Raw genomic sequence first — 57,671 nt, 5'->3', positions numbered from 1 at the left:
CAGTGTCATAAAATCGGCGCTGGCAAACGGCAGATAACCGCCAATCACAATAATGGTCAGCCCGAGGAACAGCTCATGGGTTTTCACCCCGATTTTCTTAACCATTGACGACCTCTGCCAGCGCGGCCTCTGTGGTTTTTTCCGGGAGAATTTCCGCGACGATCGCGCCCTTGCGCATGACTAAAATCCGGTGGCTGTTAAAGAAGGCTTCGTCGATCTCATCGGTGATCATCAGCACCGCGATCCCCTTTCGCGACAGGGCGGAGATGATCTGGTAGATCCCCGCTTTGTTGGCAATGTCGACGCCGACGGTGGGGGAGTCGAGGATCAGCACTTTGGGGTTGATGGCCAGCCATTTGGCAATCGCCACGCGCTGGGCGTTGCCGCCGGAGAGGGTGTTGACGGGCAGATTGACGCTGCCAATCTTAATGCTCAGCTGCTCGATGAGATCCGTGACGATGCGGTCCGATTTGGACCTGTCCAGCAGCCTGAACGGGGTTTTCAGCCGCTGCAGCACGGTGGAGATAATGTTGTCATTGATCGACTGATCCATCACCAGACCGGTGCTCATCCGGTCTTCAGAGACATAGCCTATCCCGGCTCTCACCGCATCCCGGTTGCTGGCGAACTGCACCGTCTTACCCTCCAGCACTATCTCGCCGGAATCGGGCTTCGTGAGCCCGAAAAGGCTCAGGCACAGCTCCGTGCGCCCGGCACCCAGCAGTCCGGTAATGGCCAGGATCTCTCCCTGATGGATCTGGAAAGAGATGTCTTTGTACTGCTGATGTTTAGTGAGATTCGTGACCTTAAGCGCCACGTCGCCAATTTTCTCAATCGGCGGCAGGACCGCATACGAGAACTCTTTGCCGGTCATCAGGAAAGCGAGTTTTTTATTATTGATGTCGCTGGCGGGGTAAGTACCGACCAGGCTGCCGTTTTTCAGCACGCTGATCCGATCGGAGATCTCCAGCACCTCATCCAGCCGGTGGCTGACAAATACCACGCAGATATTTCTTTTCTTCAGGTCGCCGATGACCCGCAGCAGCCCCTTCACCTCCTGCATGGTCAGCGAAGCGGTGGGCTCATCCATAACGATCAGCCTGGCCTCCTGGGCCAGCGCCCGGCAAATGGCCACAATCTGACGTTGGGCGATGGGCAGGGACTCCACGTTGGCATCCAGATCCAGCCGGGCGTCAATACTCTTCATCGTCAGCTCGGCGATACGGCGGATCTCCCGCTTGTTGACCAGCAGATGGTGGTGGTGCTGGTGGATACCGATGTTTTCCGCGACGGTTAAATTGGGGAATAAGGAGAGATCCTGATAGATCACCTGAATCCCGGCTTTAACGGAGTCGATGGGCGAAAGATGGGCGTAAGGCTTACCTTCGATGGCGATCTCAAAGCCGGGATCGGGTTTATAGACGCCGGAGATGATTTTAATCAGCGTCGATTTGCCGCAGCCGTTCTGCCCGGCCAGACAGTGCACTTCTCCGGGCAACAGCGTCAGGTTGATGTTATCCAGCGCTTTTACGCCGTAGAAGGTCTTGCTGATCTTACCCAGTGAAATAAAGGGCTCCATGTCTACCTCTCAGGGGCTCATGCCGCACGCCCTGACAGGGCGTGCGGGTTCAACGGATCAATACAAGCTATCGATATTCTCTTTGGTGACGCGCAGGACTTTATGGAATTTGATGATGCGTTTTTCGGGATCCACGTCAGCTTTACCGAGGTTCGGGATTTCCAGGCCCTGGGTAATCTCTTCCCCTTTCAGCACCTTGTCGGCGATGGCGGTGATGGCATAACCCGCAGAAGCCGGATCGTAGGTGATCCCCATGGCAATATCGCCGCTTTTAATCAGCGAGGCGGCCTGAGATGGGATCATCATGCCGTAGACAAAGACTTTGCCTTTCGCCCGTTTCTCTTTCACCGCGCGGCCTGCACCGATAGGGCCCTGAGAACCAAATGAGACAATCCCTTTCATATCGGGATGGGCTTTCATCAGATCGATGGTGGTACGGCGGGCGTCGTCGATGTTTTCGGCCACCGGCATGCGGTTGGTGACTTCATGCATCTCCGGGTAGTGTTCTTTCTGATATTTCACGAACAGATCCGCCCACAGGTTATGCTGGGGCACGGTCAGGCTGCCGACATAAATGACATAGCCGCCTTTGCCGCCCATGGCTTTTGCCATCTCTTCAACGTTATCGGCGGCGAATTTCTGGTTATCGATAATTTCCACATCCCAGTTGGCGCTGGGTTGACCCGGGGATTCGTTGGTTAATACCACGATGCCCGCCTCACGCGCCTTTTTGAATACCGGCTCGAGAACATCGGCGTCATTAGGCACGATACCGATGGCGGAGACTTTTTTAGCAATTAAATCCTCAATTATTTTAACCTGCTGCGGCGCATCGGTGCTGGACGGCCCCACCTGAGAGGCTTTAATCCCGAGATCGCTGCCCGCTTTGGTGACGCCTTCTCCCATGCGATTAAACCAGGGCATGCCGTCTATCTTGGAAATATTGACCACTTCAATTTCTTTCGCCATTGCAGAGGTCGAGAAAACCATCAACCCGAGCAAGCTCGCAGACAATAATTTTGTTAAGCTTATTTTACTCATCTCATACCTCTGTAGGGTGGTAAAAAATTAAAATGACTATCTGGATATGTTGTTTTATAAAGCCGTGTTCAAATTAATATTAGGTGAGAATAATGATTCACCCTATGGGTCGGTGAATTAAATAAGTGCACGATCGGCATCCTCTCCATTCAGGGAGAGGGATGGGGTGAGGGGGGAGCAGGCCGCACACCGCACACTATTTAGACACTTCCGAACCCCGGCCCTGCAATTGTTGCGGTTATTCTCGATTTTTTGCCTTCATGGCTGTACAACCCCGCCAGAATGCCGCCTAATAACGGCGCTTAATCTTTCATTCACAGTTAACAGGTCTGTTATTGATGAATCATCTCTATCACTCCGCGCCAGCTTCTGTCTGCTGTGATGAACATTCATTTTCAAGGGACAGCTAGCCATGCAGCGTCGACAATTTCTTAAATCCAGCGTTCTTCTTTCTGCCGCAGGCCTGGTAGGCCCGGCCGTCGCCAGCCAGACGGTGGTGCAAAACAGCGCCCCGCTCGCCGCACCGGTGATGCGCCGTCGGTTCGTCCTGTCGCAAACCTATAAACTGGCGCCGCCGCAGGGCTCCAGCGGGGTGGTGAAACTCTGGATCCCCCTACCGGTGGATACTGCCTTTCAGCAGATGACCGGCCTGTCGTTCAGCGGCAACTACCAGCAGGCGTATATCACCACCAACAACGCCTACGGGGCCAAAACGCTGTTCGCGACCTGGCCGAAATCCGACGGCGATCTGTTGCTCCAGCTCGATCTGGAGATCGAAACGGCAGACTGGGAGCCGCTGAAACATGACGCCCTGAAACACTGGCAGGCACCGGAGCAGATTGTCTATCCGCTGGCAGTGAAGCCGTACCTGCTGCCGACAACCCACACTCCGGTTGATGGCCTGGTACATGAAACGGCGCAAAAAATTACCGCGGGTGAAACCAATCCGCTGAAGAAAGCGCGCCTGATCTACGAATGGGTCAGCAGCCATATGGAGCGCGATAACGACGTGATTGGCTGTGGCACCGGCGATGTGGCAACCATTCTGCAAAGCGGCAAGCTTAGCGGCAAATGCACCGATATCAGTTCGGTGTTTGTCGCCCTGGCGCGCGCCAGCGGCATCCCGGCGCGTGAGCTGTTCGGCATCCGCCTGGGCCGGGCCAACAAACTCGAACGTTACTCCGCCAGCGCCTTCGGCAAGGCTGACAGCGCGGGCGTGTCCGACGTCAGCGGCGGGCAGCACTGCCGGGCGGAGTTTTATCTGGCGGGTTACGGCTGGCTGCCGTGCGATCCGGCTGACGTCACCAAAATGCGCCTGGCGGAGAAAAAAGCCCATCAGGATCCCGATGTACAGGCGGTGAATACGTACCTGTTTGGCAACTGGGAGATGAACTGGGTAGGCTTTAACTACGGACGCGATTTTGAGCTTTACCCGGCGGCGGAGCAGGGTGCGGTGAATAACTTCGGCTACCCCTATGCCGAAGTGGACGGCGACCCGCTCAATTTTTACGATCCGAAGGTGTTCACATACCACTATGTCTCAACAGAACAACGCTAAGGGCGCGGGGCTGACCCTGCTGACGGCTGCCGCGGCGGCCGTCACCGCCGGGCTGTGCTGCGTCGGGCCGCTGCTCTATCTGCTGTTTGGTATCTCGGCTGCCGGTTTTGCCGGGCTCAGCCAGCTTGAGTTCCTGCGGGTGCCGATGATCCTGCTGTCGTCAGGGCTGATGCTGCGGGTCTTCTGGCGGCTCTATTTTTCAACGCGACCGTGGTGTACCGGGCGGATGACGCTGGGACAAATGCGTCTGCTGTTCTGGCTCTCGCTGCCGGTGCTGTTGCTGGTGCTGTTCTACCCCACGGTAGTGGCCTGGTATTATGAGGTGATGGAATGAAACGACTGCTGATAACCGCGAGTCTGTTACTGCCCCTGGTTGCGCAGGCTGCGAATGAAAAAGTGGTTCTGGACGTGCAGGGCATGACCTGCTCGCTGTGCGTGATTTCGGTTAACCAGGCCCTGCGGGAAACGGAAGGGGTGGTGAAAGCCAAAGCCTCGTTGAAGACGCGACAATCCGACGTTATCGTCCCGGAAGGTTTCCCGACGGAGACATTATTACAGGCGGTGGCAAATACGGGATATACGGCAACTGTGAACCGCATTGAAAAACCCTGAATATAATAATAATGCCTGATGGCTTAATTATTATCATCGTATTGGCGTCTTTCAGAAATAATATGAAAGACGCACTATCACACAATTGTTAATAAATTATGATGATATTGCTTCAGTTTGATAAATATCACATGACGAAACGTTGACCATCCCGCCCGCGCGCTCTATCTTAAGATAAGTTTCTCCATAAATGCGCCATTTTTATCCATATATCGCCTTTTATGGCGGTGTGTCGATCCCTGTTGCCAGCATTTCGCTGCGGCTTATTGTGGATTACCATCAATATGAATATAACCGCGAGTAAATATCCCCTCTGGATCCGCGATATTTCCCTGAGTCCATGGGCCGCTTTTTATTTCCTGCAGTCCGTGCTGATTAATTACTCGTTTGGATATTCATTCAGCCTGCTCTATTCGGTGGCCTTTAGCTGCGTACTCTTTGTGCTCTGGCGGATCGCACCTCGCGTGCAGAAAGGATTTATTGCCCTGTGCAGCCTGCTGGCGGCCATGTACTTCCCGTTTGAACAGGCCTATGGCGCACCGAATTTCAACACTCTGCTGGCGCTACACGCCACCAACGTTAATGAATCCGTTGAGATGCTGACGATCTTCCCGTGGCACAGCTATCTGGTGTCCCTGGTTATTCTGGCGCTAGGCGGAGTGGCAATACGGCGTAAAGTGACGCCGAAAATGCCGTGGCGCCGCGTGGATATGCTCTGTCTGGCCTTCAGCGTCGCCTGTTTCTTTATTACCCCGGCGAAAAACCTGGTCTACTGGGGAAACTTCACCCTGTTGGATGTGGGCTATCCGGTGTTCCGCTTTGTGAAGGACGTAGCGATCAACAACCGGGAAGTGGTGCAGGAAAAAGCGCACATGCTGGAACTGGCTAAGATGAAGGACAACTGGACCGTGCTGGCGGTGAAGCCCCGCTACCAGAACTACGTGGTGGTGATCGGTGAAAGCGCGCGGCGGGACGCCCTGGGTGCCTTTGGCGGGCAGTGGAATAACACCCCCCTTTGCCAGCTCGGTTAACGGCACGCTGTTCACGGATTTTGTCTCCTCCAGCGCCTCCACCCAAACCTCGCTGGGCCTCTCCCTGAGCCGGGTGAGCGGGGGAAGCCCGGAGTATCAGAATAATTTCGTCACCCTGGCGAACCGCGCCGGGTTCCAGACCTGGTGGTTCTCCAATCAGGGGCAGATTGGCGAGTACGATACCGCCATCGCCAGCATTGCGAAGCGCGCGGATGACGTGCAGTTCCTGCGCAAAGGGTATTACGAAGATGAAAGTAACCCGCGGGATGACGCTTTGCTGCAGATGACGCAGCAGGTGTTGTCCACCCGCCGTACCGAACCCCGACTGATCGTCCTGCATTTGATGGGCTCGCACCCGCAGGCCTGCGAGCGCACTCAGGGTAAGTACGTCGAGTTTGTGGAGTCGAAAGAGACCTCCTGCTACATCTACAGCATCACCCAGACCGACGCCCTGTTAAAACAGCTCTATCAGCAGCTGCAGACCACCGGCGACAGCTTCTCGATGGTCTACTTCTCCGACCACGGCCTGACCTATAAAGCCCGTCTGACCGGAGGGCAATATATGGCCCATGGTGATGCCTTCCAGCAAAACTATCAGGTGCCCTTTATGATCATGTCCAGCGACGATAAAGAGCATCACCTGATTAAGGCCCGGCGTTCCGCCAACGATTTTCTCGATTTCTTCTCCGTCTGGACCGGGATCGAGGCGAAAGAGTTAACCCCGAAATACCCCTTTGTCTCGGAGCAGGATGCGGGCACCCCGTGGGTGACCAACTTTAAGCTGCAAAAAGTGGACTACGCGCAGCTTCCGGACGATCTCCATTAATCACCGCCAGCCAGGGAGTCCTGGCTGGCTTATGACTAGGCACCGCCCAGATAGGCCTTTCTGACGTCCTGATTGCCGAGCAGCTCCTCGCCGCTGCCGCTCAGGCGGATCTGGCCGTTGACCATCACATACCCGCGATCGGAAAGCTTCAGCGCATGGTGCGCGTTCTGCTCCACGAGGAAAATCGTCATCCCGTTGCGCGCCAGCTCCCGCAGGGTCTGAAAGATCTGCTTCACCACGATGGGGGCTAACCCCAGGCTCGGCTCATCGAGCAGCAGCAGTTTTGGCCGACTCATCAGCGCCCGGGCGATAGCCAGCATCTGCTGCTCGCCGCCGGACATGGTCATCGCCCGCTGCTTACGCCGCTCTTTCAGGCGCGGGAAGAGGTCAAACATGCTCTGCAGATCTTCTGCGGCATACTGATTGCCGATGGGGATGGTGCCCATCAGCAGGTTCTCCTCGACGGTCATGTCGGGGAAGATGCGCCGCCCTTCCGGGGCCTGGGCAATGCCGCCCGAGGCGACGTAGTGGGTCGATTTATGGCTGATATCTTCCCCGCAAAACAGGATTTGCCCGTCGCGTACACGGGGCTGGCCGAAAATCGACATCAGCAGGGTCGACTTGCCCGCCCCGTTAGCGCCGATCAGCGCCACGGTTTCGCCGGGATTCACCTGCAACGAAACCTGTTTCAGCGCCTGGATCACCCCGTAATAGACATCCACCTGGCGAAATTCCAGCATTGCCTCACTCATACACTGACCTCGCTCTCATCGGTGCCCAGATAGGCGGCAATGACTTTTTCATCGTGCTGGATCTGCGCCGGTTTGCCCTGGGCAATCACATCCCCGTGGTCGAGGACGATGATGTGATCCGATATCTCCATCACCATCCCCATATCGTGCTCAATCAGCAGGACGGTGATGTCGTGGCGATCGCGCAGGAAACGGATGATGTTACTCAGCGTGTGGGTTTCCACCGGGTTGAGCCCGGCGGCCGGTTCATCAAGACAGATCATCTCCGGCCCGGTACACATGGCGCGGGCAATCTCCAGCCGCCGCTGCTGGCCGTAGGACATCTCGCCCGCCAGACGGTTGGCGCAGTCCACCAGATCCACCACCTCCAGCCAGTAAAAGGCCCGGTCGAGGGCGTCGCTTTCCGCTCGTCGGTAGGCGGGGGTATTGAGCACCCCGGCCAGCAGGTTGCGGTTCACCCGCATGTGCTGCGCCACCAGCAGGTTCTCCACCACCGACATCTCGCGGAACAGGCGGATGTTCTGGAAGGTGCGCGCCAGCCCGGCGCGGTTGACCAGATGAGTCCCGCCAAACATCTTGTAGAACAGACGCTGGCCGAACTGCGCCGGGTTGATCCAGTCTCCCGGCTGGAATTTCTGCCCGAGGATCTGGATCACGTTGGTGGTTTTGCTCCGGGTGTTGAACAAAATATTGCCCCCCGGAGGCTTTATAAAATCCGGTCAGGCAGTTGAACACCGTGGTTTTCCCCGCCCCGTTCGGCCCGATCAGGGCGGTAATGGAGCCGCGCTGCACCTCGAGATTAACGTCATTGAGCGCCTTGATGCCGCCAAAGTGCATCATCAGATGCTCGACGCTTAAGATGGTCCCGTTCATGGCGCCACTCCTTTACGCACCGCAAAGCCGCTGCGGTTGATGCGGATCAGCCCTCGCGGCCGCCAGATCATCATCACCACCATTAACACGCCAAACAGCAGCACCCGGTACTCCGCGAAGGTACGCAGCAGCTCGGGTGTGACGGTGAGCACGAAGGCGGCCAGCACCACCCCGAGGGTGGAGCCCATTCCGCCTAACACCACGATGGCGAGGATCAGGGCCGACTCAAAGAAGGTGAACGAGGTGGGGTTAACAAACCCCTGATAGGTGGCGAAGAATACCCCGGCAATGCCCGCGGTAGAGGCCCCGAGTGTAAAGGCCGACAGCTTGACCAGCACATGGTTGAGGCCCATGGAGCGGCAGGCGATTTCGTCCTCGCGCAGCGCCTCCCAGGCGCGGCCAATCGGCATCCGCGTCAGGCGGTGCTTGATGTACAGCACCAGCAGCACCACCAGCAGCAGGATGGCGTAGATGAAGATGAACTTCAGATTGGGGTTAAAGGTCAGGTTGAAGAACTCGTGGAAGGGCACGCCGCCATCTTTCGCCCGCCGGCCAAACTCCAGCCCGAACAGGGTAGGGGGTGGGGCGGAGATGCCGTTCGGTCCGCCGGTAAAGGTCAGCCAGTTATTCAGCACCAGGCGGATGATCTCCCCGAAGCCGAGGGTCACAATCGCCAGATAGTCACCGTGCATGCGCAGCACCGGGAAGCCAAGCAGGGCCCCGGCCGCGGCGGCCATCAGCGCCGCCAGCGGCAGCATGGTCCAGAAGCCGAGCCCCAGATACTGATAGCCCAGCGCCAGGCCGTAGGCCCCGATGGCGTAAAAAGCGACGTAGCCGAGGTCCAGCAGGCCCGCGAGCCCCACCACGATGTTCAGCCCGAGGCCGAGCAGGACGTAGATCAGGCCGAGGATTGCCACCGTCAGCACGTACTTGGTGGCGACGAACGGAAAACAGACCGCCAGGGCGATAATCAGCGGCAGGATCCAGCGCATCCGGCTTTTGTACTCCGGCGGGCGGACGTAAACCCCTGAGTTATCGTTGTCGAAGCGGGCCATCACGCGCCGGCCCGGCGCGGTGGATAGAAAGGCGCTGAGTAAAAAACGCCCCGTCATCACCGTGGCGATGATCCACGCCAGTCGCCGCCCTTCAAAGTTAAAGCTATAGCCATCCAGCACCACGCCGGCGATGGGACCAAAAACGATCAGCGCCACCATGCCGGCAAAAATGGCGTCGAGAAGACAGCGCTTAAGCGAAAACCCGTCGTGGGACACGGGTTGTGAAACGATTTGTGCAGTCATCTTTTTTCCCTCACACCTTGGCTACGACAGGGCGGCCAAGCAGTCCCTGAGGACGGAAAATCAGGATCACCACCAGCAATCCAAAGGAGAACACGTCTTTATAGTCGGAGTTGACCATGCCGGAGAATTGCGCCTCGGCAATGCCGAGGATCAGCCCCCCCCAGCATCGCGCCGGGCAGGGAGCCGATCCCCCCCGAGGACGGCGGCGGTAAAGGCTTTAATCCCGATGATAAACCCGGCGTAAAAATCAAAGGTGCCGTAGTTCATGGTGATCAGCACCCCCGCCAGCCCGGCCATCGCCGCGCCAATCACGAACACCAGCGAGATTATCCGGTCGGTGTTAATGCCCAGAATCGATGCCATCTTGCGATCCTGCTGTACGGCGCGGCACATCCGCCCAAGCCGGGTATTGCTGATGATCCAGGTGAGCAGCAGCATCCCGGTGAACGAGGCGATCAGAATGAAGACTTTGGTGTAGGTGATCTGCACAAAGCCTTCACCAATATGAAAACGCAGCACCCCGTCGAGCATGGTGGGGACCCCCTGCTGGCGCGGGCCCTGGCTGATCTGGGCGTAGTTTTGCAGGATCAGCGACATGCCGATGGCGGAGATCAGCGGCGCCAGGCGCGTGGAGTTACGCAGCGGTTTATAGGCAATGCGCTCGATGGTCCAGCCGTACACCCCCGTCACCACGATGGTGAAGACCAGCGTGCCGAGGATCAGCAGCGGAAAGGATTCCAGCCCGAAGAAGGAGAGGAGCGCCAGGCCGATGGCGCAGAGATAGGCGGAGATCATATACACTTCGCCGTGGGCGAAGTTAATCATGCCGATAATGCCGTAGACCATGGTGTAGCCGATGGCGATCAATCCGTAGACCGACCCCAGCGTCAGGCCATTGATTAACTGCTGCAGAAAGAAAGTTTCCATCATCGCGCGCTCGGGTTATAGGCCGCCGGTTGCGGGGCGGCCCGATGGTTTTAGTGCGTCGGTATGTCGCCATACCGACGTTGAGCGTGATTCCGTCCCGTTACTGCACTTCCTTATATTTGCCTTTGTCGTCCCACTCGTACACCACGTAGTCAGAGACTTTCAGGTCGCCTTTGCTGTCCCAGGATTTTTTGCCCATCACGGTATCCACCGAATTGGCCTTCAGCCATTCGCTGGCTTTGGCCGGATCGGCACCGCCTGTGGCTTTGAACGCCGCAGCAATGGCCTGAATAGAGGCGTAGGAGTAGAGGGTATAGCCTTCCGGCTCGAATTTACTGGCGCGGAATTTGTCGATTACCGCTTTGCCTTCCGGGATCAGGCGCGGGTCTTTGCCGAAGGTCATATAGATGCCGTTGGTGTACTGCGCGCCCCCAGCGGCGGTGACCATCTCTTCGTTGACGATACAGTCGCCGGAGAAGAATTTGGCCTGCACGCCCTGCTCACGCATCTGGCGCACCAGCGGGCCCGCTTCCGGGTGGCAGCCGCCGAAGAAGACTACGTCCGGCTTCTGGGCGCCGATTTTGGTTACCAGCGCGTTAAAGTCTTTTTCGCCGCGTGACAGGCCTTCGTACATCACATCCTTAACGTCGCGTTTCGCCAGCGCCGCTTTGGTGGCATCCGCCAGCCCCTGACCATAGGTGTCTTTGTCGTGAATGATCACCACCCGTTTGGCTTTCAGCTTATCAATAATGAAATCAGCCGCGACCTGGCCCTGCTGGTCATCACGACCGCACATGCGGAACATGTCGCTCATGCCGCGCTCGGTGATGAGCGGGTTGGTGGAGCCGGGGGTGATCGCCAGCACGCCGGCGTCGTTATAGACCTCGGAGGCCGGCATGGTGGAAGAGGAGCAGAAGTGGCCGACCACGGCTTTGACCTTATCCTGGTCAACCAGACGGTTAGCGACCGAGACGGCCTGTTTCGGTTCACAGGCGTCATCGCCCTGCACCAGTTTGATCTTCTCGCCATTAATGCCGCCCGCGGCGTTAATGTCTTCCGCGGCCTGGGTCGCGCCGTGCCAGTACTGGTCCCCGTAGGTGGCGTTCGGCCCGGTGAAGGGACCCGCCACGCCAATGACGATATCTGCCTGGGCGGAAAACGCCGTCACCAGACACCCTGCCAGCACGATAGAGAGAGGACTTCTGATCAATTTCAGCGACATTATTATCTACCTTTTCTGAGTGGTTTTTGGCACAACCCTGTGTAGTCGAACGCCGGAGGCGTACCCAATCCAAAACGTGTTCAAAACGTAATGCACTAAACGGACGACATACCGCAGAAACAGGCGAGATTGCCTGAGGGTGATGACCCTCAGCACAACAGTAAGCAAAATGGTTGCCAGAACGGCAGCCAATTGCCTGTGTTTCGACAATTTTCAGTATAGAGCGCCGTTTTAAGCCACCCGGCACCACGAAGTGAAATTACAGCGGGGATCACATCTCATTAACAACAAAGCACATAAGTTGTGCAACGGTCACGATTTGAACCGTTTTGCACCACGAAAGCGCCCGGGAACACCAGGGGAAAGGGCCCGTTTGGCGGAGTTTCTGTGTTACCCTGCACGCAATTCTATTCTGCAGGAGATTTACCCATGACCGAAGGCCCGTTAAACGAAACCGAAATGGAGTGGCTGGAAGAGACCTTAATGACCTACGGTCATGACGGCGAGTCCGTGATGGACGTCTCGGAGCTCGACGGGATGCTGACCGCGGTGCTGTCCGGCCCGGTGGTGGTAGAGCCGGACCGCTGGCTGGTGGCGGTGTGGGGTGGCGAAAAATACATTCCGCGCTGGAAGAACGATCGCGAGATGAACCGCTTCATCGATCTCTGCTTCAAGCACATGAACGATATCGCCGAGCGCCTGAGCGACTACCCGGATCAGTTTGAACCTATGTTCGGCATGAATGATGTCGAGGGTGAAACCTATACCGTGGTGGAAGAGTGGTGCTTCGGCTATATGCGCGGCGTGGCGTTGACCGACTGGTCATCCCTGCCGGAATCCCTGCGTGCCGATCTGGATTTGATTGCCCTCCACGGCTCCGAAGAGAACTTCGAGCGTCTGGATAGCTTCAGCGAAGAGGAGTTCCAGCAGAGCATTGAGAATATTCGTCCGGCGGCGCTGCGTCTGTACAACTACTGGATTGCCAACCCGCAGGAGCCGGTCGCCCAGCAGCCGGTGATCAACGGCACCAAAGTCGGTCGCAACGATCCCTGCCCGTGCGGCAGCGGTAAAAAATTCAAGAACTGCTGTCTGCATTAACCGCGCGCATTTCTGCCGGGTGGCGCTTCGCTTACCCGGCCTACAAAACCCTCTCGTAGGCCCGCGCAAGCGAAGCGCCGCCGGGCATTAATGCACGTTATCCCACTTCCGGCAACAGCCCCGCTGCAATCCCGAACTGCACCAGAATGATCGCAATCCCGCAGGCGAAGACCAGACACAGCGCCGGTTTCCCGCCGGGCACCCGGTAATCACCTTCAGGATGATGCTTACGGCTCTGCCAGACCAGCAGCGACGGTAGCAGCAGCGCCAGCACCGCCAGCGCCACCCCGGCATACCCCAGCGCCATGACAAACCCACGCGGATAGAACAGCGCAAAGGCCAGCGGCGGCAGGAAGGTGATCGCCCCGGTCTGAATACGTCCGCTAACGGTGCGGCTGCGCTGGAACAGGTCGGCAAGGTAATCGAACAGGCCCAGCGCCACGCCGAGGAACGAGGTCGCCAGGGCGAGGTCGGCAAACAGGTGCACCGCCAGCTCCACGTGCGGCGACGCGACCACTTCACGCAGGGCCTGCAGCAGCCCGTTCAGGCCGGAATGGCTGGCCAGCATTCCCATAAAGGTCGATGAGTTGATGCTGCCGAGGGTCACCAGTTGCCAGAAGATATAGGCCACCAGCGGGATGGCGCTGCCGGTAATAAAGATCCAGCGCAGCTTGCGCACGTTGCCATTCATATAGCTGACGATGCTCGGCACGCTGCCGTGAAAACCAAAGGAGGTAAAAATCACCGGGATGGCCGACAGCGCCAGCCCTTTCTCCAGCGGCAGGGTCAGTAAGTTGACCTTATGAATGTGCGGGGCCAGCAGCGCCAGCATCACCACCAGGAAGAGTATTTTTGCCGAGAAGAGGAAACGGTTGAACAGATCCACCAGCGAGGTACCCACGCAGACCACGCCGCCGCCGATCAGGGTGAAGAAGATCACCCCGGTGGTGGGGGAGATATCGGCGTTGAACCAGTCGTTAACGCTGGAGGCGATAAGCTCGCCCGCGCCGCTGATGTAGGCTGCGGTGAGGGCATACATCAGGAACATCATGCTGAAGCCGGTTATCCACTGGCCGAAGCGGCCCAGATAGCGCCCGGCCAGGGACCCCAGTCCGGTATCGGCGGGAACGTGCTGATACACTTCGAGCAGCAGCAGGGCGGTGTAACACATCAGCGCCCAGAGCACGCCCAGTAACACCAGCGTGACGCCAAACCCGACGCCCGCTGCCGCCAGCGGCATCGCCAGCATTCCAGCCCCAATCGTCGTTCCGGCGACGATGAAAATACTTCCCAGCGTTCTGTTCTTCACGTTTTCCTCTACGGCCTTGCACTATCGCGACAAAATCTGCGGCGCAGCGTAAGGGAAAAATGCAGGTTCGTCAAACCGGCGTTACAACGCCTGTAATTTAAACTTTACGCAATTAATCAGACGCCGCGGGCAAGGAAATCGAAAGGGATTCCTGCGCCAGCGCAAGGCGTGCAGGGAAGGGATGTGTCAGGCTGTGCCTTTCACTCAGGAGGGTTTATGGCATCCATTCACGGGCACGATGTGCTGACGATGATGATTGATTCCGGTGCGCAGTACACCGAAGAGAGTCTGGTGGCGGCAATTATCGCGCGGTTTGGTGAGGAAGCGCGTTTTCACACCTGTTCGGCAGCGGAAATGACCGCGGCGGAGCTGGTTGCTTTTCTGGCGGCACGGGGAAAATTTATTCCGCTGGATAGCGGTTTTTCAACTCACGAAAGTAAAATTTGTCGTCATTAAAAATAACGCGGCGCCAGAAGGCGCCGCAGTAATATTAATTTTGTGCATCGAGCGTCGACAGCTCTTTATCAATAAAGTACAGACCTTCACCCGATTTCCCGGCCAGGGAAAGTTTATCGAGAACGGATTTAAACAGCTTCTCTTCTTCGTGTTGTTCTGCCACATACCACTGCAGGAAATTAAAGGTGCCATAATCCTGGCTGGTCATCGCGGCATGAACCAGTTCGTTAATTTTCTGGGTGATCAGCTGCTCGTGCTCGTAAGTGGCGCGGAACAGTTCGTCCAGCGAGGCGTATTCTGCAAACGGCGAGGCCACCGGTGTGATGCGTGGCAGGCTGCCGGTATCGGTAAGATAATCAAAGAGACGCTGCATGTGGGTCATCTCTTCCTGCGCGTGACGGCGCATAAATGCCGCTGCGCCTTCAAAACTGTGATAGCTACACCAGGCGCTCATCTGCTGATAGAGCAGGGAGGAGTAAAGCTCCAGATTCATTTGCTCATTAAGCTTGTCGATCATTTCAGTTTTAAGCATGGTGTAGCTCCGTATTATTATTCACTGGTCAACGTGAGCGTCACTATAATTTGTTATTTATTTATTTGCAAAAAGTAAAATAAATATTTAAACAATCATAATACGAATGGGAATAAAACGCATTGCGGGTAATATAAATATATTAATGAGAATTATTCTGTTTCGTGTTTAAAATATTATTGCCAGCGGGATCGCTGGCAATGGAATCATTAATATGCGGAGGTCGTAACGACGAGCGGCGGAGCATAGCCATAACACTTATACTGGATGGTCATGGTTTCATTGAGGCATAGCGAGCCGCTGATCAGGCTACAGGTTTTAACCGGCTGACCGTAGGCCATGGCCGTGCTGTAGCCCATCGCCTGGCATTCACGGGTCGCGGTGCCGCTGGTGACGTAGTCGTCATAGCGGGCGTTCTGCAACATGGCCTGATCGTAATTGAGCATGACGACACCTGACGTCACGTCGACGCTGCTGACTTCTGCTTGCCGGGTAACGCCACAGCCCGCCAGTAACAGGAGCAGGCCGCCAGTGCATAATCTCTTCATAGAACACTCTGTATGCGTTAAATAATCTATACTAGCGGCTGATGTGCGCCGCAATGCCAGGATTAAGCACCTGTTCTGCCCCTTCTCTTTGCCACGAGCCCCCGGCTCCTTCAATCATATGCCATCCCTTTATCTCCCGGTGGCAAAAACGCGCCTGAGTACAAAATTGTGAGCGCATCTTTGTTTTTTGAAACTATTTTTCACTTAATTTGAAAGTGTGTTTGCTTAGTAGTAAGGTTGAACAGGTAAGCTATTCACAGCGGGGTGCCCCGCATCGCATTCAGGAGACGAAGAATGAAAATTGCACTGATGATGGAAAACAGCCAGGCGCCAAAAAACGCCATCATCCTCAAGGAATTGAACGCCGTTGCTGAAGAGAAAGGTTTCCCGGTCTACAACGTTGGGATGAGCGACGAAAACGATCATCACCTGACCTATATTCATCTGGGGATCATGGCGAGCATTCTGCTGAACTCGAAAGCGGTTGATTTCGTCGTGACCGGCTGCGGTACCGGCCAGGGCGCGCTGATGTCCCTGAACATCCACCCGGGCGTAGTGTGCGGCTACTGCATCGATCCGGCGGACGCCTTCCTGTTCGCCCAGATCAACAACGGCAACGCGCTCTCCCTGCCGTTCGCCAAAGGCTTTGGCTGGGGCGCAGAGCTGAACGTTCGCTTCATCTTCGAAAAAGCTTTCACCGGTCGTAACGGCGAAGGTTATCCGCCAGAGCGTAAAGAGCCGCAGGTTCGTAACGCCGGCATCCTGAACCAGGTGAAAGCCGCGGTGGTTAAAGAGAACTATCTCGACACCCTGCGCGCTATCGATCCAGAGCTGGTCAAAACGGCAGTGACCGGCCAGCGTTTCCAGCAGTGCTTCTTCGAGAACTGCCAGGATAAAGAGATCGAAGCCTTCGTCCGCGGTATTATCGGCTAAGTTGCCAGCACCAGTAAAAAAAGCCAGCTTATGCTGGCTTTTTTTTATGCCCGCTTTCTGGATACCGCGCTGCCGGCATCTTTCACCAGCCGCAGGGTATCGACCATCCCCAGCAGACAAACCAACGCAATCGCCACAAACGCCAGCCGGAAGCCGATCCCCGGTAGCGCCTCTATCCCCAGCATCTCGCTGCACAGCTCTCCGATGCGGATCCCGATAGCCCCAAGGGTGATCCCCAGCCCCACCGCCAGCTGGGTGGCAGTTGAGAACAGGGTGTTGGCATAGCTCATCTGCGGGGAAGGGACGTCGGCAAAGGCGAGGGTGCTGATGGCGGTAAACTGAATGGAACGGAATACCCCACCCAGATAGAGCACCAGCATGATCACCCACACCGGCGTTTGCGGGGTCAGGAAGGCACAGGCCAGCAGGGCCAGCACGTTCAGCGCCCCGTTGATCAGCAGCAGCTTTTTAAACCCCAGCCCGCGTATCAGCGGCGTGGTTGCCGGTTTGATGGTCAGGTTGCCGACAAATACCGCCAGCACCAGCAAACCGGAGTGGAATGCATCCATGCCGAATCCCACCTGGAACAGCAGCGGCAGCAAAAAGGGCACGGCGCTGATGGAGGCGCGAAACAGTGACCCACCGTACATCGTCACGCGAAAGGTGGGCACCTGCAGGGCGTCAAGGCGGATCATCGGCCATTCGGTGCGCCTGAAATGCCGCAGGGCATAGATCAAGGTGACCACGCCGATAGCCAGCAACGCGAAGGTGATTACCGTATTCACCTCCTGCGCCCCCATCATCTCCATGGCACAAACCAGGCTCACCATCGCTACCGAGGTGGCGATAAAGCCCGGGGTGTCGAACGGGCGGCGGGTCTCTTCATAGATGTCCGGGATAATGCGCAGCGCCAGCACGATGGCAATCAGCCCCAGCGGCACGTTAATAAAGAAGATCCAGCGCCAGTTGGCATAGCTGGTAATAAAGCCCCCCCAGCGGCGGGCCGATGATCGGTGCCACCAGCGCGGGCCAGGTGAGGGTGGCGATGGCGGTGATCAGCAGATGTTTCGGGGTGGTGCGCAGCACCGCCAGCCGCCCAACCGGCACCATCAGCGCGCCGCCCATCCCCTGCAGGACGCGCATGGCGACAAACTGATCGACGCTGGTGGCGAGGCCGCACAGCACCGAGGCAAGGGTAAAGATCGCCAGCGCCAGGGTGAAGACTTTGCGGGCACCAAAGCGGTCGGCGATCCAGCCGCTGGCGGGGATCAGCACCGCCAGGGTGATAAGATAGGCGCTGATGCCGATGTTGAGATCCACCGCCTGCACACCAAAGCTTCTCGCCATATCGGGCAGGGCGGTGGCGATCACCGTCCCGTCGAGAAACTCCATAAAGAAGGCACCAGCCACCAACAGCGCTGCGGGAGAGATCCCGCTGGCCGCTTTACCGGAGATGTTTTCGGTCATTTTTCCTCTGCCACTTAAAATTTTTTTTAAAAATTTACAGGAACAAACACGCTGCTAATTACATGATTTGTTTTTATTTTTAACAGGAACACTGTTTTATTTTAAATAAACTGCCGTGATGAATATCACAAAATAATTGATTTTTGTGATGGAGGTCATATTATAAGCGCATCAACGATAACACCTGCATAACATTTAGCCGGAGCATAATGATGAAATTGCGCAAAATCCTGAAAAGCATGTTCGAATCCTACTGCAAGACCTTTAAGGACGTACCGCCAGGCGCGATGTTCTGATAAGAAAAAACCTGCTTCGGCAGGTTTTTTTGTGCCTGCAGGCCGCATCCGGGCGGGCGTTTTGCTACTATGGCGGCCTTTCAAACAGGAGAAGCCTATGTCTCAAAACCTGAGTGCCGATCAGGAACTGATCTCTGACGTTGTTGCATGCCAGCTGGTCATCAAACAAATCCTTGATGTGATTGAAATCATCGCCCCCGCAGAGGTGCGCGAGAAGATGTCCAGCCAGCTCAGAAACATCGATTTCGCCAGCAATCCTGCGTCGGCTGACCCGGTCACGCTGCGTGCGGTTCAGAAAGCCATTGCACTGATTGAACTGAAGTTCACGCCGCAGGGCGAGTCTCACTAAAATAAACCGACGTTTTGAATTTAGAAATGGTTTTATGAGAATTTTGTGAACGGGCGACCCAGGGTCGCCCGGCATGAGGATTACAGGAAGGTCTGCACCAGCAGATAGCTCACCGCACAGGCACAGCTCACCCCGATAAGCCCCGGCAGAATAAAGCTGTGGTTGATAATAAACTTGCCGATGCGCGTGGTGCCCGAGCGGTCAAAGCCGATGCAGGCGAGGTCGCTGGGGTAGGTCGGCAAAACGAAATAGCCGTAAGACGCCGGGAAGAAAGCAATCAGCATCTTCGGATCGATCCCCAGCATTAACCCCATCGGCGCGACCGCGGTCAGCGCTGCCGCCTGGCTGTTCACCAGCTTCGAGACCAGGAACAGCACGATGGCGTAGGTCCAGGGATGGCTTTTCACCACCCCCTCAAGGGCCATCTTCAGCTCATCCAGATGCGCCTGGAAAAAGGTATCGCTCATCCACGCCACGCCAAAGACCGAGAAGATCGCCACCATCCCGGCCTTAAACACCGCCCCGTTTGAAATGGACGCAGCATTCACTTTGCACACCATCAGCATCACGGCCCCGGCAATCAGCATCATCATCTGGATCACCAGGTTCATCGACAGCGCCGTCAGCTTGCCTTTCACCTCAAAGGCCGGACGCAGCTCGGGCAGGGCGCCCAGCAGCACCACGACGGCAATCCCGGCGAAGAAGATCCACGTAGACCAGTAGGCCTGTTTCGGGAAACGCTGATTCATTAAGGTGTCGGTACTGCCATAGATAAACTTACGCTGCTCGGGATCCTGCAGCCGGGCCTGAAACTCTTCGTCGTCGGCCAGATCCTTGCCGCGGCGCAGACTCCACAGAGCGGCAATCGCTACCCCCGCCAGCGAAGCCGGGACCGAAATGGCGAGGATCTGCAGAATGCCAAAGGCCTGGCCGACCCCGTGCTGCGCGGCAAGAATCGACATCAGCGAGACAACGGCGACCGATACCGGAGAGGCGGTAATCGCCATCTGCGAGGCAATGGACGCCACCGCCATCGGGCGCTCCGGGCGGATACCTTTTTTCAGCGCGATATCGGCGATGATCGGGAACATGGTATAGACCACATGGCCGGTTCCGCACAGGAAGGTCAGCATCCAGGTGGTGAAAGGGGCGAGCAGGGTGATGTGTTGTGGATGCCGACGCAGCAGCCGTTCGGCAAACTGCATCATCACGTTCAGACCTCCGGCCGTTTGCAGCGTAGCCGCACAGCCAATGACCGCGAGGATCGTCAGCATGACATCCACCGGAGGCTTACCGGGCTGAAGCCCAAAGACAAAGCTGAGAATAAACAGGCCAATGCCGCTTATCAGCCCCAGCCCCATGCCACCGAACCGGGTACCAATGAGCAGGCACAGAATAATGACAATAAATTCAACGGTAATCATACGTATCCTTCGTCTGTGAAAATGAAATTTTCGCAAATCATTACACGGAGAAGGGTTATTCGGTGGGAGCCAGATCGGATTTGTTAAAAATTAATAAAAGCAAGGGGTTGGTTGCAATTTTGTAACAAAATTACCCGGCACAGGCCGGGTAAGTCAGGCGATAAGCAGGATCAGTGGTGCTGGCAGTTGACGACGTTAAGCAGGTGGCGATCGGTCTGTTCCAGACCCATGCCGGTGCGGCGCGCCTGGCGAACTTCATCGAGGACGGTTTTCAGTAATACCCCATCCTGCAGCTGCTCTTTTTCAATATCGTGCAGGAAGTTAAGCGTGGAGAGATCTTTCATTTTCCGCGCTTCATCCGCTAACTGATTCAGCGTCAGAGAGCGTTGCTCATACTCTTCCAGCGTGCGCTGGAAAACCGCTTCCAGGCAATCACACGCTTCATCAGACATATCGACGGGTTTCAGCACCGGCATGGCGCCTGATGCTTTCAGAAAATCAAAAACGCGCATCATTTGCGTGACGTTGCTCTGCGCCTGAATGCGCAGGAAAGTCGCGGAACCGGTTAACTGATGTTCTGAACACCACTCGCTGAGGTGTAATGAGAGATTTGACGCGTGAAACTCAAGGTTCATCTGCGTATTGAGCCTGGTAATCATATCCGAGACAGCCATATCCATTCCCTTTTTCTTCGTTTATGTAACCTAAAAAATAATCATCATTAACGATAGTTCACTTCAGAATAAAAGCATTCTGTTTTCCCTGTATGTGATCCCATATTCATTTCAGGCATCGGGTAAAATTCATCATAACAGCGACTGCTTTATAAGAAAATCCTTATAAATATATTCTTACTAAACCTTACTTCCCATCAGGAATTAAAAACAGTGAAGGATTTGGAGAGATCTGGACAGAAGAGGTTAGTGCGTAACTAATTGATTTATAATATTTTGTATAAATTTAACGCAATTATATTGTTTACGATATTTGATGTTTTTCCGGGTAGCAGCGAAATATGTGCTTAGCAAATAAATTTATAATTATTCCTGCCGAACGGAATAGAGATAATTCCAGGAATTAATAAAAACTTACACCTGATGAAAATTGCGCAGGATCATTTTTGCGAAAAATAGTGCGATATGTGATCCGGCATGGAGTTTACCGCACGGCACTCTGTGAAAATGAAACAATGTTTTATCTTTCTATCTAGCGGAGTTCGTATGGCAAAGGTTGCGGTGCTGCTGGCACCCGGATTTGAAGAGGCGGAAGCGATCATCACCATTGATATCCTGCGCCGTCTTAACATTGAGGTAGAAACCCTGGCCTGCGCCGGGTCGCGCGCGGTGGTGAGCTACCATAATATTCCGATGGTCGCGGATAACACCCTGAGCGAGAGAATCAATACTTACTACGACGCCGTGGTCCTGCCGGGCGGTCCGCAGGGCAGCGTTAACCTCGCCGCCAGCGCTGAGGTGGTGCGTTTTATCGCCGTCCATGACGAAGCGGGCAAAATTATCGCGCCAATCTGTTCCGCCGCCGCACGCGTGCTGGGTGGGAACGGCTTGCTGAAAGGGCGTCGCTACGTCTGTTCGGGCGATCTCTGGCAGGGCGTCGAAGACGGGGTGTATGTCGATGCCCCGGTGGTGGAAGATGGCAATCTCATCAGCGGCAAAGGTCTGGGCCTTGCCTTTGACTTCGCGCTGACCCTCTCTGCGCGCCTGTTGGGCGATGAAGCGCCGGTGCGCGACCACGCCGATCACATCTACTATCCCTGGTAAGATCTCCCCGGGCGTGTATGCGCCCGGCTAACAAGGATATCTTAGCTGATCTTATGGACTAATCTGCTTTCCCCCTTCCGAATTGTCTGACAAATCCTTCCGTATTTATGTCTTTTTTCGCTGAATGTATGTACGCAATTACTGTAATTCTGCGGTGTGATGGCGCTCTCTTATGGATGATTAATTTCCCGCTAAAACTATCTCAAGCAAATGCGCTTTAAATACGCCTGGCGCTAATGCCTTGTTTTAAGTCCGATTAAGCAGAATTGAGATGTTGTTTCCCTACAAATTAGAACGCTAAAGCTGGAGTTAACCATGCACAAATTTACTAAAGCGCTGGCGGCCATCGGTCTGGCTGCCGTTATGTCACAATCCGCTATGGCAGAGAACCTGAAGCTCGGTTTCCTGGTGAAGCAGCCGGAAGAGCCGTGGTTCCAGACGGAGTGGAAATTCGCTGACAAAGCCGGGAAAGATTTGGGCTTTGAGGTGATCAAAATTGCCGTGCCGGACGGTGAAAAAACGCTGAACGCTATCGATAGCCTGGCGGCCAGCGGCGCGAAAGGGTTTGTCATCTGTACTCCGGATCCAAAACTGGGCTCCGCTATCGTGGCGAAAGCGCGCGGCTACGACATGAAGGTCATCGCAGTGGACGATCAGTTCGTCAACGCCAAAGGCGCGCCAATGGATACCGTGCCACTGGTGATGATGGCGGCGACCAAAATCGGCGAGCGTCAGGGCCAGGAGCTGTATAAAGAGATGCAAAAACGCGGCTGGGATGTGAAAGACACCGCCGTGATGGCCATTACCGCCGATGAGCTGGATACCGCCCGCCGTCGTACCACCGGTTCGATGGATGCCCTGAAAGCGGCCGGCTTCCCGGAAAAACAGATCTACAAAGTGCCTACCAAATCTAACGATATCCCGGGCGCCTTCGATGCGGCCAACTCCATGCTGGTTCAGCACTCTGAAGTGAAACACTGGCTGGTGGTCGGGATGAACGACAACACCGTGCTCGGCGGCGTGCGCGCTACCGAAGGCCAGGGCTTCAAAGCAGCAGACGTGATCGGTATCGGCATCAACGGCGTGGACGCGGTGAGCGAACTCTCTAAAGCACAGGCGACCGGCTTCTACGGTTCCCTGCTGCCAAGCCCGGACGTTCACGGCTACAAATCCAGCGAAATGCTCTACAACTGGGTGACCAAAGGGGCAGAGCCAGCGAAATTTACTGAAGTGACCGACGTGGTGCTGATCACCCGTGACAACTTCAAAGCCGAGCTGGAGAAAAAAGGACTGGGCGGTAAGTAATTTACTGTGATTGCGCCCCCCGGAAGACAGGGGGGGCCAGACGTTCACTACTCGATCCTCGGAGACGTTATGCAACAGTCTGAACCGTATCTCTCATTTCGCGGCATCGGCAAAACCTTTCCCGGTGTCAATGCGTTGACCGACATCAGCTTTGACTGCTATGCGGGTCAGGTTCATGCCCTGATGGGGGAGAACGGCGCTGGAAAATCCACGCTGCTGAAGATCCTCAGCGGCAACTATGCCCCCACTACGGGCACCCTGGCGTTACAGGGCAAAGAGGTCGCCTTTGCGGACACCACAGCCGCGCTGAACGCCGGCGTCGCCATCATCTACCAGGAGCTGCATCTGGTGCCGGAGATGACGGTGGCGGAAAACATCTACCTCGGGCAGCTGCCGCATAAGGGCGGCTTTGTGAACCGTTCGCTGCTTAACTATGAAGCCGGCCTGCAGCTGAAGCACCTCGGGCTCGATATCGACCCGCAGACCCCGCTCAAATATCTCTCCATCGGCCAGTGGCAGATGGTGGAAATCGCCAAAGCGCTGGCGCGCAATGCCAAAGTCATCGCCTTTGATGAACCGACCAGCTCGCTGTCGGCGCGCGAAATCGAGAACCTGTTCCGGGTGATCCGCGAGCTGCGTAAAGAGGGGCGCATCATTCTGTACGTGTCGCACCGTATGGAAGAGATCTTCGCCCTCAGCGATGCCATCACCGTCTTCAAAGATGGCCGCTATGTTCGTACCTTCACCGACATGCAGCAGGTCAACCACGATCAGCTGGTGCAGGCGATGGTGGGCCGTGAGCTGGGGGATATCTACCACTGGGAGCCGCGCCAGTACGGCGGCGAGCTGCTGCGTCTGGACGAGGTGAAAGCCCCGGGCGTGCGCACGCCAATCAGCCTCACCGTGCGCAGCGGTGAGATCGTCGGCCTGTTCGGGCTGGTGGGGGCAGGGCGCAGCGAGCTGATGAAAGGGCTGTTTGGCGGGACCCGCATCACCGGCGGCCAGGTGTTTATTGACGGTCAGCCGGTCGATATTCAGAAACCGGCGCACGCCATTCGCGCGGGGATGATGCTCTGCCCGGAAGACCGTAAAGCCGAAGGGATTATCCCGGTGCACTCGGTGCGGGACAACATCAACATCTCGGCGCGCCGTAAGACCATTCGCGCCGGGTGTCTGATTAACGATACCTGGGAGGTCAGCAATGCCGATCACCACATTCGCTCGCTCAACATCAAAACCCCGGGCGCGGAGCAGCTGATCATGAACCTCTCCGGCGGGAACCAGCAGAAGGCGATCCTTGGCCGCTGGCTGTCGGAAGAGATGAAGGTGATCCTGCTGGATGAACCGACCCGCGGTATCGACGTGGGGGCGAAGCACGAAATTTATAACGTGATTTACGCACTGGCAAAACGTGGCGTGGCGGTGCTCTTCGCCTCCAGCGACCTGCCGGAAGTGCTGGGTGTGGCCGACCGTATCGTGGTGATGCGTGAGGGGGCCATTGCCGGTGAATTGCTTCATGAACAGGCGAATGAACAGCAGGCGTTAAGCCTCGCCATGCCTAAAGTCAGCCAGGCTGTCGCCTGAGTAAGGAGAATAAGATGTCCTCTGTCACTACATCCGGAGCGCCGAAATCGGCCTTCAGCTTTGGGCGGATTTGGGATCAATACGGCATGCTGGTGGTCTTCGCCGTGCTGTTCCTCGGCTGCGCCATCTTTGTACCTAACTTTGCCACCTTCATTAATATGAAGGGGCTGGGTCTGGCGATCTCCATGTCCGGGATGGTCGCCTGCGGGATGCTGTTCTGCCTGGCGTCCGGCGACTTCGACCTGTCGGTGGCCTCGGTTATCGCCTGCGCCGGGGTAACGACCGCGGTGGTCATCAACATGACCGAAAGCCTGTGGATTGGCGTGGCGGCCGGGCTGCTGCTCGGGGTGCTCAGCGGGCTGGTGAACGGCTTCGTGATTGCGCGCCTGAAAATCAACGCCCTGATCACCACCCTTGCTACCATGCAGATCGTGCGCGGACTGGCCTATATCATCTCTGACGGTAAAGCGGTGGGGATTGAAGACGAGCGCTTCTTCACCCTCGGCTACGCCAACTGGCTCGGTCTGCCTGCGCCTATCTGGCTGACCGTCGGCTGTCTGATTATCTTTGGATTCCTGCTGAACAGAACCACCTTTGGCCGTAATACCCTGGCGATTGGCGGTAATGAAGAGGCGGCGCGTCTGGCCGGTGTTCCGGTGGTTCGCACCAAGATTATTATCTTCGTGCTCTCCGGTCTGGTCTCGGCGGCGGCGGGGATTATCCTGGCTTCGCGTATGACCAGCGGCCAGCCGATGACCTCCATCGGTTATGAGCTGATCGTTATCTCTGCCTGCGTTTTAGGCGGCGTATCGCTGAAAGGCGGCATCGGAAAAATCTCATATGTGGTGGCGGGGATCCTGATTCTGGGGACCGTCGAGAACGCCATGAACCTGTTAAACATCTCCCCGTTCTCGCAGTACGTGGTACGTGGCCTGATCCTGCTTGCAGCGGTGATCTTCGACCGTTACAAACAAAAAGCTAAGCGTACCCTTTAACCCGTTTTCCTGCCTTCCGCGACCTAACTTTTAAGTGTAGTCGCGACCTTAACCCCCTTTCCAGCCGCAGCGGGAAGGGGGTTGTCAAATGGCGAGCGCCGTCACACTGTCTATACTTACACTGCTACTGAGATGTTAACAGTTTTTCATCTCGCCAACTGTAAGGAGGATCAGGGTGGCCGATACGTTAACTTCACCGCCGTTACTAACTGAAAACTATGCGTACTTTTTTGACCTCGACGGGACCCTGGCAACTATCAAGCCGCACCCCGATGAGGTGGCAGTTCCCGTAGAAGTGTTAGAGGCGCTGAATCAGCTCGCGCAGCTGAACCAGGGGGCACTGGCATTGATATCAGGGCGTTCAATCGCCGAGCTGGATCAGCTCGCCGGACCTTACCGTTTTCCGCTTGCCGGTGTACACGGGGCGGAGCGCCGCGACATCCATGGTCATCTGCAAACCGTTACCCTTCCTCCGGATCTGGTCCAGACGCTGCATGCGCAGTTGACGACGGCACTTTTATATCTGCCTGGTACCGAGCTTGAGGCTAAAGGGATGGCGTTTGCGCTCCACTATCGCCAGGCGCCTCAGTATGAGAAGGAAGTGTTTAACCTGGCGGAACAGGTGGTCCATGACAACCCGCAGCTGTCACTTCAGCCGGGTAAATGCGTGGTTGAAATCAAACCGAGGGGCATCCATAAAGGTGAAGCTATCTCCGCCTTTATGCATGAAGCGCCTTTCCTCGGCAGAACGCCGGTGTTCTTTGGCGATGACCTGACCGATGAGCATGGCTTTGAGGTGGTCAACCAGCTTAAAGGGGTATCAGTGAAGGTCGGCGCGGGTGAGACCAAAGCCAGCTGGCGGCTGGCAACGGTACCCGATGTCTGGCAATGGGTAATAAAAGCCGCTAACCATCAACAAGAAAAAGAAATAGCGCAAATTAACAGGAGAAAACCTTATGGGTCGCTTGATCGTAGTTTCTAATCGCATCGCTCCCCCCGGACGACAAAAAAAGCCAGCGCAGGTGGCCTGGCTGTAGGGGTGCTGGGGGCGTTAAAAAGTACGGGGGGGACTCTGGTTTGGCTGGAGTGGAGAGATTGGTGACGAGGACAAACCGCTAAAAAAAGGTGACGCGCGGGAACATCACCTGGGCCTCGTTTAATCTCAGTGAACAGAATTACGATGAGTATTACAGCCAGTTCTCCAACGCCGTACTGTGGCCTGCCTTCCACTATCGTCTCGACCTGGTGAAGTTTAAGCGTGAAGCCTGGGAAGGCTACTCGCGCGTGAACAGCCTGCTGGCCGATAAGCTGCAGCCGCTAGTCCAGCAGGACGACAGGGTGTGGGTGCATGATTACCATCTGCTGCCGTTTGCCAGCGAGCTACGCAAGCGCGGCGTGAACAACCGCATCGGCTTCTTCCTGCATATTCCGTTCCCGACGCCGGAGATCTTCAACGCGCTGCCGCCAAGCGACGAGCTACTTGAACAGCTCTGTGATTACGATCTGCTGGGCTTCCAGACCGAAAACGACCGACTGGCCTTCCTCGACAGCGTAGCCAGCAAAACGCGTCTGACGGCCCATGACGATGACTCGCACTCCGCATGGGGCAAGCGCTTCCGCACCGAGGTTTATCCTATCGGCATTGAGCCGGAAGAGATTATTGAGCAAGCCTCCGGGCCGCTACCGCCTAAGCTGGCGCAGCTGAAAGAAGAGCTTAAAAACGTAAAAAACATCTTTTCCGTTGAGCGTCTCGATTATTCAAAAGGGCTGCCGGAACGTTTCCAGGCTTACGAGACCCTGCTGGAGAAATATCCCGAGCACCACGGTAAGATCCGCTATACCCAAATCGCACCGACCTCGCGCGGTGAAGTACAGGCCTATCAGGACATCCGTCACCAGCTTGAAAACGAAGCCGGGCGTATCAACGGCCGCTACGGTCAGCTGGGCTGGACTCCGCTGTTCTATCTCAACCAGCATTTTGAACGCAAAATTCTGATGAAGGTGTTCCGCTATGCCGACGTCGGGCTGGTGACGCCGCTGCGTGATGGCATGAACCTGGTGGCGAAGGAGTACGTTGCCGCGCAGGATCCGGCCGACCCGGGCGTGCTGGTGCTTTCGCAGTTTGCCGGTGCCGCCAACGAGCTGACCTCGGCGCTGATCGTCAATCCTTACGATCGGGACGATGTCGCCAACGCCCTGCACCGGGCGCTGAATATGCCGCTCACGGAGCGTATCTCACGCCACGCGGATATGATGAAAGTAATCCGCGAGAACGATATCGATCGCTGGCAGGCGCGCTTCATTGCGGACCTGAACCAGATCACTCCTCGCAGCGTGGAGAGCAACCTGCAAAAAAAAGGTCGCAACATTCCCTAAACTCGCCTGATAAATATTCCACTCAGCGTATTAAACTGCGTTGAGTGGAATTAACAGCACATCCACTTTACTGTTGCTAACTATTGTTTTTGCGGAACAGGCTGCCCGTGAAAAAAAACTGTGGTTATGATTTCCGCAAATGACCAGGTCTACCTTCTGCTTTTGACATATATCAAATATTCGCTCACTTAATTCACCTGTCGCACAGAGTGTTTGTGCAATGGGATATTCTGCACGCGTAATAAGATCGTCCAGAAATTGCTGGGTTTCTTCCTGAAGTACGCTACGAATATCTTCCAGCATCGGGGCGGCCAGCTGATTGTACATCTCAGGTTCCGCGGACAGTGTGACCAGAGTGATGCGCGCCTGGGTCGGCCGGGCGATGGCGACAGCTTTGGCCACCAGTTGATGGCTTTCGGGGGAAATAGAAACAGAAACAAGGATATGGGAGTAACTCATTTTACCCTCCGGACGCATCTGTCCATTAACGTTTCCTCAGCATTAGCGCGATTTTTTTGCCTGCGCAAGGGGGGAAGGTGACAGACATGTGATGCTTATCATAATTATTCATTAAATATTCTTATGTAATGAATAGCGCTAAACCCTCCTGAGGGGGGTAAAACCGTGTTCTTAACGGAAATCATACATATAAATTCCCGGTAAAAACAAGGGGATTAACCCCTCTGCAACATTTGCCCTGGCGCAAACGAAAGAAAATACTTACGGATTCAGTTTGACTTTAATCATGTAATTTCAAGCACTTAATTGGCTGTTTCTATCTTAGATATGTTTTGGGTTTTAGCAAAGTTGTAACTTGTCAACCCCCGGCAAGTAACGTGCCGGGTTAGTTCATACTTGTGCATGAATATTCGGCCATACAGAATATATCCGGGTGCTATTTGCTCAAAATGTAAACAATTTAGAAGTGATACTGATGGATTTTTGGTTCTAATTCACTTAAATTATGTGACGTGGATCACATTTATTTTAAATTTTGGGCGGGGCTGCATTGTATGTCCTACACCGGACGGGTAGAGTTGCACCGAATTAGGAAAAATCTTAGTTAATTGTAAGAAGTGATAACTGTCAGAAAGCAATTTTTGTTTTTCTTTACGTGATTCATCAATACAAAACTTAATTCAACTATGCGTTTTAGCCTTTTCTTCTTTTTTTTACCGGGGTTTTCCCGGCGACATCACGGGGTGCGGTCTACCGCACAAGAATAGAGTGTTATTCGGGAAGGAATAAATGAACACATCCGAATTGCTAAAACACATTTATGACATCAACCTGTCATATTTATTGCTTGCACAACGTTTGATTAGCCAGGACAAAGCCTCTGCAATGTTCCGTCTGGGTATTCAGGAAGAGATGGCAACAACGCTTGGCGGTTTAACGCTGCCACAGATGGTTAAACTGGCTGAAACTAACCAGTTAGTGTGCCAGTTCCGTTTCGATAATCACCAGACTGTGACGCAGCTGACTCAGGAGTCCCGCGTGGACGATCTGCAGCAGGTTCACACCGGTATTTTGCTTTCTACTCGTTTGCTTAACGAAATCAGCCAGCCTGATGACGCAGCCCGTAAGAAAAGAGCGTAATCATGAGTGAGAAGAGCATTGTTCAGGAAGCGCGTGACATTCAACTGGCGATGGAACTGATTACGCTTGGTGCTCGTTTGCAGATGCTTGAAAGCGAGACACAGCTGAGCCGTGGTCGTCTTATCAAACTGTACAAAGAATTACGTGGTAGCCCGCCGCCAAAAGGCATGCTGCCATTCTCCACCGACTGGTTTATGACGTGGGAGCAGAATATTCATGCTTCCATGTTCTGTAATGCCTGGCAGTATCTGCTCAGGACCGGCTTATGCAGCGGCGTTGATGCGGTGATTAAAGCGTACAAACTTTACCTCGAGCAGTGTCCGCAGCCTGAAGAGGGCCCTTTGCTGGCACTGACCCGTGCATGGACGCTGGTGCGTTTTGTTGAAAGCGGATTGCTTGAGTTGTCTCGCTGCAACTGCTGCAGCGGTAACTTTATCACCCACGCACATCAGCCCGCTGGCAGCTTTGCCTGCAGTTTGTGCCAACCACCGTCTCGCGCGGTAAAAAGACGTAAACTTTCCCGGGATGTTGCCGATAGTAATCCACAACTGCTGGATGAACAGATCAAACAGGCTGTTTAACCCGACCCCACGGGCAAGACTCCAGCAGCGGTAAGAAATTACCGCTGCTTTTTTTTGCCCCACGGACGGCTAAACTCCCGAACTCTGTCTCCTGGCTAAAGTCACTAGCGGAAGGATGATGTCGTGCTTATCGTATTAGGTTACCTGGTAGTTCTCGGTACAGTTTTCGGCGGTTATATGATGACCGGCGGGCACCTTGGGGCACTCTATCAACCGGCCGAACTGATCATAATCGGTGGTGCAGGGGTAGGGGCGTTTATCGTTGGCAACAACGGCAAGGCGATCAAGGGAACGTTAAAAGCGTTGCCGTTACTGTTCCGCCGTTCGAAATACACCAAAAGTATGTATATGGACCTGCTGGCGCTGCTCTATCGCCTGATGGCCAAGTCACGTCAACAGGGGATGTTCTCCCTGGAACGCGACATTGAGAATCCGAAAGAGAGCGAAATCTTCGCCAGCTATCCGCGGATCCTTGCGGATTCGATGATGCTCGAATTTATCGTCGACTATCTGCGTCTGATCATCAGCGGCAACATGAACACCTTCGAAATCGAAGCGCTGATGGACGAAGAGATCGAAACCCACGAAAACGAAGCGGAAGTGCCGGCCAACAGCCTGGCAATGGTGGGCGACTCCTTGCCGGCATTCGGTATCGTTGCGGCGGTAATGGGGGTTGTACACGCTCTGGCCTCTGCGGATCGTCCGGCGGCCGAGCTGGGGGCGCTGATTGCCCACGCCATGGTGGGGACCTTCCTCGGGATCCTGCTGGCGTACGGTTTTATCTCTCCACTGGCGACCGTATTACGCCAGAAGAGTGCTGAAACCACCAAAATGATGCAGTGCGTCAAAATCACGCTGCTCTCCAACCTGAACGGTTATGCTCCGCCGATCGCGGTAGAGTTTGGCCGTAAAACCCTGTACTCCAGCGAGCGTCCGTCGTTCATCGAGCTCGAAGAGCACGTGCGCGCGGTGAAGAACCCAAACCAGCAGACGAGCACTGAGGACGCATGAAAAACCAGTCCCATCCCATCGTCATAGTCAAAAAGCGCAAGCACAAAGGGCATGGGGGAGGCTCCCATGGCTCCTGGAAGATCGCCTATGCGGACTTTATGACCGCGATGATGGCGTTCTTCCTGGTGATGTGGCTGATCTCTATCTCCAGCCCGAAAGAGCTGATTCAGATAGCAGAGTATTTCCGTACCCCGCTGGCAACGGCGGTGTCGACGGGTCCGCGTATCTCCAACAGCGATAGCCCGATCCCGGGCGGTGGAGATGACTACACCCAAAAGCAGGGTGAAGTGAAACGCGAGCCTAACGTCGACGAGCTGAAAAAACGCATGGAGCAGGCGCGCCTGAAGAAACTGCGTGGCGATCTGGATCAGCTGATCGAAGCGGATCCCAAGCTGCGTGCCCTGCGTCCGCACCTGAAGATCGATCTTGTTCAGGAGGGTCTGCGCATTCAGATTATCGATAGCCAGAACCGTCCAATGTTTAAAACCGGCAGCGCCGAAGTGGAACCCTATATGCGCGACATCCTGCGCGGGATTGCCCCGGTGTTGAACGGGATCCCTAACCGAGTCAGTCTTTCCGGTCACACCGATGACTTCCCTTACGCCGGCGGCGAAAAAGGGTACAGCAACTGGGAGCTCTCTGCGGATCGTGCTAACGCATCCCGTCGTGAGCTGGTGATCGGCGGGCTGGACGATGGCAAGGTGCTGCGGGTCGTCGGCATGGCCGCAACCATGCGCATGACCGACCGCGGGCCGGAAGATGCCATCAACCGTCGAATTAGTCTCTTAGTGCTCAACAAGCAGGCGGAGCAGGCCATCCTGCACGAAAACGCCGAAAGCCAGAATGAGTCACTGGATGATTTAAAACAGCCAGACCCTGTGTCTTCGGCTGCCGTTCCAACATCGCCACCAGCCAATCCGAGGTGATAGCGTGAGCATGGATATTAGCGATTTTTACCAGACGTTTTTTGATGAAGCCGACGAACTGTTGGCGGATATGGAGCAACATCTGCTGGACCTGGTGCCTGAGGCACCGGATTCAGAGCAGCTCAACGCCATATTTCGTGCAGCCCACTCCATAAAAGGAGGCGCCGGTACGTTTGGCTTTACCATTCTGCAGGAGACCACCCATCTGATGGAGAACCTGCTGGATGAGGCCCGACGCGGTGAGATGCAGCTCAATACCGACATTATTAACCTGTTTTTGGAAACGAAAGATATTATGCAGGAACAGCTCGATGCCTATAAAAGCTCGCAAGAGCCGGATGCTGCCAGCTTTGAATATATCTGCCAGGCCCTGCGTCAGTTAGCGCTGGAAGCCAAAGGCGAGACGGCCGCCGTTGCCGTCAGCCCGGCGAAACTGAGCGTCGTTGACGCCGCGCCGAGCGCCGCGCCAGCCGCAGACGACCGCGTACGCGTGGTGCTCTCAGGCCTGAAAGAGAGCGAAGTGAATCTGCTGGAAGAAGAGCTGAGCAATCTGGCAACCCTGAGCAACGTGGTGAAGGGCAAGGACACCCTGGCCGCCACCCTCGATGGCGGCATCAGCAAAGATGACGTGGTCGCGGTGCTCTGTTTCGTGATCGAGCCTGAACAGATCGACTTTGAAGCGGTAGCGGATGCGCCTGCTGCCGAAGTGGCTGAGGTCGTTGAAGCCGCCCCGGCGGTTCCTGCCGTGGCGCCTGCTGCGCCAGTACTGAAAGCCGTTCCGGGCGAAGCTGCTGCGCCAAACCGCGGCGAACGCGAAAAACCAGCCGCCCGCTCCAGTGAATCGACCAGTATCCGCGTGGCCGTTGAGAAGGTGGATCAGCTGATCAACCTGGTCGGCGAACTGGTGATCACCCAGTCGATGCTGGCCCAGCGTTCTAACGAGCTGGATCCGGTGAACCACGGAGATCTGATCACCAGCATGGGCCAGCTGCAGCGCAACGCCCGCGACCTGCAGGAATCGGTGATGTCCATCCGTATGATGCCGATGGAGTACGTCTTCAGCCGCTTCCCGCGTCTGGTGCGTGACCTGGCCACTAAGCTGAATAAGCAGATCGAACTGACGCTGATGGGCAGCTCCACCGAGCTGGATAAGAGCCTGATTGAGCGCATTATCGACCCGTTAACGCACCTGGTGCGTAACAGCCTCGATCACGGTATTGAATTGCCAGAAAACCGCGTTGCCGCAGGGAAATCCCCGGTGGGCAACCTGATCCTTTCTGCGGAGCATCAGGGCGGGAACATCTGCATCGAAGTGACCGACGACGGCGCGGGCCTGAACCGTGAGCGTATCCTCGCGAAAGCGATGTCGCAGGGAATGGCGGTCAACGAAAACATGACCGACGAAGAAGTGGGCATGCTGATCTTCGCGCCGGGCTTCTCCACCGCCGAGCAGGTGACGGACGTTTCCGGCCGTGGCGTAGGTATGGACGTGGTGAAACGTAACATCCAGGAGATGGGTGGCCACGTTGAGATCAAGTCGAAGCAGGGCTCCGGTACCACCATCCGTATCCTGCTGCCGCTGACGCTGGCGATCCTCGACGGTATGTCGGTCAAAGTGGCGGACGAAGTGTTTATCCTGCCGCTGAACGCGGTGATGGAGTCACTCCAGCCGCGTGAAGAAGATTTACATCCGCTGGCGGGCGGTGAGCGCGTGCTGGAAGTGCGTGGTGAATACCTGCCGCTGGTGGAGCTGTGGAAAGTGTTCGACGTGGACGGCGCCAAAACCGAAGCCACGCAGGGGATCGTGGTGATCCTGCAAAGCGCGGGCCGCCGCTATGCCCTGCTGGTCGATCAGCTGATTGGTCAGCATCAGGTGGTGGTGAAGAACCTTGAGAGCAACTACCGCAAGGTACCAGGCATTTCAGCCGCCACCATCCTGGGTGATGGTAGCGTGGCGCTGATCGTCGATGTTTCGGCGCTTCAGGGATTAAATCGTGAACAACGTATGGCGCACACAGCCGCCTGATTCAGTTAAGAAGGTAAAAAAATGACCGGTATGAGTAATGTAACCAAGCTGGCCGGCGAGCCATCAGGGCAGGAATTCCTGGTTTTCACTTTAGGTGACGAAGAATACGGTATCGATATTCTGAAAGTGCAGGAAATCCGTGGCTATGATCAGGTGACCCGCATTGCCAACACGCCAGATTTCATCAAAGGGGTGACCAACCTGCGTGGCGTTATCGTGCCTATCGTTGACCTGCGCGTGAAGTTCAGCCAGGGCGACGTCGAGTATGATGACAACACCGTGGTGATCGTGCTCAATCTCGGCCAGCGCGTGGTCGGGATCGTGGTTGACGGGGTATCTGACGTACTGTCCCTGACCGCCGAGCAGATCCGCCCGGCACCGGAATTTGCCGTTACGCTGTCGACCGAATACCTGACCGGTCTGGGCGCGCTCGGTGACCGTATGCTGATTCTGGTGAATATCGAGAAGCTGCTGAACAGCGACGAGATGGCGTTGCTGGACGTGGCGGCGAGTCATGTAGCCTAAATAAACGCAAAACGGCAGCTTTGTTGCCGTTTTTAGTGTTTGCTCCCTCTCCCTGTGGGAGAGGGTCGGGGTGAGGGCATCAGACCGCATTCGTCTGTAGGCCGGGTAAGGCGTAGCCGCCACCCGGCTTTTTTATTGCCGCACCGTGCCTGATGCGGCAACGCCCGGCGGCGCTGCGCTTGCCGGGCCTACGGATCCTGCATGCAGTTGGTTTTGTAGGCCGGGTAAGGCGAAGCCGTCACCCGGCTTCTCAGTCGCCTGAATGTGGCACGGGTGTTGAGTCCCCGCTGAAATCGGCGAACCGGAGACCGGATGACAAGAGCTGGACGCCAGGGATGGCGGCCAGAGGCGAATCGAGACAGGACAAAATTGCCGGGAGCAATTTTGAACAACGCTTGCGTTGGCCCCGTAGGGGCGAGTCCCATGGATGGGACGAGTAATCACGAGTTGAGCCGACCGCAGGCGTCAGGTCGGGAGGTGAGCGTAGTGCGAAGCACCGATTTCGTCGCGGGGCCGCGGGGATTGATAAGGGGGCCGCGGTGGCCCCCCTTATCACGTTCACAGCTTCCGTTCATTTCATATTCTGCTGGACATAAAGTGAACGGAACAATTCCACAACGTCTAAATAAGAAATCAGCCTTCCTGGCTAGCCAGCTCAACCTCATCCTCCAGCAGCCCCTCATTCTGCGCCAGCATCGCCGTCGCCACGCCGTTGCCCAACACGTTAATCGCTGAACGTCCCATATCCAGGAAGTGATCGATTCCCATTAACAGCAAAATCCCCGCCACCGGAATATGGAAACTCGGGATCGTCGCGGCCAGCACCACCAGCGCCGAGCGCGGTACCCCGGCAATGCCTTTTGAGGCCAGCATCAGGGTCAACATCAGCACCGTGATTTCCGAAAACGTCAGCTGAATATTGTACGCCTGGGCGATAAACATCGAGGCAAACGAGCAGTAGACCATCGACCCCACCAGATTAAACGAATACCCAATCGGCAGCACAAAGGAGACGATATTGCGCGAGCAGCCAAAGCGGGTCAGCTGCTCCAGGGTTTTCGGATAGGCCGCTTCGGAGCTGCTGGTGGTAAAGGCCACCAGCACCGGATCTTTCAGCATGCCCACCAGGCGGAAGATCTCATTTTTCAGCACCATATACCCCACCGCCACCAGCACCAGACAGGTGAGGACGATCGCCAGATAGTAGCCGCCGATAAACGAAGCGTAGTTAAGCAAAATCCCCAGCCCCTGGGTGGCAATCACCGAGGAGATGGCGGCGAAGATCGCCAGCGGTGCAACGTACATCACGTAGCCGGTCACTTTCAGCATAATGTGGGAAACCACATCCAGCGCGGCGACCAGCGGAGCATTAAATTTCTCCCCCAGCGACGCGCCGCCAATGCCGAAGAACATTGAGAACACCACAATCTGCAGGATCTCGTTATTGGCCATCGCCCCGGCAATGCTGGTGGGGATGGTGTGGGAAAGAAAGCCTTTCAGCGACATCCCGCTGGTCGCCAGCCCGGTCTCCACCGTCCCGGCCGGAATGGCCAGATTCAGGCCGCTGCCCGGATGTAACAGGGTGACAATAAACAGCCCGACCAGGATGGAAAGCACCGAGGAGCTGATAAACCAGACCATCGCTTTACCGCCTACGCGGCCGATAGTGGCGGTCTCGCCCAGACGCATACTTCCCACCGTCAGGGTGCTGAACACCAGCGGCGCAATGACCATTTTAATCAGGCGTAAAAAGATGTCGGTCAGTAAAGTGATATTGTCTGACCAGGCTGCGATTGCGTCGGCAGACGCATACTCATGAATGACTGCCCCGGACAGAATGCCCGCCAGCATAAAGACCACGATGAAGATCGTGAGTCGGTTTGCACTTGCCACCAAAGTACCTCATTAACAGAAAGATGAAATTAATCAGCTGATGTATCTAATTTTTATTATTCAGCGCATGAATGATTCATAACCTAAATTGAAGTAAAAAAGCGGGTATTTCAATATTTTTTTTAATATTTATTAGTTTTGTTAATAACTTCGTGGCGATATATTGTGACTCAGATCACATTTAAACCAATATATCTTTCGTTCATGCTGAAAACGCGGCAGATGACATTTCTTATCTGATTGTTTTTATTTGTAAATAGGTGTCAATACGGTAAAAGTATGAGTCAGGGGGTGAAAAGTGGTTGAGAACGAAACCTTAAACTAAATTTCACAATAACCACCCGGGCAACAGCATGATGGGTGCTAACAGACTGAGTGTTATCAAAAAATGATAACCCCAAGTGACATTTTCTGGAGGGTGGAAAATGAATAAAAAGCTCCTGATGCTGTTTACCGGTAGCGTTCTGGCGATGGCCGCCAGCAATAGCCAGGCTGTTACCAGCAGCGGCACCATTGGCGCGACCCTGACGTTGACCAACGGTTGTCTGATCAACGGCTCGCCGACGCAGGACGGCATTAACTTCGGTACCCTCGACTTCGGTACCCATCCGGCGACCTTCTCCACGCTGACCACCCAGTTGACCGGAGCCAGCGGCGGTAACACCTTCACCATTCAATGCACCACCGCCAGCTATACGGTGGCGATCACCGGCAATACCAACTCTACGGCGCCCGGCACCGTGGTCGGCACGCCGGGCACCCCTGCGCGTTATCTGGTGAATACCGCCAATACCAGCCAGGGCGTGGCCTACAGCCTGTTCAGCGACGGCGGGTTTAACAACATCATTGCCAACAACGCACCGCTGCCGGTGACCTCTACCGCCGGGGGCGTCGACAGCTACACGCTGTACGGCCGCATCACCGGCGGGGGCAACAGCGTTACCGTGGTGCCCGGCACCTACACCGATACCATCAACGTCAGCGTTACCTATTAGCGCCAGCACGTTTTAATGAGCGTGAAAAACCAAAAGCTCCATCACCGGGGAGAGGGAAAACTGCGCGCTCTTTTTGGCCTGAGCATGCTGCTGCTTGCGGCAGGAAACGGCGAGGCGGTGACGACGCAATCCTTTCAGGTGAGCGCCACTATCACCCCCGGCTGTTCCGTCGCCGCAGGCAGCGGTGGCCTGCTGGGTAGCCTGGACTTCGGCACCCATAGCGGGGTGGAGCGGGGATCGGTGAACACCAGCTTTGTGCCGAACGGTTCCCTGTCCATTGCCTGCACGCCCGGCGTGGCGCTGAGCATGAGCATCGACGGCGGCCAGCACTACACCTCGGTGCGTAATATGCAGCGGGCCGGGGGGGACCAGTCAGGTGCCGTACCGCCTGTACAGCAGCAGCTCTCTGGCGGCCAACAGTGAGATCGGGGTTAACCAGGCAGTGTCGGTGGCGTACACCAACAGCAACAACATTGCGCTACCGCTCTTTGGTGTGGCGCTTCTGACCGGCTTCAGCCCGGCCGGAAATTATTCCGATCAACTCACCGTGACCCTGTCGTGGTGATAAAGGGAGAAGGACGATGAAGGCATTTCCAGGAACTCGCACGCTCTGCCTGCTGATGGCGCTGGGGGCGACGCTCAACACCGCCCACGGGGCGGCCACCATTCTGCTGTGGCCCATTGACCCGTGGCTGTCGGCGGATACCAAAGCCACGGAGCTGTGGGTGCAGAACCAGGGCAACAGCGCCACCACCATGCAGGTGCGGATTGTGCGCTGGCGGCAGGAGAACGGGCTGGAACGCTATACCGCCCAGCAGGAGGTGGTGGCCAGCCCGCCGATTGTCACCATCGGCAAGGGCAGCAAGCAGTTAATCCGCCTGATCAAACAGAGCGAAGTGCCGGCCGGAGTCGAGCAAGCCTACCGCATCATCGTGGATGAGATCCCCCAGCCGCAGGATAAAGAGACCCCGCAGATGGGGTTAAAATTACAGATGCGCTACTCCATTCCGCTGTTTGTCTACGGGCAGGGGATCGCCACCATTAAGGACGGCGCGCACCATGCCCTGGTCGAAACGCAGGATCTCAACTGGCGGGTGATCCGCGAGAACGGCCGCCCGGCCCTGCAGGTCCGCAACCAGGGCGATGTGCATGTTCGCCTCAGTCAGGTCACCCTGCAACAGGGGGGGACAGAATCGTACCCTCGCGGATGGTCTGCTGGGTTACGTATTACCGGGCAGTGCCCGCAGCTGGCCGCTACCGTCAGGGATCGACCAGCCGGGTCAGATGCGTGCGCAAATTAATGCCCGGGATACGCAATGGCAGTCGGCCCCCCGTCAACTGAAGCCGTCGATGCTAATCCTGCTCTGCGCCAGCTCCGCAAGCTGGGCCGATCCCGGTGACGATATGCTGCCGCCCCCGCCGGTGCCGCAGTCGGTGAATGGCGAGGCGGTGTTCCAGCTGGCGCTGATCGTTAACCACTACGATACCGGGCTGGTGGTGCCTGTCACCCGGCGGCAGGAGGAGTATCTGGTCGCCAGCGCCGACCTGCGCCGCGCCGGTTTGCCCGCCGAGCATGTCCCGCCGGGAGAGGTGAACGTCAGCCGCATGGCGGACGTGCGTACCGAGTACGACAGCACCGGGCAGCGGCTGCTGCTCAGCGTGCCGCGGGAGTGGATCGGCGCGCGCGTCACCCCCCTTTAGCGGCCAGATGGCGCGCAGCACCCCCCCATTTTGGCAAGGGGGCGCTGCTCAACTACGACTTCTACACCAACCACACCGAACACAGCGGCGGCCAGGCCTCCCTGTGGCATGAGTTTCGCTATTTTGACGACCGGGGATCGTTATCCTCCACCGGCTACGTGCGCAAAAACCTGTCAGGCGGCAGCGGTCAGGAGGAGGGGTACGTGCGCTATGACACTACCCTGACGATCACCGATGAAGAAGACGCCACCACCTGGACCGCCGGGGATGTGATCAGCGATGCCCTGAGCTGGAGCAGCAGCGTGCGCATGGGCGGTATCAGCTACGGTCGTGATTTCTCCCTGCGCCCGGACCTCGTTACCTGGCCGCTACCCGAATTCTCCGGTGAGGCGGCGGTCCCCACCTCGGTGGATCTGTTCGTCAACGGCTACCGGGCGGGCTCCACCCGTTTGCAGCCGGGGCCGTTCACCCTCACTAATCTGCCTTACATCAACGGTGCCGGGGATGCAGTGCTGGTCACCACCGATGCGCTGGGTCGCCAGGTGAGTACCACCATGCCGTTCTACGTCACCAGCGATCTGCTCCGCCAGGGGCTCAGCGACGGGGCCATGACCCTCGGCAGCCTGCGGCGCAACTACGGCATCGATAATTTTGACTACGGCCCGGCGGCAGGCAGCGGCTCGTATCGCTACGGCCTCACCGACTGGCTGACGCTGGAAGGGCACGTCGAAGGGGCCGAGGAGCTGGCGCTGGGCGGGGCCGGGACCATCGTTAAGCTCGGGCGCTTTGGGGTGGTAAACAGCGCGTGGACCCAGAGCAAAATGCGCGGCGATACCGGGGGGCAGGTCAACTGGGGCTACCAGTACAGCACCAGCGCCTTCAGCATTGCCACCCAGCACAGCCGCCGCGATCGCGGCTTCGGCAACCTCGCCCTCTACGATCAGCCCACCGTCTACGATGAACACGACCAGCCCATCGCCAGCCTGAGCCGCAATACCGATCAATATTCACTGACCTTTAACCTCGGCGATTACGGCAATATCGGCGCGGCGTGGATCGGCGTGCAGAGTTTCGACGATAAGAAAACCGAGCTGCTGAACCTCTCCTGGAGCCGTAACCTGTGGGGCAGCAGCAGTATTTATCTCGCCGCCAGCCGGGACCAGCAGCAGGGCGACTGGACGGTGGCCCTGTCGCTGCAGATCCCGCTAGGCGAGCGTGACAGCGCCGCCGTAACTCTGGAGAACACTCCGGATGCCGGCAGCACCCAGCGCCTCAACTATAACCACTCGATGCCCACCGACGGCGGTTTCAGCTGGAATATGGCGTGGGCGCGCCAGTCGCAGGCCAGCAACTATCAGCAGGCCACCCTGGGCTGGCGGAATAACAACATTGAGCTGCAGGGCGGCGGCTACGGCGATCGCGACATGATGACCTGGTGGGGCGAGGCGATGGGCGCGGTGGTGTTGATGGACGGCGAGCTGTTTGCCGCCAACAAAATCAACGACGCCTTCGTGGTGGTCAGCACCGACGGACAGCCGGACGTGCCGGTCAGCTATGAGAACCAGCCGGTGGGCAAAACCAACCGCAACGGTTATCTGCTGATCAGCGGCGTCTCGGCCTACTACCCGGCCAGCTACAGCATCAATACCCTCAATTTACCCGCCGACACCCGCCTGAAGGAGACCGAGCGCCGGGTCGCCCTGCGGCGCAACAGCGGCTATCTGGTCGATTTCCCGATGGAGCAGGAGCGGGTCGCCAGCGTGATCCTCCACGACGGGGCAGGGGAGGCGATCCCGCTCGGTAGCCAGGTGCGACGTCAGGGGCGGGAGCCGGTCGTTGTCGGCTATGACGGGATCGCCTGGCTGGAAGATCTGGCGGACGTCAACCCGCTCGAGGTCATCACCCCGGAAGGCAAAGATTGCCACGTCACCCTGTCCCTTGCGGCGAATCCGGAGCATAAGCTACAAACCTACGGGCCGCTGACCTGCCGGGTGGCACCATGAAACGCCTGCTGCTGCTGGTCATGCTGATGCTGTTTTCGGCAACCAGCTGGGGGGCGTGCCGGGTCAGCACCGTCAATGCCAGCTTTGGCAGCGTCACCTCCTTTGCCCTGAGCGGCAGCAATGAAGTGGCCACCACCGGCACGCTGGTGGTGAACTGCGATGCGGTGCTCAACCTGCTGACCAACGATTCGGTAACGCTTAACTTCACAGGGGCCACGATTGCCGCCAGCAGTCGCGGGACGATGAAGCGCACCGATAACGCCACCATCACCGACGTGATCCCCACCCGCCTGTGCGGCCAGACCACGTGCAACAGCAGCAGCGAAGTGCTGATCGGCAAAGCCTACACCTGGAGCGGTGCCTCCCTGCTGGGCCTGCTCGGCTCAAAGCAGTACAACATTCCGCTCTATTTTCGCACCGTCGCCGGGCAGAACGTCAGCGCCGGGCCCTATCAGGTGACCCTTAATTTCAACGTGAGCTACAGCGTCTGCTCGCTGGGTGTGCTGGGGCTCTGTACCACCCCGCAAACCGGCACCGCGCCGGTCAGCATTACCCTCAACATGACGGTGACCAACGACTGCAGCGCCATGACTACCCCCAACGTCAACTTCAACAGCGCGCCGCTGGTGCAGAACTTCCCGACCGTCTCCCAGGCCATCTCGGTCACCTGCACCAAGGGCAGCGTCTACACCATCGGCATTAATAACGGCGCCAACGCCAGCAATAACGTGCGCCGGATGGCCAGCGGCAACAACCGCATGAGCTATGAGATCTATAAAGAAGCCACTGCCAATCGCTGGGGCAGCAGCGGCAGCGAACGCTGGTCCAGCGGTGCTTCTTCACAGGTGAGCGCCGACGGGCTGTTACGCAGCTATAACTATACCGCCCGTGTCCTGACTAATCAGACCACCCCTCCCGCAGGTAACTACAGCGACACCCTGGTCGTTGACGTCGCCTTCTGAGCCACGCTTTTCCCTTTCGCAAATGTAAAGTTCCTGTCAGTTGTGCCGATAACACCGAGAACAAATCTATGAGAAGGTGTTGTATGTTGAACCGTATGCGCGTTGTCACAATGCTGATGTTGGTGCTGGCTGTCTTTGCTCTGTTGCAGCTCGTTTCCGGCAGTCTGTTTTTCTCTTCTATTAAAGCTAACCAGGACAGTTTTGCGGTTTCCAACGAATTCCGCGTTCAACAAAGTGAAATCACCTCCACCTGGGATTACATGCTGCAAACGCGCATCAACCTGAGCCGCGCCTCCGCGCGTATGGCGACGGATCCCTCTAAGCCGCAACCTGAACTTATCAACAGCGCCCGCACCACGCTGGCGGAAGCGGACAAACACTTCAAGGCCTACAGCGCCATCACGCCACAGCCGTCGATGGAGCAGGTGAGCCAGACAATCAATGACAAATACCAGGACTACGCCGCGGCGCTGACGGAGCTGATCCAGTTCCTCGAGAGCGGCAATATGGACGCCTATTTCGCTCAGGCGACCCAGTCAAAGCAGAATGCGCTGGGCACTGCCCTGCGGGACTATGTCACCGCCTCTGACGCCCGTAACCAGGAGGCGTTCAACGCCAGCGTGGCGGATTACACCTTCGCCAAATGGCAGATGGGGATCCTCGCTCTGGCGCTGGCGATCGTGCTGGTGGGGGTCTGGTACGGCATCCGTCATACCCTGCTTAACCCGTTAAACCGCGTAATTGAGCACATTCGTCAGATTGCCAGCGGCGATCTGACCCATTCCCTGGCGATTGCCGGACGCAGTGAGATTACCCAGCTGGCGGTCACCGTTGACCATATGCAGCGCTCCCTGAGCGAGACGGTCGCCAACGTGCGCCAGGGCTCGGATGCCATCTACACCGGCACCAGCGAAATCGCGATGGGTAACAACGATCTCTCCTCCCGCACCGAGCAGCAGGCGTCGGCGCTGGAAGAGACCGCGGCCAGCATGGAGCAGTTAACCGCCACCGTGAAGCAGAATGCCGACAACGCCCGCCAGGCATCACAGCTGGCAAACAGCGCTTCGGAAACCGCTCAGAAAGGCGGCAAGGTGGTGGACGGCGTGGTGAAAACCATGCACGACATCGCCGGCAGCTCGAAGAAGATCGCTGACATCATCAGCGTGATCGACGGCATCGCCTTCCAGACCAACATCCTGGCGCTGAACGCCGCGGTGGAAGCCGCCCGTGCCGGCGAGCAGGGGCGTGGTTTTGCAGTGGTAGCCGGGGAAGTCCGTAACCTCGCCAGCCGCAGCGCCAATGCCGCCAAAGAGATCAAAGCCCTGATTGAAGATTCTGTCGCGCGCGTGGATACCGGCTCGGTGCTGGTGGAAAGCGCGGGAGAAACCATGAATGACATCGTTAACGCGGTAACGCGCGTGACCGACATCATGGGTGAAATCGCCTCAGCCTCTGATGAGCAGAGTCGTGGTATCGACCAGGTCGCCCTGGCGGTATCGGAAATGGATCGTGTTACACAACAAAACGCCGCGCTGGTTCAGGAGTCCGCTACCGCTGCGGCGCAACTGGAAGAGCAGGCGAGCCGTCTGAAGATGGCCGTTTCGGCGTTTCGACTTACTTCTGCACCTGGAAAAACGGTGTCATCGCGTGCCAGCCAGCAACCGGCAGCGCCGGTCAATGCACCGGCTCAGGTACGTGCGCTGACTACCGGGAAAGATGAGAACTGGGAAACATTTTGATCGAACGTTAAATCGCGGCTGCTGGCCGCTAAATGGGAGCGTGGATGTTAAATCGTATTCGTATCTCGACCACCCTGTTTTTGATTTTGATTCTTTGTGGGGTGTTGCAGGTTGGCAGTAACGGCTTGTCGTTTTGGGCTTTTCGCGATGGTTATCAGAACTTGCAGGAGATGCAGAGCAGCAATCAGCAACGCGCGCTGCTTACCCAGAGCCGCGCTGTACTCCTGCAGGCCAGCACGGCGCTGAATAAAGCGGGCACCCTGACCGCGCTGAGCTATCCGCCCGATGACATTAAGGCGCTGATGACCACCGCGCGCAGCAGCCTGAAACAGGCCGGCGATCTGTTCAAGACGTTTAATGAACAGGCGGCAATTAGCGCGAAAGACAGCGAGCTGAAAAAAGCGATGCAGGGTGCGTTCAGCCAGTGGTATAGCGATCTGGATCATCAGGCAACCTGGCTGGAAAACAACCAGCTGTCGGATTTCCTCACCGCGCCGGTGCAGGAGTCGCAGGCGGCATTTGACGCCAGCACCGATGCCTGGCAGCAGGAAATTAACCAGTTTGTGCAGGCGGCAGGTAATGACAGCCGCACCAGCTATCACATGTCGGGCGTGGTCTTCGTCACCATGATTGTGCTGGCGGCCCTGCTGACCAGCGCCGCGCTGTGGTGGTCACGCCGGATGATCGTCCAGCCGCTGGCGATCATCAGCAGCCACTTCGACAGCATTGCGAAGGGCGATCTGGCGCGGCCGGTGGCGGTGTACGGTAAAAACGAAATTTCGGCCATTTTTGCCAGCCTGAAAGCGATGCAGGGCTCGCTGCGCGAAACGGTGACCGAGGTGCGTCAGGGCAGTTATGCCATGCACACCGGGATCGCCGAGATTGCCGAAGGCAATAACGATCTCTCGTCGCGCACCGAGCAGCAGGCTGCCTCGCTGGCGCAAACGGCGGCCAGCATGGAACAGTTGACCGCCACCGTCGGGCAGAACGCCGACAACGCCCGTCAGGCCTCCGGTCTGGCGAAGAGCGCGGCGCAGACGGCGAAGAAGGGGGGCGATCAGGCTTCCCGCGTGGCGAACACCATGAATGAGATCGCTACCAGTTCGCAGAAAATTGGCGACATCATCAGCGTCATCGACGGCATCGCGTTCCAGACCAATATTCTGGCGCTGAACGCCGCGGTTGAAGCGGCCCGCGCGGGCGAGCAGGGGCGTGGCTTTGCGGTGGTGGCAGGTGAAGTACGTAACCTGGCAAGCCGTAGCGCCAACGCGGCGAAAGAGATCAAGGTGCTGATTGAAGAGTCGGTATCCCGGGTGCAGCAGGGGTCAGAGCTGGTGGATACCGCCGCGAAAACCATGACCGAGATTGTCAGTTCGGTCACCCAGGTCAACGACATCATGGGCGAAATTGCCTCGGCATCCGATGAACAGCGTCGTGGTATTGAGCAGGTGGCGCTGGCCGTCAGCCAGATGGATCAGGTGACGCAGCAGAACGCCGCGCTGGTAGAAGAAGCCGCGGCCGCCACCGACCAGTTAGCCGGCCAGGCGGATCATCTCACCTCGCTGGTCGCAGTATTTAATGTGAATGAACGTAGTGAAACAGTTACAGAAGTCGGGCGGTCGCAGGCCGTTCCAGTCGGAACCTGAACGTGATTAAGAAGGCGCTATGACATCACCACTGCCCTCAGGGCAATCGTCATTATTGTTACAGATGACACAGCGCCTCGCGCTGTCCGATGCGCATTTCCGTCGGATATGTCAGTTAATCTACCAGCGCGCGGGGATCGTGCTTGCCGATCACAAGCGGGACATGGTCTACAACCGTCTTGTGCGCCGCTTGCGGACGCTCGAGCTGGATGATTTTGGTCGCTACCTCGGCATGCTGGAAGCGAACCCGAACAGCGCGGAATGGCAGGCGTTTATCAACTCGCTGACCACTAACCTGACCGCCTTTTTCCGGGAAGCACACCACTTCCCGGTGCTGGCGGACCATGCGCGTCGCCGCAGCGGCGGCGAGTATCGCGTGTGGAGTGCGGCGGCCTCGACCGGGGAAGAGCCTTACTCGCTCGCCATCACCCTGGCCGATACCCTGGGTACCGCGCCGGGACGCTGGAAGGTGTTCGCCAGCGATATTGATACCGAAGTGCTGCAAAAAGCGCAGAGCGGTATCTATCGTCAGGACGAGCTGAAAACCCTGTCGCCACAGCAGCTTCAGCGCTATTTCATGCGCGGCACCGGTCCGCACGACGGGCTGGTGCGGGTGCGCAGCGAACTGGCGAATGCGGTGGAATTCTCCATGGTCAATCTGCTGGAGAAGCAGTACAACGTGGCGGGGCCGTTTGACGCCATTTTCTGCCGTAATGTGATGATCTATTTCGACAAAACGACGCAGCAGGAGATTCTGCGCCGCTTTGTACCGTTGCTCAAGCCGGACGGATTACTGTTTGCCGGGCACTCGGAGAATTTCAGCAATCTCGTGCGCGAATTCAGCCTGCGTGGGCAGACGGTATATGCGCTGAGTAAGGATAAAGCATGAGTAAAATCAGGGTCTTGTCAGTTGATGATTCGGCGTTAATGCGCCAGATCATGACCGAGATTATCAACAGCCACAGCGACATGGAGATGGTGGCGACGGCCCCCGATCCGTTAGTAGCCCGGGATTTAATCAAAAAATATAACCCGGACGTGCTGACCCTCGACGTCGAAATGCCGCGCATGGATGGCATCGACTTTCTCGAGAAGTTAATGCGTCTGCGGCCGATGCCGGTGGTGATGGTCTCTTCACTGACCGGCAAAGGTTCCGAGATCACCCTGCGGGCGCTGGAGCTGGGGGCGGTGGATTTTGTCACCAAACCGCAGCTCGGCATCCGTGAAGGCATGCTGGCGTACAGCGAGATGATCGCGGAAAAAATTCGTACCGCCGCGCGGGCGCAGGTGTCCATGCACAAGCCGATGGCCGCACCGGTCACCCTGAAGGCGGGCCCGCTGCTGAGCTCGGAAAAACTGCTGGCGATCGGGGCGTCGACCGGGGGAACAGAGGCAATTCGCCATGTACTCCAGCCATTGCCGCTCTCAAGCCCCGGTATTCTTATTACCCAGCACATGCCGCCAGGCTTTACCCGCTCCTTCGCCGAGCGTCTGAACAAGCTGTGTCAGATCAGCGTGAAAGAGGCGGAAGATGGCGAGCGCGTTCTGCCGGGGCATGCCTATATCGCCCCGGGAGACAAGCATATGGAGCTGGCGCGCAGCGGTGCGAACTATCAAATCAAAATTCATGACGGGCCGCCGGTTAACCGGCACCGTCCGTCGGTGGATGTGCTGTTTCATTCGGTGGCGAAACACGCGGGGCGCAACGCCGTTGGGGTGATCCTGACGGGGATGGGCAACGACGGAGCCGCCGGAATGCTTGCGATGCACCAGGCTGGCGCCTGGACCATCGCGCAGAATGAAGCAAGTTGTGTTGTGTTCGGCATGCCGCGCGAGGCCATCAATATGGGTGGCGTCAGCGAAGTGGTCGATCTCAGTCAGGTTAGTCAGCAGATGCTGGCAAAAATCAGTGCCGGACAGGCAATACGTATTTAACGAGGAGTGTAGTTTTATGGCGGACAAAGAGCTCAAGTTTTTGGTTGTGGATGACTTTTCCACCATGCGTCGCATCGTGCGCAACCTGCTGAAAGAGCTGGGATTTAATAATGTTGAAGAAGCAGAAGACGGTGTCGATGCATTGAACAAACTGAATGCCGGCGGCTTTGGTTTTGTCATTTCCGACTGGAACATGCCGAACATGGATGGTCTGGAACTGCTGAAAACCATTCGTGCGAATGCTGCGATGGCCTCTATGCCTGTGCTGATGGTAACGGCCGAAGCGAAGAAAGAGAACATTATTGCTGCAGCCCAGGCTGGCGCAAGCGGGTATGTGGTGAAGCCATTCACCGCTGCAACTTTGGAAGAAAAACTCGGTAAGATCTTCGAGAAACTCGGCATGTGAGGTACGGGAGATGATGCAGCCTTCGATTAAACCCACGGATGAGCATTCACCCGGCGACATAATTGCCCGGATCGGCAGTCTGACGCGCATGCTGCGCGACAGCCTGCGTGAGCTGGGTCTGGATCAGGCGATTGCAGAGGCGGCGGAAGCGATTCCTGACGCCCGTGACCGTCTTGATTACGTTGTGCAAATGACTGCCCAGGCGGCTGAGCGTGCGCTGAACAGTGTTGAAGCATCGCAACCGCATCAGGATGAGATGGAAAAGGGCGCGAAAGCGCTGACCAAACGCTGGGATGAGTGGTTCGAAAATCCAATCGAACTGTCCGACGCCCGCGAACTGGTCACCGACACCCGCCAGTACCTGGGTGACGTACCGGGACACACCAGCTTCACCAACGCCCAGCTGCTGGAGATCATGATGGCGCAGGATTTCCAGGACCTTACCGGTCAGGTGATCAAGCGCATGATGGATGTGATCCAGGAGATCGAGCGTCAGCTGTTGATGGTGCTGCTGGAGAACATGCCGGAACCTTCCGCACGTCCGCAGCGCGAGAACGACAGCCTGTTGAATGGCCCGCAGCTCGACACCACCAAAGCCGGTGTCGTGGCAAGCCAGGACCAGGTCGACGACCTGCTGGACAGCTTAGGGTTCTGATACCCTGGCGGCGCTGCGCTTGTACAGGCCTACGGTGTTGTAGGCCGGGTAAGCGCAGCGCCACCCGGCACAAATGCCATCTGCGAAGGTGGCATTTTTCTTTGTGCGTCTGTTTCATCCTTTATTACGACAATCCTTCCAGAATCAGCAACCTGCCACGCCTTCCTTTATTTCAAATTCCGCCATTCTGTTAGTCTCAGTAAGGTCTTTTGCTGGCCGTAGACAGCAAGCGGCGAGAGGGTGACGACACGGACGAGTGATAAAAATCACCGTTGACAGATGTCAACACTCATAATAGGATCTCAATAACGGAGGCTAATGAAGAAACATCCGAACAAGCATATTCAGGAGGCGATTGAATACGCCCTTGGGAGAGGCTGGATTTGGGTTCCTCCCGGTCATTCAGCGCACTGTTTCTGCAAATTACGCTGTGGTAATCCAGAAGGTGAACATCGCGATCATCAAATGAGCGTATGGACGACGCCGAAAAACGCTGAAAATCATGCCCTGCAAATCATCCGCAACGTAAATCACTGCCTTTGATTTTGCCCGGTAAAGGGCAGCCACAGCTGCTCTTTACCGAATACGAGAAAATATCTGACAATAAAACAAAGAGGTATCATGGCGCTTTATAACTTCACTCTGACCCTTTCCGGCGTAACCTACGAGACTGAAGGGCTCGAAGATGCGCTGTACGCAAGCGGCTGTGACGACGCGCTGATCTGCGCATATGGCCGCTCCGTCTACGTTGAGTTTGACCGGGAAGCTGAGTCCCTGGATGCAGCCATCTCCTCAGCAGTTGACAATATCGAGCTAGCAGACATTGGCGCTACCGTAGAATCTGTCGACTCTGCCCTTGTCGGTTTGAGCGACATAGCCGAAATGACCAGCATGTCGCGCCAGGCGATCGCTATGCTGAAAGACGGCACCCGCGGAAGCGGTGATTTTCCTTGCCCCATCCAGCGCATTAAAGGTCAGTCTCCGCTGTGGGACTGGGGTGATGTGGCCCACTGGCTGGCAACCAATGGCCGCTTAAAACAGGACAGCGCGCTGGTGGTTAACGCCCGCATCCTCAGTAAATGGAACCTGGTGCTCCGAAATAGCGCCGCAATAGATTTTAAGGAGATTGAGTCTCTAACCGCATCGCTGGTGGCACGCCGTCGCAAACAGGATGCATGTGCATAAATAAACGCCTCCAATAACCCCTGACGCCACCGAAAGCCCTAAATCAGCCCTTTTATCGCCGCTAATTAGCCCATTGTTCAGCGCCCGCTTTGGCATCATAGCGTCCAGACCTCTACCTGCGAGATGCTTGCCGTGGCAGAAGACAGCGACGACAAAACAGAAGCCCCCACACCCCACCGACTTGAAAAAGCGCGTGAGGAAGGGCAGATACCCCGATCCAAGGAACTCACCTCCCTGCTGATTTTGTTAGTGGGCGTGTGCATTATCTGGATCGGCGGGGAATCCCTTGCCCGCAGGCTGGCCGGTATGCTCTCGGCCGGGTTGCGCTTCGATCACAGCATGGTTAACGACCCGAACCTGATCCTCAGCCAGATTATCCTGCTGATCAAAAGCGCGATGGTCGCGCTACTGCCGTTAATTACCGGGGTGGTGCTGGTGGCGATTGTCTCGCCGGTGATGCTGGGCGGGCTGGTGTTTAGCGGTAAGTCGCTACAGTTTAAATTTTCCAAACTCAACCCGCTGCCCGGCATCGCGCGAATGTTCTCCGCGCAGACCGCCGCTGAACTGCTGAAAGCCTTGATGAAGGCCGCCCTGATGGGCAGCGTGGCTGGATTTTTTATCTGGCACAACTGGCCGGAGATGATGCGCCTGATCAGCGAATCCCCCTTCACTGCGATGCGCAACGCGCTCAATCTGGTGGGTCTCTGTTCGCTGCTGGTGGTGCTGGCGATTATCCCGATGGTGGGGTTTGACGTCTTCTTTCAGATTTACAGCCATATGAAAAAACTGCGCATGTCCCGACAGGACATCCGCGATGAATACAAGCAGATGGAAGGCGACCCGCACGTTAAAGGGCGTATCCGCCAGATGCAGCGTGCCGCCGCCCGTCGCCGGATGATGGAAGATGTGCCGAAAGCGGATGTCATCGTCACCAACCCGACCCACTACTCCGTTGCGCTGCAGTATGACGAAGACAAGATGAGCGCGCCGAAGGTAGTGGCGAAAGGGGCCGGGCTGATTGCCCTGCGTATTCGCGAAATTGGTAATGAAAACCGCATTCCGATGCTGGAAGCCCCGCCGCTGGCGCGTGCGCTCTACCGTCATGCGGAAATTGGACAACAAATCCCAGGCCAGCTGTATGCCGCTGTAGCGGAAGTGCTGGCGTGGGTGTGGCAGTTGAAACGCTGGCGTCTGGCCGGTGGTCAACGGCCTGTGAAACCTGAGAATCTCCCGGTGCCTGCAGCGCTGGATTTTATGAACGAGAAGGACTCTGATGGCTAATCTGGTGGCAATGTTGCGCCTCCCCGGCAACCTGAAATCGACCCAATGGCAGATCATGGCCGGGCCGATCCTCATCCTGCTAATTCTGTCGATGATGGTGTTGCCGCTCCCGGCATTCATCCTCGATCTGCTTTTCACCTTCAACATTGCGCTCTCGATCATGGTGCTGCTGGTGGCGATGTTCACCCAGCGTACCCTCGAGTTCGCCGCGTTCCCGACCATTCTGCTGTTCACCACGCTGCTGCGCCTGGCGCTGAACGTGGCCTCCACCCGTATCATCCTGATGGACGGCCATACCGGCGGCGCGGCGGCAGGTAAGGTGGTTGAGGCCTTCGGCCACTTCCTGGTGGGCGGTAACTTCGCCATCGGTATCGTGGTGTTTATCATCCTCGTGATCATCAACTTTATGGTTATCACCAAAGGTGCGGGACGTATCGCCGAAGTGGGCGCGCGTTTCGTACTGGACGGGATGCCGGGCAAACAGATGGCGATTGACGCCGATCTCAACGCCGGGCTGATTGGCGAAGATGAAGCGAAAAAACGTCGTTCAGAAGTGACCCAGGAAGCCGATTTCTACGGCTCGATGGACGGTGCGAGTAAGTTCGTTCGCGGCGATGCCATCGCCGGTATTCTGATCATGGTCATCAACGTGGTGGGCGGCCTGCTGGTCGGGGTACTGCAACACGGGATGGACATGGGCCATGCGGCAGAAAGCTATACGCTGCTGACCATCGGTGACGGCCTTGTCGCCCAGATCCCGGCGCTGGTGATCTCCACCGCAGCCGGTGTGATCGTGACCCGCGTCGCCACCGATCAGGACGTCGGTGAGCAGATGGTGAGCCAGCTGTTCACCAACCCGAACGTACTGATGCTCTCTGCGGCGGTACTGGGGCTGCTGGGCCTGGTCCCGGGCATGCCGAACTTCGTCTTCCTGCTGTTCACGGCTGCGCTGCTGGGGCTGGCCTGGTGGCTGCGTGGGCGCGAAATCAAACCGAAAGCCGAGCCTGCACCGATTAAGATGCCGGAAAACGCCCAGGCGGTGGAAGCCACCTGGAATGACGTCCAGCTGGAAGATTCCCTGGGGATGGAAGTGGGCTACCGCCTGATCCCGATGGTCGATTCCCAACAGGACGGCGAGCTGCTGGGGCGTATCCGCAGTATCCGTAAAAAGTTCGCTCAGGACATGGGCTTCCTGCCGCCGGTGGTGCATATCCGCGACAATATGGATCTGCCGCCAGCGCGCTACCGCATCCTGATGAAAGGGGTGGAGATTGGCAGCGGTGATGCCTATCCGGGACGCTGGCTGGCGATTAACCCGGGTACCGCGGCGGGGACGCTGCCGGGTGAACAAACGATCGACCCGGCCTTTGGCCTGGCGGCCATCTGGATCGAAAGCGCCCTGAAAGAGCAGGCGCAGATCCAGGGGTATACCGTGGTGGAAGCCAGTACCGTGGTCGCCACCCACCTGAACCATATTATTGGCCAGTTCTCGGCGGAGCTGTTTGGTCGTCAGGAGGCGCAGCAGCTGCTCGATCGCGTGACCCAGGAGATGCCGAAGCTCACCGAAGATCTGGTGCCGGGCGTGCTGACCCTCACCACGCTGCACAAGGTGCTGCAGAACCTGCTCGACGAGAAGGTGCCGATCCGCGATATGCGTACCATTCTGGAAACCCTGGCCGAGCATGCGCCGCTGCAAAACGATCCGCACGAGCTGACGGCGGTGGTGCGCGTGGCGCTGGGCCGCGCTATCACCCAGCAGTGGTTCCCGGGCAACGGCGAAGTGCAGGTGATTGGGCTCGACACGCCGCTTGAGCGTCTGCTGCTGCAGGCGTTGCAGGGCGGCGGCGGGCTGGAGCCGGGGCTGGCGGATCGTCTGCTGGCGCAAACCCAGGAGGCGTTGCAGCGTCAGGAGATGCTCGGCGCACCGCCGGTGCTGCTGGTCAATCACGCGTTGCGTCCGCTGCTGTCGCGCTTCCTGCGCCGCAGCCTGACGCAGCTGGTGGTTCTGTCGAATATGGAGCTGTCGGACAATCGCCACATCCGCATGACCGCCAGCATTGGAGGTCAATAATGATGCGTAAATTACTCTGGTTACTGGCGCTGCCGATGATGGCGCAGGCCGCAGGCGAGGGGGCATGGCAGGACAGCAGTATCGGCCTGACCCTCAACAACCGGGGCGTGGCGGCATCGTCACGCCCGCTGTCGGCGAAGCAGCCGGTATCGGGTTTGATGACGCTGGTGGTCTGGCGCTATGAGCTGAATGGCCCGATCCCCGCCGGGCTGCGGGTGCGGTTATGCTCCCAGGCGCGCTGCACCGAACTGAACGGCGCCAGCGGCAGCACCAATGCCTTCAACAATGTGCCCGCCGCCGAGCCGCTACGCTTTATCTGGGAAGTACCCGGTGGGGGCCGTCTTATCCCCGCCCTGAAGGTTCAGCGTAACGAGGTGATCGTTAACTACCGCTAAACGCCCGCTTTTTCGCCAGTTATTAGCTCATTCTGATGACTGGCTCGCATAATTGACCCCGCCTTTTGAAGCAAAAGAAACGCTGTTTTATAAAAGAGTGACGCGCGTAGTAAATCTCTTTGCATTTTTGCCAGTTGCCGCCGGGCGATGGCAGAAACAGAAAGGTATCCGCGTAGGGATACTCTTACTGTAACCCTGTAGTCACTCCCGTTCCCTCCGGGCTCACCGGGAGTCATCTGAAACTTACAGGGTCGACGGTAATGAAAACACGTAAAATTGGACTCGCAAACTATCTGGCCTACGGATCGGGCGATTTTCTCGGGGCGGGAACCACAGCGCTAACCGCTGCCTGGCTGTTATATTTTTATACCACGTTCTGCGGCCTCTCTCCGATTGAGGCCACCTTCATCTTTGCGGCGGCAAGGGTTCTGGATGCCGTTGTCAGTCCGCTGATGGGCTTCCTGACCGATAACTTTGGCACGACCTGGCTGGGCAAACGCTTTGGCCGTCGTAAGTTCTTTATCCTGCTCGGCATCCCGTGCGTCTTCAGCTACTCGCTGATGTGGGTCGGGGATATGGGCTTCTGGTACTACCTGCTGACCTATCTGATCTTTGATATCGTCTACACCATGATCCTGGTACCGTACGAAACGCTGGTGCCGGAGATGACCGACGATTTCAAACAGAAAACCAAATTCTCCGGCGCGCGTATCTCCATGGCGCAGATGTCGGCGATTCTGGCCTCGTTCCTGCCGGGTATTTTGTTAACCCACTTCGGTAAAGACAACGCCATCTCCTTCTTCTATGCCAGCCTGGTATTCTCGGTGCTGTGCGCCCTGATGCTGACCTTCGTCTGGTTCTTTACCTGGGAACGTCCGCGTGAAGAGTGGACCGAAGCCGCACTGCGTGCTGAAGAGGAGAAGAAAAAGCTGACCCTCGGTCAGAGCCTGAACCGTCTGTTCGTTGAGCTGAGCTCCACCCTGCGGATCAAAATTTTCCGTCAGCATCTGGGGATGTACCTCGGGGGCTATATCGCGCAGGACGTGTTCAACGCCGTCTTTACCTATTACGTGGTCTTTGTGCTGATGCAGGAAGCCTCCATGGCCTCTAACCTGCTGGGCACAATGGCCATCTTCCAGTTCCTTGCCGTCATCGCCATGATCCCGCTGTGCATCCGCTTTGGACCCGCGCCGTCGTACCGCATGGTGGTGGTGCTATTTGGCCTGGCGTCCATGTCCTATGCAGGGCTCTACTACGCCGGCATGAGCGATATCTACGCGCTGCTGCTGCTGGTGTCTGCGCTGGCGGGTCTGGGCCGCGGCGGGATCAACTATGTGCCGTGGAATACCTACACCTATATCGCTGACGTGGATGAAGTCATCACCGGTCAACGTCGCGAGGGCATCTTCGCCGGCATCATGACCCTGACCCGCAAAGCATCCCAAGCAGGGGCCATCATGCTGGTGGGGATCGTTATGCAGATGTCCGGCTTTGTCAGCGGTCAGAAGGTGCAGCCGGAAGGGGTCAGCCATACCATTCTGATGATCCTGAGCGTGGGCACCATCCTGGTCCTGTGCTGCGGCTTCCTGGTCTCACTGCGCTTCAAGCTGAACTTACAAACGCACAGCACGCTGCGTGAAGAGACGGCCAAAATGCGTGAGTCGGGCCGTGCGATGCCGGAGGCCGCCACGCCGCAGGCCCGCGCCACGGTCGAAATGCTGGCCGGTATGCCGTACGACTGCCTGTGGGGCAACAACAACATCGGCTATCTGAATCGCAATAAACCCGCTGCACCGTCACTGAAAGAACGTGCTCCACTGAATTCGACTTACAACAGAGGTTAAGATTATGAAGGTTTGGCCTGTCAAACATAGCCCGTTACTGCGTCAGCCAGAGCGCTTTATCGCCAGAGATGAACTGAAAGCGCTGATCCAGAAAGTGACGCATAACCTGGTGAACATTCACGATAAAACCGGCGAGTTTTTACTGCGGCTGGACGACGGGCGGGTGATCGACACCAAAGGCTGGGCGGGCTGGGAGTGGACCCACGGAGTCGGTCTCTACGGCATCTGGCAGTATTACTGCCAGACCGGGGATGAAGGGATGCGCGATATCATCGACAGCTGGTTTGCCGAGCGTTTTGCCGAAGGGGCTACCACCAAAAACGTCAACACCATGTCGCCGTTTTTGACCCTCGCCTATCGTTATGAAGAGACGCGTAACCCGGCCTGGCTGCCGTGGCTGGAGAGCTGGGCCGAGTGGGCGATGGTTGAGATGCCGCGCACCGATCATGGCGGTATGCAGCACATCACCCTGGCGGAAGAGAACCATCAGCAGATGTGGGACGACACCCTGATGATGACCGTCCTGCCGCTGGCGAAGATTGGCAAACTGCTCAATAAACCTGAATACGTGGAAGAGGCGGTCTATCAGTTCCTGCTGCACGTGCAAAACCTGATGGATCGGGAGACCGGGCTGTGGTTCCACGGCTGGAACTACGACGGCCAGCACAACTTTGCCAACGCCCGCTGGGCGCGCGGCAACAGCTGGCTGACGATCGTTATTCCTGATTTCCTCGAGCTGGTGGATCTGCCGGAAAACAACGCCGTGCGCCGTTATCTGGTGCAGGTGCTGAATGCGCAGATTGCCGCCCTGGCGAAGTGCCAGGACGAAAGCGGCCTGTGGCATACGCTGCTGGACGATCCGAACTCCTATCTGGAAGCCTCCGCTACCGCCGGGTTCAGCTACGGGATCCTGAAAGCGGTGCGCAAACGCTATGTGGCGGCGGAGTATGCGGAGGTGGCCGAGAAAGCCATTCGCGGGATCGTGAAGAACATCTCCCCGGAAGGGGAACTGCTGCAAACCTCGTTTGGTACCGGGATGGGCAGCGATCTGGAGTTCTATCGTCAGATCCCGTTAACCTCAATGCCGTATGGTCAGGCGATGGCGATCCTCTGTCTGACGGAATATTTACGCAAATACTTCTGATACCTTGATATTAAGCCGTCTCTGCAAACGTGGAGGCGGCTTTTTTTATTTATATTATTTCTGAATGATTAAGTTAAATATAAACATGCAAGAAATGAATTAATTATCTATTACCACCGTTATAATTTGTGAGTCAATCCACAATATACTTTCCCCGGTAAGCGTATTTTTGTTTCGCATAAGTTGTTCTTCTAACGCAAAATAAAAAAATAAACTAATTTAACGCCTTTGCGTTTTTTACCTCTGTGTTTTATTAATAAGGATACAAGCATGTGGCAGAAGTCCTCTGATGTTTTTATTGCTCTGAATTCACCTGTTGCGGGTTATGAAAATAACGCGCCGGGTGTCCATATTCCCATTCCTTTATTTATTGTTCGTGCTAATTATAAGGGTGGCATACATCCCGGGAAATTAGCTTACGGGTTTGGGGCTTATATTCCCTGGGGTGGTAAAGAACATATTTGTCGTGAATTTGAAGTGTACGTCGGCCATGTGAAATGGGCGCGGGTTCACGGCAGGGCGATCCCGGCAGGGGCGATTCAGGCGGGCGAAGAAGCCGATGGTAAAAAACTCTATGTGGCGCGGGCGAAATTCCCGAACGGTCTGTTTGTGGGTAAAGCCGGTACGCATTTGTGGAAAGGAGGCAGTTTTAGCTATCAGAACAGAGAGTGGCATGTGGAAGATTACGAAGTGTTAGTGGGTGACTACGCCACCCTGTAATAAACATGTCCGCCTCGTCAGAGGCGGACATTATCGTTATTACATGCGTTCGACGGTTTCGATACCCAGGGTATCCAGACCCAGCTTCAGGGTCTTCGCCGTCAGCTGCGCCAGCTTCAGACGGCTGTTGCGTACTGCTTCACTCTCAGCGGAGAGAATAGGGCAGTGCTCGTAGAAGCCGGAGAACAGGCCAGCCAGATCGTACAGGTAAGCACACATCACGTGCGGCGTCCCGTCGCGGGCCACCACGGACAGCGTC

The 57,671-nt window shown here is 56.7% G+C and carries 49 protein-coding genes and 8 pseudogenes (2 of these 57 running past the window's edge); 40 read left to right on the top strand and 17 right to left on the bottom strand.

The features are described from left to right. The 3 genes in view from AAHB66_RS14705 to AAHB66_RS14695 are tightly spaced (at most 57 nt apart) and all read right to left on the bottom strand, a layout consistent with a single transcriptional unit that may run on beyond the window. Nucleotides 1-105: the 5' portion of an ABC transporter permease gene (locus AAHB66_RS14705; protein WP_347113432.1), read on the bottom strand. 876 nt of this gene lie to the left of the window's left edge; only the first 105 of its 981 coding nucleotides appear in the window; its start codon is at nt 103-105; the stop codon falls past the left edge of the window. Then, entirely contained in the window at nt 98-1,579 is a 1,482-nt protein-coding gene (locus AAHB66_RS14700; protein ID WP_347113431.1) for a sugar ABC transporter ATP-binding protein, read from the bottom strand. Before AAHB66_RS14700 ends, AAHB66_RS14705 begins: the two co-directional genes overlap by 8 nt. Nucleotides 1,580-1,636: 57 nt before the next feature. Then, entirely contained in the window at nt 1,637-2,620 is a 984-nt protein-coding gene (locus AAHB66_RS14695) for an autoinducer 2 ABC transporter substrate-binding protein (protein WP_347113430.1), read from the bottom strand. A gap of 412 nt (nt 2,621-3,032) precedes the next feature. On the opposite strand from AAHB66_RS14695, the gene AAHB66_RS14690 reads away from it, so the two are divergent. From AAHB66_RS14690 to AAHB66_RS14675, 4 genes and pseudogenes are all read left to right on the top strand, one after another. Continuing rightward, a complete protein-coding gene (locus AAHB66_RS14690; RefSeq protein ID WP_347113429.1) occupies nt 3,033-4,178 on the top strand; it encodes a transglutaminase domain-containing protein in 1,146 nt (381 codons plus the stop codon). Then, entirely contained in the window at nt 4,156-4,512 is a 357-nt protein-coding gene (locus AAHB66_RS14685) for a mercuric transporter MerT family protein (protein ID WP_333849051.1), read from the top strand. The genes AAHB66_RS14690 and AAHB66_RS14685 overlap by 23 nt, the downstream gene beginning before the upstream one ends. Then, nucleotides 4,509-4,790: a heavy metal-associated domain-containing protein gene (locus AAHB66_RS14680; RefSeq protein ID WP_347113428.1), complete on the top strand. Its 282-nt coding sequence runs from the start codon at nt 4,509-4,511 to the stop codon at nt 4,788-4,790. The genes AAHB66_RS14685 and AAHB66_RS14680 overlap by 4 nt, the downstream gene beginning before the upstream one ends. A gap of 284 nt (nt 4,791-5,074) precedes the next feature. Continuing rightward, nucleotides 5,075-6,647: pseudogene (locus tag AAHB66_RS14675) on the top strand (sulfatase-like hydrolase/transferase). Nucleotides 6,648-6,682: 35 nt separating this feature from the next. On the opposite strand, the gene AAHB66_RS14670 reads toward AAHB66_RS14675, so the two are convergent. The 5 genes and pseudogenes from AAHB66_RS14670 to AAHB66_RS14650 form a co-directional block, all read right to left on the bottom strand. Further along, complete coding sequence (locus tag AAHB66_RS14670) at nt 6,683-7,399, bottom strand: ABC transporter ATP-binding protein (RefSeq protein ID WP_333849055.1); 717 nt, start codon at nt 7,397-7,399, stop codon at nt 6,683-6,685. Further along, nucleotides 7,396-8,272: pseudogene (locus AAHB66_RS14665) on the bottom strand (ATP-binding cassette domain-containing protein). The gene AAHB66_RS14670 and the pseudogene AAHB66_RS14665 overlap by 4 nt, the downstream one beginning before the upstream one ends. Beyond that, complete coding sequence (livM, locus tag AAHB66_RS14660; RefSeq protein ID WP_347113427.1) at nt 8,269-9,570, bottom strand: high-affinity branched-chain amino acid ABC transporter permease LivM; 1,302 nt, start codon at nt 9,568-9,570, stop codon at nt 8,269-8,271. The pseudogene AAHB66_RS14665 and the gene livM overlap by 4 nt, the downstream one beginning before the upstream one ends. 10 nt (nt 9,571-9,580) lie before the next feature. Then, nucleotides 9,581-10,497, bottom strand: a pseudogene (locus tag AAHB66_RS14655) (branched-chain amino acid ABC transporter permease). 100 nt (nt 10,498-10,597) lie between these two features. After that, on the bottom strand, nt 10,598-11,719 hold the full coding sequence (locus AAHB66_RS14650) for a branched-chain amino acid ABC transporter substrate-binding protein (protein WP_347113426.1): 1,122 nt from the start codon (nt 11,717-11,719) through the stop codon (nt 10,598-10,600). A gap of 429 nt (nt 11,720-12,148) precedes the next feature. On the opposite strand from AAHB66_RS14650, the gene AAHB66_RS14645 reads away from it, so the two are divergent. Then, complete coding sequence (locus AAHB66_RS14645; RefSeq protein ID WP_337014558.1) at nt 12,149-12,817, top strand: YecA family protein; 669 nt, start codon at nt 12,149-12,151, stop codon at nt 12,815-12,817. Between the two features lie 97 nt (nt 12,818-12,914). On the opposite strand, the gene tyrP is transcribed toward AAHB66_RS14645, so the two are convergent. Continuing rightward, nucleotides 12,915-14,126 (bottom strand): tyrosine transporter TyrP, encoded by a 1,212-nt coding sequence (gene tyrP / locus AAHB66_RS14640; RefSeq protein ID WP_347113425.1) that lies wholly within the window; start codon nt 14,124-14,126, stop codon nt 12,915-12,917. A gap of 216 nt (nt 14,127-14,342) precedes the next feature. On the opposite strand from tyrP, the gene AAHB66_RS14635 reads away from it, so the two are divergent. After that, the gene (locus AAHB66_RS14635) at nt 14,343-14,582 is read left to right on the top strand and encodes a YecH family metal-binding protein (RefSeq protein WP_347113424.1); all 240 of its coding nucleotides are present in this window, start codon (nt 14,343-14,345) and stop codon (nt 14,580-14,582) included. Between the two features lie 34 nt (nt 14,583-14,616). On the opposite strand, the gene ftnA is transcribed toward AAHB66_RS14635, so the two are convergent. Both ftnA and yecR read right to left on the bottom strand, forming a co-directional pair. Next, a complete protein-coding gene (ftnA, locus tag AAHB66_RS14630; RefSeq protein ID WP_032612027.1) occupies nt 14,617-15,114 on the bottom strand; it encodes a non-heme ferritin in 498 nt (165 codons plus the stop codon). Nucleotides 15,115-15,323: 209 nt separating this feature from the next. Then, on the bottom strand, nt 15,324-15,662 hold the full coding sequence (gene yecR / locus AAHB66_RS14625) for a YecR family lipoprotein (RefSeq protein ID WP_347113423.1): 339 nt from the start codon (nt 15,660-15,662) through the stop codon (nt 15,324-15,326). A gap of 294 nt (nt 15,663-15,956) precedes the next feature. Between yecR and AAHB66_RS14620 the strand changes: the two genes are divergently transcribed. Next, nucleotides 15,957-16,595 carry an RpiB/LacA/LacB family sugar-phosphate isomerase gene (locus tag AAHB66_RS14620; RefSeq protein ID WP_032612023.1) on the top strand — a complete coding sequence of 213 codons (639 nt, stop codon included), beginning with the start codon at nt 15,957-15,959 and terminating at the stop codon, nt 16,593-16,595. Nucleotides 16,596-16,639: 44 nt separating this feature from the next. Here AAHB66_RS14620 and AAHB66_RS14615 read toward each other — a convergent pair. Next, nucleotides 16,640-18,062: pseudogene (locus tag AAHB66_RS14615) on the bottom strand (MFS transporter). A 212-nt stretch (nt 18,063-18,274) separates the two neighbouring features. Between AAHB66_RS14615 and azuC the strand changes: the two are divergent. Both azuC and AAHB66_RS14605 read left to right on the top strand, forming a co-directional pair. Continuing rightward, on the top strand, nt 18,275-18,358 hold the full coding sequence (azuC, locus tag AAHB66_RS14610) for a stress response protein AzuC (protein ID WP_098946254.1): 84 nt from the start codon (nt 18,275-18,277) through the stop codon (nt 18,356-18,358). 97 nt (nt 18,359-18,455) lie between these two features. After that, nucleotides 18,456-18,707, top strand: a complete 252-nt coding sequence (locus AAHB66_RS14605) for a DUF2766 family protein (protein ID WP_106993370.1) — start codon at nt 18,456-18,458, stop codon at nt 18,705-18,707. An 80-nt stretch (nt 18,708-18,787) separates the two neighbouring features. On the opposite strand, the gene AAHB66_RS14600 is transcribed toward AAHB66_RS14605, so the two are convergent. Both AAHB66_RS14600 and AAHB66_RS14595 read right to left on the bottom strand, forming a co-directional pair. Then, nucleotides 18,788-20,131, bottom strand: a complete 1,344-nt coding sequence (locus tag AAHB66_RS14600; protein ID WP_347113422.1) for an anaerobic C4-dicarboxylate transporter — start codon at nt 20,129-20,131, stop codon at nt 18,788-18,790. Between the two features lie 170 nt (nt 20,132-20,301). Further along, on the bottom strand, nt 20,302-20,805 hold the full coding sequence (locus AAHB66_RS14595) for a non-heme ferritin-like protein (protein WP_347113421.1): 504 nt from the start codon (nt 20,803-20,805) through the stop codon (nt 20,302-20,304). Nucleotides 20,806-21,351: 546 nt separating this feature from the next. On the opposite strand from AAHB66_RS14595, the gene AAHB66_RS14590 reads away from it, so the two are divergent. From AAHB66_RS14590 to otsA, 6 genes and pseudogenes are all read left to right on the top strand, one after another. Further along, nucleotides 21,352-21,909, top strand: coding sequence for a DJ-1 family glyoxalase III (locus tag AAHB66_RS14590; RefSeq protein WP_347113420.1), 558 nt, complete (start codon nt 21,352-21,354; stop codon nt 21,907-21,909). A 315-nt stretch (nt 21,910-22,224) separates the two neighbouring features. After that, nucleotides 22,225-23,214: an arabinose ABC transporter substrate-binding protein AraF gene (araF, locus tag AAHB66_RS14585; RefSeq protein ID WP_039030864.1), complete on the top strand. Its 990-nt coding sequence runs from the start codon at nt 22,225-22,227 to the stop codon at nt 23,212-23,214. Nucleotides 23,215-23,283: 69 nt separating this feature from the next. After that, entirely contained in the window at nt 23,284-24,798 is a 1,515-nt protein-coding gene (gene araG, locus AAHB66_RS14580; RefSeq protein ID WP_347113419.1) for an L-arabinose ABC transporter ATP-binding protein AraG, read from the top strand. 14 nt (nt 24,799-24,812) lie between these two features. After that, entirely contained in the window at nt 24,813-25,793 is a 981-nt protein-coding gene (araH, locus tag AAHB66_RS14575) for an arabinose ABC transporter permease AraH (RefSeq protein ID WP_142486261.1), read from the top strand. Between the two features lie 175 nt (nt 25,794-25,968). Further along, on the top strand, nt 25,969-26,775 hold the full coding sequence (gene otsB / locus AAHB66_RS14570) for a trehalose-phosphatase (protein WP_142486260.1): 807 nt from the start codon (nt 25,969-25,971) through the stop codon (nt 26,773-26,775). Next, a pseudogene (gene otsA / locus AAHB66_RS14565) lies at nt 26,750-28,179 on the top strand (alpha,alpha-trehalose-phosphate synthase). Before otsB ends, otsA begins: the two are co-directional and overlap by 26 nt. Before the next feature lie 20 nt (nt 28,180-28,199). On the opposite strand, the gene uspC reads toward otsA, so the two are convergent. Beyond that, the gene (uspC, locus tag AAHB66_RS14560) at nt 28,200-28,628 is read right to left on the bottom strand and encodes a universal stress protein UspC (protein WP_347113418.1); all 429 of its coding nucleotides are present in this window, start codon (nt 28,626-28,628) and stop codon (nt 28,200-28,202) included. Between the two features lie 789 nt (nt 28,629-29,417). Here uspC and flhD point away from each other — a divergent pair. The 6 genes from flhD to cheW all read left to right on the top strand — a co-directional run bounded on the left by flhD (nt 29,418) and on the right by cheW (nt 34,837). Next, nucleotides 29,418-29,768: a flagellar transcriptional regulator FlhD gene (gene flhD, locus AAHB66_RS14555; RefSeq protein ID WP_347113417.1), complete on the top strand. Its 351-nt coding sequence runs from the start codon at nt 29,418-29,420 to the stop codon at nt 29,766-29,768. A gap of 2 nt (nt 29,769-29,770) precedes the next feature. Next, the gene (gene flhC, locus AAHB66_RS14550; RefSeq protein WP_347113416.1) at nt 29,771-30,349 is read left to right on the top strand and encodes a flagellar transcriptional regulator FlhC; all 579 of its coding nucleotides are present in this window, start codon (nt 29,771-29,773) and stop codon (nt 30,347-30,349) included. 123 nt (nt 30,350-30,472) lie between these two features. Then, nucleotides 30,473-31,360 carry a flagellar motor stator protein MotA gene (gene motA / locus AAHB66_RS14545; RefSeq protein WP_333849079.1) on the top strand — a complete coding sequence of 296 codons (888 nt, stop codon included), beginning with the start codon at nt 30,473-30,475 and terminating at the stop codon, nt 31,358-31,360. Further along, the gene (motB, locus tag AAHB66_RS14540) at nt 31,357-32,286 is read left to right on the top strand and encodes a flagellar motor protein MotB (RefSeq protein ID WP_347113415.1); all 930 of its coding nucleotides are present in this window, start codon (nt 31,357-31,359) and stop codon (nt 32,284-32,286) included. The genes motA and motB overlap by 4 nt, the downstream gene beginning before the upstream one ends. 4 nt (nt 32,287-32,290) lie before the next feature. Then, a complete protein-coding gene (cheA, locus tag AAHB66_RS14535; protein WP_347113414.1) occupies nt 32,291-34,312 on the top strand; it encodes a chemotaxis protein CheA in 2,022 nt (673 codons plus the stop codon). A gap of 21 nt (nt 34,313-34,333) precedes the next feature. Beyond that, nucleotides 34,334-34,837 (top strand): chemotaxis protein CheW, encoded by a 504-nt coding sequence (gene cheW, locus AAHB66_RS14530; protein WP_032611989.1) that lies wholly within the window; start codon nt 34,334-34,336, stop codon nt 34,835-34,837. A 633-nt stretch (nt 34,838-35,470) separates the two neighbouring features. On the opposite strand, the gene AAHB66_RS14525 is transcribed toward cheW, so the two are convergent. Next, a complete protein-coding gene (locus AAHB66_RS14525) occupies nt 35,471-36,730 on the bottom strand; it encodes a dicarboxylate/amino acid:cation symporter (RefSeq protein ID WP_347113413.1) in 1,260 nt (419 codons plus the stop codon). Nucleotides 36,731-37,155: 425 nt separating this feature from the next. Here AAHB66_RS14525 and AAHB66_RS14520 point away from each other — a divergent pair, with 425 nt between their 5' ends. The 19 genes and pseudogenes from AAHB66_RS14520 (at nt 37,156) to AAHB66_RS14430 (ending at nt 57,412) form a co-directional block, all read left to right on the top strand. Continuing rightward, on the top strand, nt 37,156-37,725 hold the full coding sequence (locus AAHB66_RS14520) for an SCPU domain-containing protein (RefSeq protein ID WP_347113412.1): 570 nt from the start codon (nt 37,156-37,158) through the stop codon (nt 37,723-37,725). An 84-nt stretch (nt 37,726-37,809) separates the two neighbouring features. Next, nucleotides 37,810-38,290 (top strand): annotated as a pseudogene (locus tag AAHB66_RS14515) (spore coat U domain-containing protein). A 55-nt stretch (nt 38,291-38,345) separates the two neighbouring features. Next, a pseudogene (locus AAHB66_RS14510) lies at nt 38,346-39,057 on the top strand (molecular chaperone); the annotation flags it as partial. 18 nt (nt 39,058-39,075) lie between these two features. Further along, a pseudogene (locus tag AAHB66_RS14505) lies at nt 39,076-41,426 on the top strand (fimbria/pilus outer membrane usher protein); the annotation flags it as partial. Beyond that, nucleotides 41,426-42,391 (top strand): spore coat U domain-containing protein, encoded by a 966-nt coding sequence (locus AAHB66_RS14500; protein WP_347113411.1) that lies wholly within the window; start codon nt 41,426-41,428, stop codon nt 42,389-42,391. The pseudogene AAHB66_RS14505 and the gene AAHB66_RS14500, both read left to right, overlap by 1 nt. Nucleotides 42,392-42,474: 83 nt before the next feature. Continuing rightward, nucleotides 42,475-44,130, top strand: a complete 1,656-nt coding sequence (gene tar, locus AAHB66_RS14495) for a methyl-accepting chemotaxis protein II (RefSeq protein ID WP_347113410.1) — start codon at nt 42,475-42,477, stop codon at nt 44,128-44,130. Between the two features lie 44 nt (nt 44,131-44,174). Then, a complete protein-coding gene (gene tap, locus AAHB66_RS14490; RefSeq protein WP_347113409.1) occupies nt 44,175-45,776 on the top strand; it encodes a methyl-accepting chemotaxis protein IV in 1,602 nt (533 codons plus the stop codon). 19 nt (nt 45,777-45,795) lie between these two features. Next, nucleotides 45,796-46,665: a protein-glutamate O-methyltransferase CheR gene (gene cheR, locus AAHB66_RS14485; RefSeq protein WP_262663595.1), complete on the top strand. Its 870-nt coding sequence runs from the start codon at nt 45,796-45,798 to the stop codon at nt 46,663-46,665. Then, complete coding sequence (locus tag AAHB66_RS14480) at nt 46,662-47,711, top strand: chemotaxis response regulator protein-glutamate methylesterase (protein WP_347113408.1); 1,050 nt, start codon at nt 46,662-46,664, stop codon at nt 47,709-47,711. Before cheR ends, AAHB66_RS14480 begins: the two co-directional genes overlap by 4 nt. 16 nt (nt 47,712-47,727) lie before the next feature. After that, nucleotides 47,728-48,117, top strand: coding sequence for a chemotaxis response regulator CheY (cheY, locus tag AAHB66_RS14475; RefSeq protein ID WP_032611971.1), 390 nt, complete (start codon nt 47,728-47,730; stop codon nt 48,115-48,117). Nucleotides 48,118-48,127: 10 nt separating this feature from the next. Next, nucleotides 48,128-48,772, top strand: coding sequence for a protein phosphatase CheZ (gene cheZ / locus AAHB66_RS14470; RefSeq protein WP_347113407.1), 645 nt, complete (start codon nt 48,128-48,130; stop codon nt 48,770-48,772). Between the two features lie 318 nt (nt 48,773-49,090). Next, the gene (locus tag AAHB66_RS14465; RefSeq protein ID WP_347113406.1) at nt 49,091-49,315 is read left to right on the top strand and encodes a hypothetical protein; all 225 of its coding nucleotides are present in this window, start codon (nt 49,091-49,093) and stop codon (nt 49,313-49,315) included. A gap of 78 nt (nt 49,316-49,393) precedes the next feature. Further along, nucleotides 49,394-49,957: a DNA-binding protein gene (locus AAHB66_RS14460; RefSeq protein ID WP_347113405.1), complete on the top strand. Its 564-nt coding sequence runs from the start codon at nt 49,394-49,396 to the stop codon at nt 49,955-49,957. Nucleotides 49,958-50,089: 132 nt separating this feature from the next. Continuing rightward, nucleotides 50,090-51,238 carry a flagellar biosynthesis protein FlhB gene (gene flhB / locus AAHB66_RS14455; protein ID WP_347113404.1) on the top strand — a complete coding sequence of 383 codons (1,149 nt, stop codon included), beginning with the start codon at nt 50,090-50,092 and terminating at the stop codon, nt 51,236-51,238. Next, nucleotides 51,231-53,309: a flagellar biosynthesis protein FlhA gene (flhA, locus tag AAHB66_RS14450; RefSeq protein WP_347113403.1), complete on the top strand. Its 2,079-nt coding sequence runs from the start codon at nt 51,231-51,233 to the stop codon at nt 53,307-53,309. Before flhB ends, flhA begins: the two co-directional genes overlap by 8 nt. A 2-nt stretch (nt 53,310-53,311) precedes the next feature. Then, complete coding sequence (locus AAHB66_RS14445; RefSeq protein WP_347116496.1) at nt 53,312-53,704, top strand: flagellar protein FlhE; 393 nt, start codon at nt 53,312-53,314, stop codon at nt 53,702-53,704. A 260-nt stretch (nt 53,705-53,964) separates the two neighbouring features. Next, entirely contained in the window at nt 53,965-55,548 is a 1,584-nt protein-coding gene (locus tag AAHB66_RS14440) for an MFS transporter (protein WP_347113402.1), read from the top strand. A gap of 4 nt (nt 55,549-55,552) precedes the next feature. Next, the gene (locus tag AAHB66_RS14435; protein WP_156264085.1) at nt 55,553-56,692 is read left to right on the top strand and encodes a glycoside hydrolase family 105 protein; all 1,140 of its coding nucleotides are present in this window, start codon (nt 55,553-55,555) and stop codon (nt 56,690-56,692) included. A 270-nt stretch (nt 56,693-56,962) separates the two neighbouring features. Further along, the gene (locus AAHB66_RS14430) at nt 56,963-57,412 is read left to right on the top strand and encodes a DM9 repeat-containing protein (protein WP_347113401.1); all 450 of its coding nucleotides are present in this window, start codon (nt 56,963-56,965) and stop codon (nt 57,410-57,412) included. Nucleotides 57,413-57,451: 39 nt separating this feature from the next. On the opposite strand, the gene argS is transcribed toward AAHB66_RS14430, so the two are convergent. Beyond that, nucleotides 57,452-57,671, bottom strand: partial view of an arginine--tRNA ligase gene (gene argS, locus AAHB66_RS14425; RefSeq protein ID WP_347113400.1) — the 3' end only. Its footprint extends 1,514 nt past the window's final position; the window shows 220 of its 1,734 coding nt (coding positions 1,515-1,734); its start codon lies beyond the right edge, outside the window; its stop codon occupies nt 57,452-57,454.

It is taken from the genome of Leclercia sp. S52 (assembly GCF_039727615.1).
Classification (GTDB): Bacteria; Pseudomonadota; Gammaproteobacteria; order Enterobacterales; family Enterobacteriaceae; genus Enterobacter; species Enterobacter adecarboxylatus_B.
This window is presented reverse-complemented; position numbering and strand designations above follow the sequence as displayed.

What these genes read in the sequence shown, in the direction of transcription:
- AAHB66_RS14700 (WP_347113431.1), bottom strand. Translation starts at nt 1,579, where the DNA reads ATGGAGCCCTTTATTTCACTGGGTAAGATCAGCAAGACCTTCTACGGC.
- AAHB66_RS14695 (WP_347113430.1), bottom strand. Translation starts at nt 2,620, where the DNA reads ATGAGTAAAATAAGCTTAACAAAATTATTGTCTGCGAGCTTGCTCGGG.
- AAHB66_RS14690 (WP_347113429.1), top strand. Translation starts at nt 3,033, where the DNA reads ATGCAGCGTCGACAATTTCTTAAATCCAGCGTTCTTCTTTCTGCCGCA.
- AAHB66_RS14685 (WP_333849051.1), top strand. Translation starts at nt 4,156, where the DNA reads ATGTCTCAACAGAACAACGCTAAGGGCGCGGGGCTGACCCTGCTGACG.
- AAHB66_RS14680 (WP_347113428.1), top strand. Translation starts at nt 4,509, where the DNA reads ATGAAACGACTGCTGATAACCGCGAGTCTGTTACTGCCCCTGGTTGCG.
- AAHB66_RS14670 (WP_333849055.1), bottom strand. Translation starts at nt 7,399, where the DNA reads ATGAGTGAGGCAATGCTGGAATTTCGCCAGGTGGATGTCTATTACGGG.
- livM (WP_347113427.1), bottom strand. Translation starts at nt 9,570, where the DNA reads ATGACTGCACAAATCGTTTCACAACCCGTGTCCCACGACGGGTTTTCG.
- AAHB66_RS14650 (WP_347113426.1), bottom strand. Translation starts at nt 11,719, where the DNA reads ATGTCGCTGAAATTGATCAGAAGTCCTCTCTCTATCGTGCTGGCAGGG.
- AAHB66_RS14645 (WP_337014558.1), top strand. Translation starts at nt 12,149, where the DNA reads ATGACCGAAGGCCCGTTAAACGAAACCGAAATGGAGTGGCTGGAAGAG.
- AAHB66_RS14635 (WP_347113424.1), top strand. Translation starts at nt 14,343, where the DNA reads ATGGCATCCATTCACGGGCACGATGTGCTGACGATGATGATTGATTCC.
- ftnA (WP_032612027.1), bottom strand. Translation starts at nt 15,114, where the DNA reads ATGCTTAAAACTGAAATGATCGACAAGCTTAATGAGCAAATGAATCTG.
- yecR (WP_347113423.1), bottom strand. Translation starts at nt 15,662, where the DNA reads ATGAAGAGATTATGCACTGGCGGCCTGCTCCTGTTACTGGCGGGCTGT.
- AAHB66_RS14620 (WP_032612023.1), top strand. Translation starts at nt 15,957, where the DNA reads ATGAAAATTGCACTGATGATGGAAAACAGCCAGGCGCCAAAAAACGCC.
- azuC (WP_098946254.1), top strand. Translation starts at nt 18,275, where the DNA reads ATGAAATTGCGCAAAATCCTGAAAAGCATGTTCGAATCCTACTGCAAG.
- AAHB66_RS14605 (WP_106993370.1), top strand. Translation starts at nt 18,456, where the DNA reads ATGTCTCAAAACCTGAGTGCCGATCAGGAACTGATCTCTGACGTTGTT.
- AAHB66_RS14600 (WP_347113422.1), bottom strand. Translation starts at nt 20,131, where the DNA reads ATGATTACCGTTGAATTTATTGTCATTATTCTGTGCCTGCTCATTGGT.
- AAHB66_RS14595 (WP_347113421.1), bottom strand. Translation starts at nt 20,805, where the DNA reads ATGGCTGTCTCGGATATGATTACCAGGCTCAATACGCAGATGAACCTT.
- AAHB66_RS14590 (WP_347113420.1), top strand. Translation starts at nt 21,352, where the DNA reads ATGGCAAAGGTTGCGGTGCTGCTGGCACCCGGATTTGAAGAGGCGGAA.
- araF (WP_039030864.1), top strand. Translation starts at nt 22,225, where the DNA reads ATGCACAAATTTACTAAAGCGCTGGCGGCCATCGGTCTGGCTGCCGTT.
- araG (WP_347113419.1), top strand. Translation starts at nt 23,284, where the DNA reads ATGCAACAGTCTGAACCGTATCTCTCATTTCGCGGCATCGGCAAAACC.
- araH (WP_142486261.1), top strand. Translation starts at nt 24,813, where the DNA reads ATGTCCTCTGTCACTACATCCGGAGCGCCGAAATCGGCCTTCAGCTTT.
- uspC (WP_347113418.1), bottom strand. Translation starts at nt 28,628, where the DNA reads ATGAGTTACTCCCATATCCTTGTTTCTGTTTCTATTTCCCCCGAAAGC.
- flhD (WP_347113417.1), top strand. Translation starts at nt 29,418, where the DNA reads ATGAACACATCCGAATTGCTAAAACACATTTATGACATCAACCTGTCA.
- flhC (WP_347113416.1), top strand. Translation starts at nt 29,771, where the DNA reads ATGAGTGAGAAGAGCATTGTTCAGGAAGCGCGTGACATTCAACTGGCG.
- motB (WP_347113415.1), top strand. Translation starts at nt 31,357, where the DNA reads ATGAAAAACCAGTCCCATCCCATCGTCATAGTCAAAAAGCGCAAGCAC.
- cheW (WP_032611989.1), top strand. Translation starts at nt 34,334, where the DNA reads ATGACCGGTATGAGTAATGTAACCAAGCTGGCCGGCGAGCCATCAGGG.
- AAHB66_RS14520 (WP_347113412.1), top strand. Translation starts at nt 37,156, where the DNA reads ATGAATAAAAAGCTCCTGATGCTGTTTACCGGTAGCGTTCTGGCGATG.
- AAHB66_RS14500 (WP_347113411.1), top strand. Translation starts at nt 41,426, where the DNA reads ATGAAACGCCTGCTGCTGCTGGTCATGCTGATGCTGTTTTCGGCAACC.
- tar (WP_347113410.1), top strand. Translation starts at nt 42,475, where the DNA reads ATGTTGAACCGTATGCGCGTTGTCACAATGCTGATGTTGGTGCTGGCT.
- tap (WP_347113409.1), top strand. Translation starts at nt 44,175, where the DNA reads ATGTTAAATCGTATTCGTATCTCGACCACCCTGTTTTTGATTTTGATT.
- cheR (WP_262663595.1), top strand. Translation starts at nt 45,796, where the DNA reads ATGACATCACCACTGCCCTCAGGGCAATCGTCATTATTGTTACAGATG.
- AAHB66_RS14480 (WP_347113408.1), top strand. Translation starts at nt 46,662, where the DNA reads ATGAGTAAAATCAGGGTCTTGTCAGTTGATGATTCGGCGTTAATGCGC.
- cheY (WP_032611971.1), top strand. Translation starts at nt 47,728, where the DNA reads ATGGCGGACAAAGAGCTCAAGTTTTTGGTTGTGGATGACTTTTCCACC.
- cheZ (WP_347113407.1), top strand. Translation starts at nt 48,128, where the DNA reads ATGATGCAGCCTTCGATTAAACCCACGGATGAGCATTCACCCGGCGAC.
- AAHB66_RS14465 (WP_347113406.1), top strand. Translation starts at nt 49,091, where the DNA reads ATGAAGAAACATCCGAACAAGCATATTCAGGAGGCGATTGAATACGCC.
- AAHB66_RS14460 (WP_347113405.1), top strand. Translation starts at nt 49,394, where the DNA reads ATGGCGCTTTATAACTTCACTCTGACCCTTTCCGGCGTAACCTACGAG.
- flhA (WP_347113403.1), top strand. Translation starts at nt 51,231, where the DNA reads ATGGCTAATCTGGTGGCAATGTTGCGCCTCCCCGGCAACCTGAAATCG.
- AAHB66_RS14445 (WP_347116496.1), top strand. Translation starts at nt 53,312, where the DNA reads ATGCGTAAATTACTCTGGTTACTGGCGCTGCCGATGATGGCGCAGGCC.
- AAHB66_RS14440 (WP_347113402.1), top strand. Translation starts at nt 53,965, where the DNA reads ATGAAAACACGTAAAATTGGACTCGCAAACTATCTGGCCTACGGATCG.
- AAHB66_RS14435 (WP_156264085.1), top strand. Translation starts at nt 55,553, where the DNA reads ATGAAGGTTTGGCCTGTCAAACATAGCCCGTTACTGCGTCAGCCAGAG.
- AAHB66_RS14430 (WP_347113401.1), top strand. Translation starts at nt 56,963, where the DNA reads ATGTGGCAGAAGTCCTCTGATGTTTTTATTGCTCTGAATTCACCTGTT.